This is a genomic window from Shewanella sp. GJ50-10 (assembly GCF_055808815.1).
This window is the reverse complement of sequence record NZ_JBVVSS010000001.1, coordinates 1326445-1384115: the sequence shown is the minus strand read 5'-3', so window position 1 is coordinate 1384115 and position 57671 is coordinate 1326445. Positions and strand designations below refer to the sequence as shown.

General features: G+C 41.8%; 43 protein-coding genes and 1 pseudogene (2 of these 44 only partly in view). 16 read left to right on the top strand and 28 right to left on the bottom strand.

All coding sequences use genetic code 11. The features are described 5' to 3' along the window. The 15 genes from rnhB to rpsB form a co-directional block, all read right to left on the bottom strand. Positions 1-356 carry the 5' portion of a ribonuclease HII gene (rnhB, locus tag AC0L4E_RS05805; RefSeq protein ID WP_473678388.1) on the bottom strand. 274 nt of this gene lie to the left of the window's left edge, so the window shows 356 of its 630 coding nt (coding positions 1-356); it begins with the start codon at positions 354-356; its stop codon lies beyond the left edge, outside the window. A gap of 45 nt (positions 357-401) precedes the next feature. Continuing rightward, on the bottom strand, positions 402-1550 hold the full coding sequence (lpxB, locus tag AC0L4E_RS05800) for a lipid-A-disaccharide synthase (protein WP_473678387.1): 1149 nt from the start codon (positions 1548-1550) through the stop codon (positions 402-404). A gap of 8 nt (positions 1551-1558) precedes the next feature. After that, positions 1559-2329, bottom strand: a complete 771-nt coding sequence (lpxA, locus tag AC0L4E_RS05795; protein WP_473678386.1) for an acyl-ACP--UDP-N-acetylglucosamine O-acyltransferase — start codon at positions 2327-2329, stop codon at positions 1559-1561. Then, positions 2326-2787, bottom strand: a complete 462-nt coding sequence (gene fabZ, locus AC0L4E_RS05790; RefSeq protein ID WP_153916409.1) for a 3-hydroxyacyl-ACP dehydratase FabZ — start codon at positions 2785-2787, stop codon at positions 2326-2328. Before fabZ ends, lpxA begins: the two co-directional genes overlap by 4 nt. Positions 2788-2826: 39 nt before the next feature. Beyond that, positions 2827-3846: a UDP-3-O-(3-hydroxymyristoyl)glucosamine N-acyltransferase gene (lpxD, locus tag AC0L4E_RS05785; RefSeq protein WP_473678385.1), complete on the bottom strand. Its 1020-nt coding sequence runs from the start codon at positions 3844-3846 to the stop codon at positions 2827-2829. Further along, complete coding sequence (locus AC0L4E_RS05780) at positions 3846-4343, bottom strand: OmpH/Skp family outer membrane protein (RefSeq protein WP_220753876.1); 498 nt, start codon at positions 4341-4343, stop codon at positions 3846-3848. Before AC0L4E_RS05780 ends, lpxD begins: the two co-directional genes overlap by 1 nt. Positions 4344-4399: 56 nt before the next feature. Further along, on the bottom strand, positions 4400-6883 hold the full coding sequence (gene bamA / locus AC0L4E_RS05775) for an outer membrane protein assembly factor BamA (protein ID WP_473678384.1): 2484 nt from the start codon (positions 6881-6883) through the stop codon (positions 4400-4402). Between the two features lie 30 nt (positions 6884-6913). Then, the gene (gene rseP / locus AC0L4E_RS05770; protein ID WP_473678383.1) at positions 6914-8284 is read right to left on the bottom strand and encodes a sigma E protease regulator RseP; all 1371 of its coding nucleotides are present in this window, start codon (positions 8282-8284) and stop codon (positions 6914-6916) included. Between the two features lie 14 nt (positions 8285-8298). Continuing rightward, positions 8299-9489 carry a 1-deoxy-D-xylulose-5-phosphate reductoisomerase gene (ispC, locus tag AC0L4E_RS05765; protein WP_473678382.1) on the bottom strand — a complete coding sequence of 397 codons (1191 nt, stop codon included), beginning with the start codon at positions 9487-9489 and terminating at the stop codon, positions 8299-8301. Positions 9490-9495: 6 nt separating this feature from the next. Then, positions 9496-10353, bottom strand: coding sequence for a phosphatidate cytidylyltransferase (locus tag AC0L4E_RS05760; RefSeq protein ID WP_473678381.1), 858 nt, complete (start codon positions 10351-10353; stop codon positions 9496-9498). Between the two features lie 22 nt (positions 10354-10375). Further along, positions 10376-11200 (bottom strand): polyprenyl diphosphate synthase, encoded by an 825-nt coding sequence (uppS, locus tag AC0L4E_RS05755; RefSeq protein WP_473678380.1) that lies wholly within the window; start codon positions 11198-11200, stop codon positions 10376-10378. A gap of 83 nt (positions 11201-11283) precedes the next feature. After that, entirely contained in the window at positions 11284-11841 is a 558-nt protein-coding gene (gene frr / locus AC0L4E_RS05750; RefSeq protein ID WP_220753856.1) for a ribosome recycling factor, read from the bottom strand. 134 nt (positions 11842-11975) lie between these two features. Further along, the gene (gene pyrH, locus AC0L4E_RS05745) at positions 11976-12701 is read right to left on the bottom strand and encodes a UMP kinase (protein ID WP_285164802.1); all 726 of its coding nucleotides are present in this window, start codon (positions 12699-12701) and stop codon (positions 11976-11978) included. A 67-nt stretch (positions 12702-12768) separates the two neighbouring features. Beyond that, on the bottom strand, positions 12769-13620 hold the full coding sequence (tsf, locus tag AC0L4E_RS05740; RefSeq protein WP_473678379.1) for a translation elongation factor Ts: 852 nt from the start codon (positions 13618-13620) through the stop codon (positions 12769-12771). Between the two features lie 115 nt (positions 13621-13735). Then, positions 13736-14464 (bottom strand): 30S ribosomal protein S2, encoded by a 729-nt coding sequence (rpsB, locus tag AC0L4E_RS05735; RefSeq protein ID WP_220753853.1) that lies wholly within the window; start codon positions 14462-14464, stop codon positions 13736-13738. Positions 14465-14800: 336 nt separating this feature from the next. On the opposite strand from rpsB, the gene map reads away from it, so the two are divergent. The 3 genes and pseudogenes from map (at position 14801) to dapD (ending at position 19041) form a co-directional block, all read left to right on the top strand. Beyond that, the gene (map, locus tag AC0L4E_RS05730) at positions 14801-15592 is read left to right on the top strand and encodes a type I methionyl aminopeptidase (RefSeq protein WP_473678378.1); all 792 of its coding nucleotides are present in this window, start codon (positions 14801-14803) and stop codon (positions 15590-15592) included. Positions 15593-15617: 25 nt separating this feature from the next. Next, a pseudogene (glnD, locus tag AC0L4E_RS05725) lies at positions 15618-18196 on the top strand (bifunctional uridylyltransferase/uridylyl-removing protein GlnD). Positions 18197-18216: 20 nt separating this feature from the next. Then, positions 18217-19041: a 2,3,4,5-tetrahydropyridine-2,6-dicarboxylate N-succinyltransferase gene (dapD, locus tag AC0L4E_RS05720; RefSeq protein WP_473678377.1), complete on the top strand. Its 825-nt coding sequence runs from the start codon at positions 18217-18219 to the stop codon at positions 19039-19041. 124 nt (positions 19042-19165) lie between these two features. Here the strand turns inward: dapD and purU are convergent, their stop codons facing one another. The 3 genes from purU to AC0L4E_RS05705 all read right to left on the bottom strand — a co-directional run bounded on the left by purU (position 19166) and on the right by AC0L4E_RS05705 (position 22190). Continuing rightward, on the bottom strand, positions 19166-20047 hold the full coding sequence (gene purU / locus AC0L4E_RS05715) for a formyltetrahydrofolate deformylase (RefSeq protein ID WP_473678376.1): 882 nt from the start codon (positions 20045-20047) through the stop codon (positions 19166-19168). A 257-nt stretch (positions 20048-20304) separates the two neighbouring features. Beyond that, the gene (locus tag AC0L4E_RS05710) at positions 20305-21774 is read right to left on the bottom strand and encodes a PTS transporter subunit EIIC (protein ID WP_473678375.1); all 1470 of its coding nucleotides are present in this window, start codon (positions 21772-21774) and stop codon (positions 20305-20307) included. Next, positions 21729-22190, bottom strand: a complete 462-nt coding sequence (locus AC0L4E_RS05705) for a flavodoxin (protein WP_473678374.1) — start codon at positions 22188-22190, stop codon at positions 21729-21731. The genes AC0L4E_RS05710 and AC0L4E_RS05705 overlap by 46 nt, the downstream gene beginning before the upstream one ends. 157 nt (positions 22191-22347) lie before the next feature. On the opposite strand from AC0L4E_RS05705, the gene AC0L4E_RS05700 reads away from it, so the two are divergent. Further along, on the top strand, positions 22348-22530 hold the full coding sequence (locus tag AC0L4E_RS05700; RefSeq protein WP_473678373.1) for a hypothetical protein: 183 nt from the start codon (positions 22348-22350) through the stop codon (positions 22528-22530). Positions 22531-22741: 211 nt separating this feature from the next. Here the strand turns inward: AC0L4E_RS05700 and truC are convergent, their stop codons facing one another. After that, positions 22742-23620: a tRNA pseudouridine(65) synthase TruC gene (gene truC / locus AC0L4E_RS05695; RefSeq protein ID WP_473678372.1), complete on the bottom strand. Its 879-nt coding sequence runs from the start codon at positions 23618-23620 to the stop codon at positions 22742-22744. 12 nt (positions 23621-23632) lie between these two features. Further along, entirely contained in the window at positions 23633-23950 is a 318-nt protein-coding gene (locus tag AC0L4E_RS05690; protein WP_473678371.1) for a YqcC family protein, read from the bottom strand. Positions 23951-24069: 119 nt separating this feature from the next. Here AC0L4E_RS05690 and AC0L4E_RS05685 point away from each other — a divergent pair, with 119 nt between their 5' ends. Both AC0L4E_RS05685 and AC0L4E_RS05680 read left to right on the top strand, forming a co-directional pair. Further along, complete coding sequence (locus AC0L4E_RS05685; protein ID WP_473678370.1) at positions 24070-25095, top strand: DUF3549 family protein; 1026 nt, start codon at positions 24070-24072, stop codon at positions 25093-25095. Then, the gene (locus AC0L4E_RS05680) at positions 25092-25478 is read left to right on the top strand and encodes a DUF3301 domain-containing protein (protein ID WP_473678369.1); all 387 of its coding nucleotides are present in this window, start codon (positions 25092-25094) and stop codon (positions 25476-25478) included. The genes AC0L4E_RS05685 and AC0L4E_RS05680 overlap by 4 nt, the downstream gene beginning before the upstream one ends. A gap of 1779 nt (positions 25479-27257) precedes the next feature. Here the strand turns inward: AC0L4E_RS05680 and AC0L4E_RS05675 are convergent. After that, positions 27258-27581, bottom strand: a complete 324-nt coding sequence (locus tag AC0L4E_RS05675) for an Mpo1-like protein (protein WP_473678368.1) — start codon at positions 27579-27581, stop codon at positions 27258-27260. 14 nt (positions 27582-27595) lie between these two features. Further along, positions 27596-28225 (bottom strand): GNAT family N-acetyltransferase, encoded by a 630-nt coding sequence (locus AC0L4E_RS05670; RefSeq protein WP_220753841.1) that lies wholly within the window; start codon positions 28223-28225, stop codon positions 27596-27598. Between the two features lie 131 nt (positions 28226-28356). Between AC0L4E_RS05670 and AC0L4E_RS05665 the strand changes: the two genes are divergently transcribed. Next, positions 28357-28587 carry a DUF2789 domain-containing protein gene (locus tag AC0L4E_RS05665; protein ID WP_473678367.1) on the top strand — a complete coding sequence of 77 codons (231 nt, stop codon included), beginning with the start codon at positions 28357-28359 and terminating at the stop codon, positions 28585-28587. A 3-nt stretch (positions 28588-28590) separates the two neighbouring features. Here the strand turns inward: AC0L4E_RS05665 and AC0L4E_RS05660 are convergent, their stop codons facing one another. Continuing rightward, complete coding sequence (locus AC0L4E_RS05660) at positions 28591-28977, bottom strand: DUF3192 domain-containing protein (protein ID WP_473678366.1); 387 nt, start codon at positions 28975-28977, stop codon at positions 28591-28593. 194 nt (positions 28978-29171) lie between these two features. On the opposite strand from AC0L4E_RS05660, the gene AC0L4E_RS05655 reads away from it, so the two are divergent. Together AC0L4E_RS05655 and AC0L4E_RS05650 are read left to right on the top strand one after the other, a co-directional pair. After that, positions 29172-29507, top strand: a complete 336-nt coding sequence (locus AC0L4E_RS05655; RefSeq protein ID WP_473678365.1) for a hypothetical protein — start codon at positions 29172-29174, stop codon at positions 29505-29507. 107 nt (positions 29508-29614) lie between these two features. After that, positions 29615-30388: a Zn-ribbon-containing protein gene (locus AC0L4E_RS05650; protein WP_473678364.1), complete on the top strand. Its 774-nt coding sequence runs from the start codon at positions 29615-29617 to the stop codon at positions 30386-30388. A 108-nt stretch (positions 30389-30496) separates the two neighbouring features. Here AC0L4E_RS05650 and syd read toward each other — a convergent pair whose 3' ends face one another. Beyond that, positions 30497-31147, bottom strand: coding sequence for a SecY-interacting protein (syd, locus tag AC0L4E_RS05645; RefSeq protein ID WP_473678363.1), 651 nt, complete (start codon positions 31145-31147; stop codon positions 30497-30499). 59 nt (positions 31148-31206) lie between these two features. Between syd and queF the strand changes: the two genes are divergently transcribed. Further along, the gene (queF, locus tag AC0L4E_RS05640) at positions 31207-32061 is read left to right on the top strand and encodes an NADPH-dependent 7-cyano-7-deazaguanine reductase QueF (RefSeq protein ID WP_473678362.1); all 855 of its coding nucleotides are present in this window, start codon (positions 31207-31209) and stop codon (positions 32059-32061) included. Positions 32062-32217: 156 nt separating this feature from the next. Here the strand turns inward: queF and AC0L4E_RS05635 are convergent, their stop codons facing one another. Beyond that, positions 32218-32928, bottom strand: a complete 711-nt coding sequence (locus AC0L4E_RS05635; RefSeq protein ID WP_473678361.1) for an HAD family hydrolase — start codon at positions 32926-32928, stop codon at positions 32218-32220. 446 nt (positions 32929-33374) lie between these two features. On the opposite strand from AC0L4E_RS05635, the gene AC0L4E_RS05630 reads away from it, so the two are divergent. Next, positions 33375-34088, top strand: a complete 714-nt coding sequence (locus tag AC0L4E_RS05630; RefSeq protein WP_473678360.1) for a pseudouridine synthase — start codon at positions 33375-33377, stop codon at positions 34086-34088. 85 nt (positions 34089-34173) lie between these two features. Here the strand turns inward: AC0L4E_RS05630 and AC0L4E_RS05625 are convergent, their stop codons facing one another. Next, the gene (locus AC0L4E_RS05625; RefSeq protein WP_473678359.1) at positions 34174-35163 is read right to left on the bottom strand and encodes a LysR family transcriptional regulator; all 990 of its coding nucleotides are present in this window, start codon (positions 35161-35163) and stop codon (positions 34174-34176) included. Between the two features lie 207 nt (positions 35164-35370). Between AC0L4E_RS05625 and AC0L4E_RS05620 the strand changes: the two genes are divergently transcribed. Next, positions 35371-37356, top strand: coding sequence for an alkyl/aryl-sulfatase (locus AC0L4E_RS05620; protein ID WP_473678358.1), 1986 nt, complete (start codon positions 35371-35373; stop codon positions 37354-37356). 37 nt (positions 37357-37393) lie between these two features. Here the strand turns inward: AC0L4E_RS05620 and AC0L4E_RS05615 are convergent, their stop codons facing one another. Continuing rightward, positions 37394-38251 (bottom strand): 4'-phosphopantetheinyl transferase family protein, encoded by an 858-nt coding sequence (locus AC0L4E_RS05615; protein ID WP_473678357.1) that lies wholly within the window; start codon positions 38249-38251, stop codon positions 37394-37396. A 190-nt stretch (positions 38252-38441) separates the two neighbouring features. Then, on the bottom strand, positions 38442-40481 hold the full coding sequence (gene fusA, locus AC0L4E_RS05610; RefSeq protein WP_473678356.1) for an elongation factor G: 2040 nt from the start codon (positions 40479-40481) through the stop codon (positions 38442-38444). Between the two features lie 372 nt (positions 40482-40853). On the opposite strand from fusA, the gene AC0L4E_RS05605 reads away from it, so the two are divergent. The 4 genes in view from AC0L4E_RS05605 to AC0L4E_RS05590 are tightly spaced (each overlapping or abutting the next) and all read left to right on the top strand, a layout consistent with a single transcriptional unit that may run on beyond the window. After that, entirely contained in the window at positions 40854-41726 is an 873-nt protein-coding gene (locus AC0L4E_RS05605) for a transcriptional regulator (RefSeq protein ID WP_473678355.1), read from the top strand. Then, the gene (locus AC0L4E_RS05600) at positions 41723-50092 is read left to right on the top strand and encodes a phosphopantetheine-binding protein (protein ID WP_473678354.1); all 8370 of its coding nucleotides are present in this window, start codon (positions 41723-41725) and stop codon (positions 50090-50092) included. Before AC0L4E_RS05605 ends, AC0L4E_RS05600 begins: the two co-directional genes overlap by 4 nt. Beyond that, positions 50089-52371, top strand: a complete 2283-nt coding sequence (locus AC0L4E_RS05595) for a PfaB family protein (RefSeq protein WP_473678353.1) — start codon at positions 50089-50091, stop codon at positions 52369-52371. Before AC0L4E_RS05600 ends, AC0L4E_RS05595 begins: the two co-directional genes overlap by 4 nt. Beyond that, a protein-coding gene (locus tag AC0L4E_RS05590) for a hotdog fold thioesterase (RefSeq protein ID WP_473678352.1) crosses the window boundary here: on the top strand, positions 52368-57671 show its 5' portion. Its footprint extends 756 nt past the window's final position; 5304 of the gene's 6060 nt are visible here — the first part of the coding sequence; its start codon is at positions 52368-52370; its stop codon lies off the right edge, out of view. Before AC0L4E_RS05595 ends, AC0L4E_RS05590 begins: the two co-directional genes overlap by 4 nt.

Sequence of the window (57671 nt, the reverse complement as noted above, 5' to 3'; positions counted from 1 at the left end):
ACTAATACCCGCTCAGGTTGCATAGATAATCCACTCACCGCCCGCTGCATTGCTAGCATTGTCGCATGAAGAATATTAATTTGATCAATTTCAACCGGAGACGCTCGGCCAACGCTGATAGCTAAGGCTTTATCGATAATTTCAATATACAAAGCTTCACGGCGCTTCTCGGTAAGCTTTTTAGAATCGTTTAAACCAGTGATAGGATTGTTGGGATCTAATATGACTGCTGCCGTCACAACGTCACCCACTAATGGGCCGCGACCGACTTCGTCGACACCTGCAACTACACCGCGGCTAATATATTCTACTTGTTCAGGCGTGATACCTTTAATTACCGCAGGAATTCGGCTCATTACACATTCTCTTGTGATGGGTGGTTCATTTGGGGGAGTGATTCGTTATTGCTCGTTGATCACTTTAATTACTGCATCTGCTGCGCGGTCACTGGCATTACAACGAAGAGTAAGATGCATCTTTTCAAACTCAGCTTTCAAAGGTGCAAAATCAATGTTCAATTGTTCGATTACGGCAGCTGCAATATTGTGCTCATTACACTCGTCTTGCACAATTTCAGGAATTAATGCGCGATCAGCTAATAAGTTAGGTAACGAATAGTGTTCAAGGCTCATTAATCTTTTAGCGATACTGTATGTCAGCCCGTTCACTCTATATGACATGACTGTCGGACGTTTAACTAACATTGCTTCTAAAGCAGCAGTACCTGAGGCTAAAAGTATGGCGTCTGATGCTGCCATCACTTCGCGAGATTGACCTTCAATCAATTCAATTTCTAAATCTGGGGCGAACTCTTTAAGGGCTGCAACAAACTGTGCTCTGCGCGCTTCGTTCACTAATGGAGTGACAAACTTAATATCAGGATATTTTTGTTTAACAATCACAATCGCTTTAATGAATGGCTCAGCAAGTTGCTTAAGCTCACTTCCGCGAGAACCCGGTAATACTGCTAAATATTCAGCATGAGGATCTAACCCCAGTAATTCTCGAGCTGCTAATTTATCGCTTTCCATTGGTATGTCATCAGCCAGTGTATGGCCAACAAAGGTGCAAGGAACTTGATATTTATCGTAAAAAGCTTTTTCAAAAGGCAGCAGCGATAAAACCATATTGGTGGCTTTTGCTATTTTGAAGATACGCTTTGGACGCCAAGCCCACACAGATGGACTGACATAATGGACGGTTTTAACACCTTTGTTTTTAAGCTTTAACTCAAGACCGATATTAAAATCTGGCGCATCGATACCTATAAAGCAATCAGGTTTTGCTTGGCAAATTTTTTCAATCAGCGTCGCTCTAACCTTGAGCAATCTAGGTAGTCGTCCTAGCACCTCAACAATCCCCATCACCGCTAGCTCTTCGTATGAAAAGAAACTCTCAAAGCCAAGCGCTTCCATTTGCGGACCGCCGATACCAATAAATCGGGCATCTGGGTATTGCTTTTGCAAGGATTTGATTAATCCCGCACCTAAAATATCGCCGGAGAGTTCTCCGGCGACCATTGCAAATATACGAGGGGTATTATTTGTCATTGTTTATTCTATCGAATGATCCCACGGGATGAGCCATTAATAAATTCAACCATACCTTTAACGTATTCATCTGATTCAGCATCTTCTGAAATTTCAGCTAAAGCTTCCTCGATGGTTAAGTTTTTACGGTAAAGCGACTTATAAGTGCGACGAATCGCATGTTGTGTTTCTTTGGTGAAGCCACGGCGTTTTAAGCCTTCAGCATTTAATCCACGAGGAATTGCAGGACTGCCCGCAGCCATAACAAATGGAGGCACGTCTTGGAAAATAGTTGACGAGCCAGCAGTAAAGGCGTGAGCACCAATATGCACAAACTGATGAACACCTGTCATGCCACCTAAAATAGCCCAGTCACCCACATGTACGTGACCAGCAATAGATGCATTATTTGCCATGATGATGTTATCACCTAGAACACAATCGTGAGCGATGTGAACATAAGCCATCAATAAGTTATTTGAACCAATGCGTGTTTCACTATTATCTTGAATAGTGCCACGGTGAATGGTCACGTTTTCACGGATAATATTGTTATCACCCATGATCAATGTGGTTGGTTCACCTGCATATTTTTTATCTTGGCACTCTTCACCGATAGAAGAGAACTGGAAGAATCGGTTACCTTTACCAATGACGCTTGGGCCTTTGATAACCACATGAGAACTAACCCATGTATCGTCACCAATTTCTACATCAGCGCCAATATAACTCCAAGGGCCGATAGTGACATTGTTGCCGATTTTTGCGTCAGGATGTACGAATGCTAACTTATCAATCACTTGTTGATCTCTCTACGTGCACACATAATTTCGGCAGAACACGCTAATTCGCCATCGACGAATGCTTGTCCTTCAAATACACCAATCCCTCGGCGTTCTTTAATCATTTTGACATGGAAATGAACTTGGTCACCTGGAGAAACAACACGTTTAAAACGCGCCTTATCAACACCAGCAAGTAAATATAATACATCTGGTGAAGGCTCTGGGCTCATGGTCTTAAATGCTAATAAACCTGTAGCTTGTGCCATGGCTTCGATAATTAACACACCAGGCATAACAGGTTTTACAGGGAAATGACCTTGGAAAAATGGTTCATTAAACGTCACGTTTTTAATCGCATGTAAAGATTCACCAACGGTATAATCTAATACACGGTCAACTAACAAAAATGGATATCTATGAGGAAGATACTGAAGGATTTCTTCAATATCCATTGTATTTAATTCGTTTGACACGCTTAAGTCCTCGCAATGGCTACAAATGAGCCATGACTTCTAATCTTTGATTTTCTTTTCAATCGTTTTAACACGATTAAATAATTCGTCTAAATGACGGAAACGAACAGTATTTCTTCGCCACGTCTTGTTATCCATTGCAATTGTAGCAGATGAATACAGACCTGGTTTACGTATTTCGCTGGTTATATTGGTACTACCAGATACATGAGTGCCATCAATGATTTTTAAATGGCCAGCAACACCACAGCCGCCACCTAAAATACAATACTTACCAATTGTCGTGCTGCCTGCAATAAATGAAGCACCTGCAATCGCAGTATTTTGACCAATAACACAGTTATGCGCTATTTGTACTTGATTGTCGATAATCACACCGTCGTGAATCTCTGTCGGTGAAAGTGCACCACAATCGACAGTCGTTCCAGCACCAATCTCTACATTGTCGCCAATTATAACGCCACCGGTTTGAGGTATTTTGATCCAATTGCCTTTTTCATTGGCATAACCAAAACCATCAGAACCAATAACACAGGCAGAGTGGAATATACAATCTTGCCCAACAATCACATTATGGTACACAGTCACATTAGCTTTTAAGCATGTTCCTGAACCTATAATAGATTTTTCACCAACAACTGAACCTGCTCCAATTTGCACATCATTACCAAGAATGACATTCGCACCGACGACTGCATTAGCAGCAATAGCGACGTTCTCACCTAACTGTGCAGTAGGGTCAATTTGTGCTGAAGGATGAATACCTGAAGTTACTTTAGGAGTGGTATCGAGAAGTTGTGCAATTCGGGCAAAGCCGACATAGGGATCTTTCAAAACTAAAGCATTACCTTGGTAATCTTCAGCATCTTTTTCACTCAATAACACCGCACCAGCTTGAGAGCTCTCAAGCTGTGCACGGTACTTACTATTGGCTAAAAAAGAAAGTTGATCTTGGGTCGCATCCTCTAAAGTAGCTACACTGGTAATTTCCAATGTTTCATCACCTTTAACTAATGCGCCCAACAGCTGACCAAGCTCTTTTAAAGTCACAGTTTTCATTAGTTGCCTTTACTTAACGCTTGAACAACTTTGTTGCTGATGTCTGCATCAGGCTTAACGAAGATAACGGCACCACGTTGAAGAACGATGTCGTAAGACTCTTTTTCAGCGATAGTGTTGATGGCTTCTTGTACTTTAACTAAAAGCTTGTTTTGCTCTTCACCTTGACGACGACGCATGTCTTCATCAAGTGCTTTGCCTTTTAGTTGGAAATCAGATTTTAGTGATTCCATTTTACGTACAAGATCTGTTTTTTGGCTTTCGCTCATCAACGCACCATCACGTTGCTGCTTCTCAACCATAGTACGCATTTCTTCTTGCATTTTTTGTACGTCAGCAACTCGATCACCAAACTCAGTTTTTAGAGATTGTGAAATTTGTTCACGTTGTGGCAGTTGCTCAAATACTTCGCCCATGTCAACCACAGCAATTTTTTCAGCATGTGCCATCATAGGTGCACTTAAAAATGCCATTGTTACTAACGCGCGATTTACCATCTTTTTCAAAATAGACTCCTTGTTATTATCAGCAAAACTTGCCGAGTTTATTTGTTTTAGAACGTTTTGCCAATATTGAACGAAAAGATCTCTGTTTCATCATCTTCGTATTCTTTAATCGGCCAAGCCAAGCTAAACACCATAGGTCCCATCGGTGATAACCATTGAACACTCATACCCCAAGAGGCACGGATTCGGCTTGGGTCACTATAATCTTCCAATTTATCAAACTCATCGGCTGGAAGATATCTATACGAGTCATAATCAAACTCGGTATCCCATACGTTACCAGCATCAACGAAGAAGCTAGTACGTACTGAATTAGAATAAGCCTCATCCAAGAATGGAGTAGGAACAATCATTTCCATACTCGCTGTTGCGATAGCGTTACCACCAATCGAACGGCCTGAACTTACTTGAATTTGATTAGGCTCACCTGGTAAAGAACAGCTGTCACCAGAAGGATCCGGCGCACATGGTTCACTACCACGGTATAGATAGAACGAACGTGGGCCAACAGAGTTAGACTTAAAGCCACGTAATGAACTGCTACCACCTGAATAGTAGTTCTCCCAGAAAGGAAGAATTTGGTCATTGTCGTTAAACTGACCATAACCATTCGCATAACCTAAACGAGCACGTGTTAATAACACGAAGCCATGGTTACGAGTTAAAGGTAAGTAGAAATTAGTATCTAAATCGGTTTTAAAGTACTGTAAATCTGAACCAGGAATCGTCGCTTTAGCACTGAAACGCTGCGATGAACCATCAGTTGGGAACGTACCACGGTTTAATGTGCTGCGAGACCAACCACCGTTAAGCTCAAAGTTATCGAAGCTTAAATCCGCATTAGGATCGTCAGATTCACGATATACATTATAAAAACGTAAAGCTTGCTCATAAGCCGAAATCTCAGAAATCGAGTTATGACGGTAACCAATACCACCGTTTAAACGGTTATATTCGTTGATCGGGAAGCCAGAATTTAACGCTATACCGTATGATTTGTTTTTATAACGCTCAAGGTTAGCCTCGTTCGCATCAAATTCATTCCAGTAAATACTGCCACCTAAGCTCACACCATCTTTGGTAAAGTAAGGGTCTGTGTACGAGAAGTTAACGTTCTTTGAGTATTTATTGGTATTTAAGCTAACACCCGCTTGGTTACCGGTACCTAAGAAGTTACTTTGCTGGACACCAAACTGAAGGCTTAAACCTGATTCGGTACCATAACCCACACCAGCATTAAATGAACCAGAAGGCTGCTCTTTAACGTTAAAGGCTACGTCTACAAGATCGTCACTACCCGGTACTTGCACCGTTTCAGTATCAACAGTCTCGAAGTAACCTAAACGGTTTAAACGTGCTTTTGATTGCTCAACTTGCGCTGAGTTCAACCATGCACCTTCCATTTGACGTAATTCACGACGCATAACTTCATCTTTAGTCACAGCATTGCCACTAAAGTTAATTGAGCGTACATAAACACGCTTACCAGGATTTACATTAATATTTAATGCAACTTCCTTGGTTTCGTCATTAATTTCAGGGAACGTTTTGACTTCAGGATATGCGTAACCAAAGCGACCTAGATACTTGCTGTACATTTCTTCGGTGAATGTCACATCACCGCCGTTATACATGTCGCCTTCTTTGATTGGCAAAATGGCTTTCATTAACTTTTCACGGCCCATTAGTTCGCCAGTCAGGTTAACTTCAGACACTTTATATTTCTCACCTTCATCAACGTTGATGGTGATATATAAGCCTTTTCTATCAGGCGTCATCGCAACTTGAGTCGAGGTGACTTCAAATCGGATATAACCCTGATTGTGGTAATAGGTTTTGACTGTCTCTAAATCAGCTTGCAACTTTTGCTTTTGGTATCGGCGTTCACCGAATAAATCCCACCATGCAACATAGTCTTTTAGTTCAAGTAAGCCGATAAGTTCTGCATCAGAAAAAACCGTATTACCTACTACGTTAATTTGGCGAATTTCAGCCGCTAAGCCTTCGGTAAAGTTGAATTTAAGCTCAACACGGTTACGAGGTAAGTTGATCACTTCCGCTTCAACTTTCGCTCCGTATTTACCTACACCGTAATAGAAATCTTGCAGGCCTTTTTCAATACCAGACAGCATGGTTCTATCAAGTGACTCACCGATTTTAATGCCTGAGCCATCCAAACTTTCTTGGAGCTGCTCATCTTTAATATCTTTGTTACCTTCAAAGGTAACGGCACTGATTGTTGCACGCTCTTTAACATTGACAATCAATACACCACCTTCATGGGCTACACTGATTGTTTCAAAGTTAGTTGAGGCATATAAGCTTTTTATCGCTTGTTGTAATTTCACTTGGTCAACAGTATCACCCACTTTGACGGGGAGACTTAACAAGGCAGCACCAAGTGCAACTCGTTGTAAACCATCAATCTGGATGTCGGTCACTTCAAATGGTTGGAAAGGTTCAGCCACACCATTGCCTGAAAATGACGCGCCGACTAAAATCATCGAGGCAAAAAGTTTATTCAATCTCATAGAGCACTTCTAATTATTTGTGTTCCCTGCTCAGAGTCTGGAAAAATCGTTAAAGAGTGCAATACTCATTAACAACAGCAGCATAGCTGCACCAAACCTGAATCCTATATCCTGTACCTTCTCTGGCACAGGCTTACCCGTAATCACTTCGATAAAGTAATACAGCAAGTGTCCCCCATCGAGTACTGGCAAAGGCAATAAATTAATTATGCCTAAGTTCACACTGATGAGTGCGATAAACCCGAGAAAATACACCAATCCATAGTCAGCACTGGTACCAGCGCCTTGGGCTATAGAAATCGGACCGCTCAAGTTTTTCACCGACACATCGCCGGTAAACAGTTTTCCAATCATCTTAAAGCTGACAACCACCAGTTGCCATGTTTTATCTGCCGCAGCAGCAAAGGAATCTACTATGCCATACTCAAGCTGGAAGCGCATACTTTCAGGCCAATCAATTTGAGTCGGACTAACACCTACTACACCAATTGTTTCTCCATTTGCATTGGTTTGCGCTTGCGGAGTAACAACTATGCTTTTTTGTTTGTTATCGCGAAGAACGATTAGCTCTACGTCTTTGTCTGCAGATGTTTGTATCACATCCACAAAATCATTCCAATCTTGATATGGTTGGCGATTTATCTTAATAATTTCATCACCTAACTCCAATCCAGCAATCTCGGCTGCACTGCCTTTGCTTACTAAAGCAATTACAGGTTCAATGCCAGGGCGGTAAATTCCTAAGCCCATAGCTGTAATAGGTGATTCTTTATCTGGGTCAAATTGCCACTGGCGAATATCCAGCGTATACGTTTTTAGCGGAGTTTGATCTGTGCTAGAGGAAGATAATGGTTTTAGGCTAATATCGAGCTCACTACCACCGATATGACTTACCAGCGCAAGATTAACTTCTTCCCAGTTTCTGACTTTTTGACCAGAAACAGACACAATTTGCATCGGCTCTTGCAGTTCTATTTGAGCAGCAGGAGTATTGTCTCGAGTAGTATCAATAACTGGTTTAAGTGAAGGCACACCAATTAGGTACATTAAGTACAATGCAACAATCGCAAACAAGAAGTTTGCAATTGGTCCTGCTGAAACCACTGCGATACGTTGCCAAACCGTTTTACGATTAAAAGCTTGATCTTTTAACTCATCAGGAACGTCTTCAACTCGCTCATCGAGCATTTTGACGTAGCCGCCTAAAGGTAGCATTGCGACAACATATTCAGTGCCATCTTTGCCAACTTTGCGCCAAATGGCTTTACCAAACCCGATAGAAAAACGTTCAACTTTGATACCACAACGACGTGCTACCCAAAAATGTCCGTATTCATGTGCAGTAATCAAAATACCTAGTGCGACAATAAATGACCCCAGGTTCCATAAAAAATCGAACATCGTTCTCCTACGAACTAGTTAATTGCTTTAATAGCTTCTCGTGCGATAACGCGAGCTTGAGCGTCTAAATTCATAATATCTTCGATAGTACTTAATGACGATTGCGGCGTTTTTTCCAAACAAACCTCATTGACTCTAGCAATATCGGTAAACTTAATTTGTTGCTTTAAAAATGCATCCACAGCAATTTCATTGGCAGCATTTAAAACCGTTGTTGCTTCCTGTCCTTTGTCACAAGCTTGCATCGCAAGCGCTAAACATGGGAAACGACTGTAATCAGGTTCACAGAAGCTTAATTCTCTGAGTTTGAAAAAGTCTAAAGGTTCAACCCCAGCGTAAATTCTTTCAGGAAAAGACATACAATGCGCAATTGGTGTACGCATATCTGGGTTGCCCATTTGCGCAATAACGGAGCCATCTAGATACTGTACCATTGAATGGATGACACTTTGAGGATGAATAACAACCTTTAGTTGCTCGGCATTAGTATTAAACAGCCAGCGAGCTTCGATAAATTCGAGCCCCTTATTCATCATCGTTGCTGAATCTACAGAAATTTTAGGCCCCATTGACCAATTGGGGTGATTACAGGCTTGTGTTGGCGTCATTGCATTTAAGCTGGCGATATCAGCTGTTAAAAAAGGACCACCTGAGCCTGTTAATAAAATATGAGAAATACCCGATGCAGCAAGGTCGCAATCACCTAAATTTGATTGCACTTCAGTTGGCATACATTGAAAAATTGCATTGTGTTCGCTATCAACAGGAAGCAAGGTTGCACCACTGTCCCGTGTCGCATTCATAAATAGCTCACCAGACATCACCAGCGCTTCTTTATTGGCTAACAAGACTCTTTTGCCTGCTTTCACCGCAGCAAAAGTTGAAACTAAGCCTGCAGCGCCAACAATTGCCGCCATAACGGTATCCACAGTGGATGATGTCACTAAATCAATTAGTTCGTCTTCACCCGTTAGTACTTCCGTCGTTAACGCTGCTGGCATGATAGCTTTAAGCGCTTTAGCGGCTTCAGCGTTGACCATATGGGCATAACGCGGTTTATGCTCGATACAAAGCGCTAGCATTTTTTCCACACTGGAATTAGCCACTAATCCATAAACATTATATTGCTCAGGGTTATGACTAATAACACTTAAAGTGCTACTACCAATAGAGCCAGTAGCTCCGAGAATGACCATATTTTGCATGGCGAATTAAATCCAGAACGCAAGGTAAATAAAGGTAAATACGGGTAATGCTGCCGTAAGACTGTCCATTCTATCTAAGACGCCACCGTGGCCAGGTAAAATTTTACCTGAATCTTTAATGTTAGCTGCACGTTTGAACATGCTTTCAGAAAGATCGCCAAATGCAGAAGCCACAGCAGTGATTAGGGTTACAGCAATCACTAGACCTAGCTCTTGTTCTGGTGAGTAGTACATAACACCAATCACAACAGCCATCGTTGCTAGCAAGCCACCACCTAAACCTTCTAAGGTTTTATTAGGACTCACATTAGGCATCAATTTATGTTTACCCATCGAGCGACCAGCAAAGTATGCACCTGTATCAGCAGCCCACACGATTAGCATCACCAAGAATACCAATGCGCCACCAAAGTATGGATCAATATTACTGCTAATTGATTTAAGGGTGATTAACGATACAAAACAGGGGATTAAAGTTAATTGACCAAACATCGACTTTAACATCGGGCTGTTTTTCCAGGTCACACTACTCTTTGGAAAAGTAAAAATCAGTAATGTGCTAATAATCCACCAGAATAAACCGATGGTTATAATAGCTAAAAAGATGGGGTGAACTTGGCCTTTAAGCCACAAAGCCTCAACGGGAACAAATATATTCAATGACACTAAAATAATTGTCACTGTGGCAGTGAAGGTCCATTGTGTCGCAGTACATTGTGGGTCAATGAAACTGCCCCACTCTTTAGCACCAATCATAAAGACAGGGATTAGTGCCCAAGCAAAGTATTCAGCAGGTAAAAAGAATATGGCACCTATCACTAAAGGAAGTAACCATAAAACTGTTATAATTCGTTGTTTTAACAAAGCAAAAGCCTCTTAAATATTTTTAAATAGCACGTATTTCTTCAATTTGACACCCTGTCAAACCAAATCTACGTTGCCTGCTGGCAAAAATGGCAAGGGCATCTTTAAATGCTTGCTCATTGAAATCTGGCCACAAAGTCTCAGTAAAGACTAATTCAGCGTATGCAGCCTGCCATAAAATAAAATTACTGATGCGGTAATCACCGCCAGTACGTATCATTAAATCAACTTCATTTTGCTCGTTCATACAAAGTTGTTGATTTAATGCTTCTTCAGTTAACTCACTTGACTCAATCTCACCTTGAGCCACTTTGTCAGCCAGTTTTTGGGCCGCCTGTAAAATATCCCAACGGCCACCATAGTTAGCTGCAACATTAAGTACCAGCCCAGTATTATCTGCAGTTTGTTGTTGTGCTTTATGGATCTGTTTTTGTAAACGCGCAGAAAAACGACTGATATCACCAATGATATTTAAGCGAACTTGATTGTTGTGCAGTAGCTTTATTTCTCTTTGCAGAACCGAGAAAAATAACTCCATTAATAAACTGACTTCTTTATCTGGTCTACGCCAGTTTTCGCTAGAAAAAGCGAACAAAGTTAATGACTCGATACCGAGCTGGCTCGCGAGGCTCACAGCACGACGTACAGTTTTAACTCCAGCCTTATGGCCAAACACCCTTGGTTTACCTTGTAACTGAGCCCAGCGACCATTACCGTCCATAATAATAGCGACATGCTTAGGAAGCGACTGCTTTACAACATCAGAAAGTTGACTAGGCAAAATTTCCGATGTTTCTAGTTCAGCACTCGATTCTGTTTCTGACTCATATCCAACAGTGGATGACATCTATTACAACCCTTTCAAATAGACAAACGCCGTGTAGTATAACCTTACACGGCGCTTTAACTCTAGCTTTGCTAGGTCGAGAATTAGACTTCCATCAATTCTTTTTCTTTAGCAGCTAAAATTCCATCAATATTCTTGATACTTGCATCAGTGAACTTCTGAACTTCATCTTCACTGCGACGAACATCATCTTCAGTACACTCTTTTGCTTTTTCAAGCTTTTTAACTTCGCTGATCGCATCACGACGAACATTACGAACGGCAACACGACCATTTTCAGCTTCACCACGTACCACTTTGATGAAGTCTTTGCGACGTTCTTCTGTTAGTGCTGGTAATGGGATACGCATAGCGTTACCCGCAGTCATTGGGTTTAGACCTAAATCTGAACTCATGATCGCCTTTTCAACAGCTTGAACCATAGTAGCATCAAATACAGTTACGTTTAAGGTACGTGAATCTTCGATACCAATATTTGCAACTTGCTTAAGTGGTGTCATTGAGCCGTAATAAGACACTTGAATTGAATCAAGTAAGCTTGGATGAGCACGACCAGTACGTACTTTCGCCATTTGGTTTTTAGTAGCTTCAACACACTTGCTCATGCGTTCTTGAGCATCTTCTTTAATTGTATCAATCACGATAAATATCCTTTTGGTCACAAATACTTATTACTTGAACGATTATCTGAGAATGGCACATAGATTTTTCTATGTCGATAGTCGTTCAAATGAAAATTTTCAGGCGTTAAACAAATTAACCGTTTAGGGTTAAATTAGTTTTTAATATGCGTGCCTTCTTCTTCACCCATGATAACACGACGTAAAGCACCAGGTTTATTCATGTTGAAAACTAAGATAGGCATGTTATGGTCACGGGCTAGCGTAAAGGCAGCTAAATCCATCACCTTAAATTCATTTTCTAATACTTCATCATAAGTTAATGAGTCATATTTAACAGCTTCAGGATCCTTCATTGGATCAGCCGAGTAAACACCATCAACTTTTGTCCCTTTCAGAACCACTTCAGCTTCAATTTCAATACCGCGTAAACATGCAGCTGAATCAGTGGTACAAAATGGGTTACCTGTACCAGCAGCAAAAATTACCACTCGGCCAGATTTTAATAAACTAATTGCCTCAGCCCAGTTGTAGTCGTCACACACACCTTTTAAAGGGATAGCAGACATTAAACGAGCATTAACATAGGCACGGTGCAGCGCATCGCGCATCGCTAAGCCATTCATCACTGTTGCAAGCATACCCATATGGTCACCAACAACACGATTCATACCAGCTTGTGCTAAGCCTTCACCACGGAATAGATTACCACCACCAATTACAACCCCAACTTGAATCCCAAGTTCAACTAACTCTTTAACTTCTTGAGCCATACGGTCAAGAACTTTAGGGTCAATACCGAAGCCTTCTTCGCCCATTAACGCTTCACCGCTTAACTTTAAAAGAACGCGTCTAAATGCAGGTTTTGGATTGGTGCTCATAATTTTTTCCTAATTATAACAAAACCGCAGCGGTTGCTGCGGCTTTAGGGTATGAAGAGATGTTTAATTACGCTTTTTTAGTAGCAGCAATTTGCGCAGCAACTTCTGCAGCGAAATCTTCTTCTTTCTTCTCGATACCTTCACCAACTTCTAAACGAATGAAGTTAGTTACTGAAGCGCCTTTCTCTTTAAGGATGTCGCCAACAGTTTTCTTTGGTTCCATGATGTAAGCTTGGCCAGTAAGAGAGATCTCACCAGTAAACTTCTTCATACGACCGATAACCATCTTCTCAGCGATTTCTTGAGGCTTACCTTCGTTCATCGCGATTTCTACTTGAAGCGCTTGCTCACGAGCAACAACATCAGCAGGTACGTCAGTTGGGTTAACGAATTCAGGCTTAGAAGCAGCAACATGCATAGCAATATGCTTAAGAGTTTCAGCGTCAGCTTCACCAGTTACAACAACACCGATACGGTCGCCGTGACGGTAAGAAGCTTGGTCAGCACCATCGATGTACTCAACGCGACGAACGTTGATGTTTTCACCAATTTTTGCAACAAGCGCAACACGAGTTTCTTCGAATTGTGCTTTAAGCTCTTCGATGCTTACTTTAGAAGCAGCTGCAACAGCAAGTACTTCGTTAGCAAATGCTAAGAAGTTGCCATCTTTAGCAACGAAGTCAGTTTGACAGTTAACTTCTAATAAAGCTGTGTAACCTTCGCCACTTTGAATAAGGATAGTACCTTCAGCAGCAATGTTACCTGCTTTTTTAGCAGCTTTAGCAGCACCACTTTTACGCATGTTATCGATAGCTAGCTCGATATCACCGTTAGTTTCAGTCAATGCTTTTTTACAGTCCATCATGCCAGCGCCAGTGCGGTCACGAAGTTCTTTAACTTGGGCAGCAGTAATTGCCATTGTTAAATCCTCTATTTTAATTCGTCTAATATTGCATTTAAAACAGGGGCCCATAAGGCCCCTGCTCACCAATTTCTTATTGGTCAATAAGGGAGATGGAAACCATCACACCTTATTAAACAGTTTCTACGAAACCGTCTTGCTCAGCTTGAACAGCTAAATCTTGACCACGGCCTGAGTTAGCAGCTGCAGCAACAGAAGAAGTGTACAAACGGATAGAACGCATAGCATCATCGTTACCAGGAACGATGTAGTTAACGCCGTCTGGAGCAGAGTTAGTATCAACAACAGCAACAACTGGGATACCTAAGTTGTTAGCTTCTTTAATAGCAATATGCTCATGGTCAGCACCGATAACGAATAATACGTCAGGTAAGCCGCCCATGTTTTTGATACCGCCTAAAGATTTTTCTAACTTCTCTAGCTCGCGAGTACGCATTAACGCTTCTTTCTTAGTAAGCTTGTCGAAAGTTCCGTCAACTGACTGGCTTTCTAGCTCTTTAAGACGTTTGATTGACTGACGAACAGTTTTCCAGTTAGTCAACATGCCGCCTAACCAGCGGTGATCAACGTAGTACTGGTCACAAGAAATTGCAGCTTCTTTGATAGCTTCGCCAGCAGCGCGCTTAGTACCAACAAAAAGGATTTTACCTTTTTTAGAAGCAACGTTGCTGATGAACGCTAATGCTTCGTTGAACATTGGCACAGTGTGCTCAAGGTTGATGATGTGAACACCATTACGAGCACCGAAGATGAAAGGCTTCATCTTAGGATTCCAGTAACGAGTTTGGTGACCGAAGTGAACACCAGCTTGAAGCATGTCGCGCATTGAAACAGTAGTCATTTTATATACCTTAATTTTGGGGGTTAGACCTCCACGAATCCCATACCTTCGACTCTTGCTTGCTAAAATAGCGCACTAAGAGCACCCCGAAGAATGTGTCGATACGTGTGTGATTTAGTATTTAGTTAAATTGCCATCTATAACATGTATAATGGCCGCCATATTTTACGCTTAGTGGAACAGTAAGTGAAGAAAGTATTTATACTTTATTCAAATTACAGCTTCATTAAGACTTAAACATAACGGCGCGCTTTATACCATAACTAGGTAAAAAGCACAAATTTTGCCAAATTTATTTGCGCCTTTTTTGACTGATATAACGGTAAGAGAATATTCATGAGCATAGTCATCAAGACAGCAGAACAAATCGAAAAAATGCGTGCAGCAGGCAAATTAGCTGCTGAAGTACTAGAAATGATTGCCCCCCATGTAAAAGTTGGTGTTACCACAGATGAGTTAAATGACATTTGTGCAAAATTCACCGAAGAGCATGACGCTATTTCTGCGCCACTTAACTACCATGGCTTTCCTAAATCTATTTGTACTTCAGTTAATGAAGTCGTTTGTCACGGCATTCCAAGTGGTTACCAATTAAAAGACGGCGATATTTTAAATATCGATATCACAGTCATTAAAGATGGTTTCCATGGTGACACATCAAAGATGTTTTTAATTGGTGATGTGAGTCCAAAAGACAGAAGACTTGCGCGAATTGCTCAAGAAAGTTTATACCTTGCGATTAAGAAAGTTCGTCCAGGTGTTAAATTGGGTGAAATCGGTACTGCTATTGAAAAGTTCATTAAAGCCAGTAAATCTGGGTTAGATAAGTATTCAATCGTGCAAGACTATTGTGGTCACGGTATTGGTGAAGGTTTCCACGAAGAACCTCAAGTTGTTCATTATAAAAACAATGACAACACAGTATTAAAAGCGGGCATGTGTTTCACTATTGAGCCAATGATTAATGCTGGACGTTACACCACCGTTTTAGATAAAGAAGATAACTGGACAGTTACCACTTCAGATGGTAAAAAATCAGCTCAGTGGGAACACACACTATTGGTTACTGAAACAGGTGTAGAAGTACTCACATTACGTGGCGAAGAAGACTTCCCTAGAACTGTATAAATTTTAACGTAAATAAAGGACGTCAATGAACACTGCGCTGGTAGCTAAAAACACGCTTATTGAATTTAACCAGCGTTTATTGGAGCAATTTACTGCTAAACAACCAATAACCGAACTTGTTCAGCAGCGCTGCCAGTTTGTTGATGACCTTTTACTTGAAAGTTGGCGTAAATTTGAATTAAACAATTTTCAAATAAGCTTGATTGCCGTGGGTGGATATGGCCGCGGCGAACTTCACCCACATTCAGATATTGACCTTCTATTACTATCTCAATCAGACATTGTCAGCCAACAAGCTAAAGATGCCATTAGTAAATTTATCACTTACTTATGGGATTCAGGCCTAGAACTTGGTCATAGTGTTCGCACTATCGAAGAAACCTTAGTTCAAGGTCAGCAAGATATCACCACTGCGACTAACCTGCTCGAAGCAAGACTGCTTATTGGTCAAGAGTCATTATTTGATGAGCTTTATGATGCCATTAGACAAGAAGGCTTTTGGCCATCGAATACTTTTTTCTCGGAAAAATAGAAGAGCAACACCAGCGTCACCTTAAAGCTAATGCTTTCGACTTAGAGCCAAACTTAAAGTCATGCCCTGGTGGCCTACGTGATATTCAAACTGTAGCGTGGGTTGCCATGCGACATTTTGATGCTGCAACCCTAGCAGAACTCGTCGACCATGACTTTTTAGAGCCAGTGGAGCTAAAAGAGCTATTAGAGTGCCAAGACTTTTTATGGCAACTACGCTTTAGCTTACACATGATAGCTGGGCGAAACGAAAACCGTTTATTGTTTGATTTACAAAGACAAGTCGCCAGCATGATGGGTTATGAAGACGAAACCCAACTCGCTGTTGAACAAATGATGAAACGTTACTATCGCACAGTAAGACGTGTGATGGAGCTTAATGAAATGCTGCTTCAGCTATTTAAGCGTGCAACTTTAAGCATGTCTTCATCACTGACTATTTATCCAATTAGTGAACATTACCAACGCCGTGGTCGATATATTGAAGTATTAGATGACCAATTATTTGAGCAACAACCTGAACAAATCATTAATTTATTCTTTCTAGTTGCCAAGAACTCTAATGTTAGGCGTATATACGCGCCAACTTTGCGTTTACTTAGACAAGCAAGGCGCAGGTTAAAAGCACCACTACAAGATAACCCTGAATGCCGTAAATATTTAATGGCAATTTTAAAGCACCCTCGTGGTATTGCGGCATTATCGCTAATGCACAAGCATGGCATTTTATCTTCATATTTGCCTGCATGGCGGAAAATTGAAGGTCAAATGCAGTTTGATTTATTCCATGCTTATACAGTCGATGAGCACACCCACAGGTTACTGCTCAATATTGACCGGTTTGCACAACCAGATCAGAAAGATGAGTTTCCACTAGGCGCTATACTAATTAACCAATTGCCTAAAAAAGGCTTATTAGTACTTGGGGCTATCTTCCATGATATTGCCAAAGGACGAGGTGGCGACCACAGTAAATTAGGCGCTACCGATGCATTAGATTTTTGTAAGCTGCATGGCTTAAGCGATCATGACGGGCGACTTGTGGCATGGTTAGTGGAAAATCATCTGGTCATGTCGGTTACCGCTCAGCGCCGTGATATTTCAGATCCTGAAGTAGTAGCCAAATTTGCAGATCAAGTGCAGGATGCGGTGCATTTAAGCTATTTATATTGTCTTACCGTGGCTGATATTTGTGCCACCAACCACAAAGCTTGGAATAATTGGAAAGGCTCGCTGTTAAGGGACTTATACTTTGCCACCCAACGGGTATTATCCCGCGGTAAAGAAAAACCCATTGACGTTGCAGATAGAGTTTTGGAAGTCCAACAAAAAGCGCAAAAAGAGCTATTAAGACGTGGTGTTAAACAGAAAGCCATTAATGAACTTTGGAGTCGCTTCAAAGATGACTATTTCTTACGTCATCAACCGAATCAAGTTTCTTGGCACACTGAAGCACTGCTTAAACATGATAAACAAAAACCATTAGTGCTTATCTCAAAACACACAACCCGTGGTGGCAGTGAGTTATTTGTTTACGCTAAAGACAAGCCCAAATTATTCGCCACTGTTATGACAGTGTTAGATAACAAAAACATAAATGTTCATGATGCTAACATCATGACATCAAACGATGATTACGCATTAGATACTTTCGTTATTTTAGAGCAAGATGGTGAACCAATCAGCCAACTTTCACGTATTCAGTCGATTAAAAAATCGCTTGAAAAGAGATTGGCAACACAAAAATCTAAACCGCCAAAGTTTAGAAAAATGTCACGGATCATGAAACCTTTTAACGTTCGCACACAAGTGAGTTTCTTACCGGGTGCGAAGCATGATACAAGTATGATGGAGCTAATTGCTTTAGACAGCCCAGGGCTGCTAGCAAAAGTAGGTGATGTACTTTATCGCTGCGATATCACATTATTATCAGCCAAAATTACCACCATTGGTGAGCGCGCCGAGGATTTCTTTATTTTACAAACCGCTCTCGGCCAAGCACTTAGCGAAGCACAGCAAACACAATTATCTGAAGCGCTTTCCGAAGCGCTGACTCAACCTTTACATCAATAAATACAAATTGGGAGAAAGTAATGGAGGCATTACGCCAACGCATAGAAGCTGCATTTGAGGCTCGTCAGGACATCACACCTAGCACGGTAGAGCCAAGTGTTCGTGCAGATATCGAAACTGTCATCAGCATGCTTGATAAAGGTCAAGCACGCGTAGCAGAGAAGATTGACGGCGAATGGCATGTACATCAGTGGTTAAAGAAAGCTGTTTTGCTTTCTTTTCGCATCTTCGATAACGAAGTGATTGAAGGCGGCGACACTAAGTACTTTGATAAAGTGCCACAAAAATTCTCAGACTACACAGCAGAGCGCTTTAAAGAAGAAGCAATTCGTGTTGTACCACCAGCAACCGTTCGTAAAGGTTCATTTATCGGTAAGAACACCGTATTAATGCCATCTTACGTAAACCTAGGTGCATTCGTTGACGAAGGAACCATGGTTGATACATGGGCAACAGTAGGTTCTTGTGCCCAAATTGGTAAGAACGTTCATTTATCTGGCGGTGTTGGCATCGGTGGCGTACTTGAGCCATTACAAGCTGGCCCAACAATCATTGAAGACAACTGTTTCATTGGCGCACGTAGTGAAATTGTTGAAGGCGTTGTTGTTGAAGAAGGCAGCGTAATCTCAATGGGCGTATACATTGGCCAAAGCACACGTATTTTTGACCGTGAAACGGGCGAAGTACATTACGGCCGCGTACCTGCAGGCTCGGTAGTGGTTTCAGGTAACCTACCTTCTAAATGTGGCACTTACAGCTTATATGCTGCAATTATCGTTAAGAAAGTAGATGCTAAAACTCGCGGTAAAGTAGGAATTAACGAACTTTTACGTATCGTTGATTAATACGTTTTTTGAGAATGGGTAGGTGTTCTTTCATCTAACTCACTCTAGAAAAGTAAAAGGCTCAGTATTCGTACTGAGCCTTTTTTATGGGCGATATTATCGTAAGTACACAGCAGCGTTAACTTCAGAATACGACCGTCTTATTACCGTAAACCACCACTTGCTCCTCAAGTACCAGTTGCAAAGCTTTACTTAATACGCTCTTTTCAACATCACGGCCATTGTGAGCCATTTCTTCCGCGCTAAAGCTATGATCCACATTAATCACATCTTGTTTGATAATAGGCCCTTCATCTAAACAGTTATTCACAAAATGGGCTGTCGCACCAATAATTTTAACTCCCCTTTCCCACGCTTGACGATAAGGTGAAGCGCCAATAAAAGCCGGTAAAAATGAATGGTGGATGTTGATAATAGTATTAGGGAATTCAGCAACAAACTCTGGCGTTAAAATACGCATAAATTTAGCGAGGACGATATAATCTGGTGAGTATAATTTGATTTTTTCAAGCATCGCTTGTTCATGTTGCTGCCTATCCAAACCTTGATGGCAAACATGATGAAATGGAATATCAAATTTTTCAGTTAACCTTTGTAAGATATCGTAGTTTCCGATGACTGCAGCAATTTCAACATCTAAACCACCGTAATAGGATTTCATCAGGATATCACCTAAACAATGCGCTTCTTTGGTGACCAGTACCACAATCCGCTTTTTACCTGCATCAACCAATTTCATATGGTTCTGCTCTGGTAAAACGTCACGTAAATCAGCTAATAATTCCTCATCATTAATCTTACCCTCCAGCACGGTACGCATAAAAAAGCGGCCTTGCTGATGATCAACAAATTCAGTGTTCTTAATAATATTAAGCTGATGCGCAAAACACACTCCAGTGATCTTAGCGATTAACCCTTGGGCATCTTCACAATCTGTAATTAAGATTTTGCGAGGTATTGATGTTAAATCGGCATCACTTTGTTGACTAACCTGGGTGTTTTTCATAAATAAACTACTCATATCAATAATTAAAAACGCATTTACGAATTCATTAATAACACAGCCGTATAGAAAGTAACTGTTGATAGCATTCTTTTTACGATTACAGTCGATTAAAACGAAATGCTTTAAAGTATTTATAAAATCAGTATGCAAATGATGATGATTCTATAATATTGATGGATAACATTATTCAAATAAGCAGTTTGCTTAAATTAGGAAGGTTAAGTAACTTTAGGAAAGTTAACTAAGGCTAAGTAAGGTTAAATACGAGTATCTAGGTACTTCTGTAACAGTTTTCTGAGACTTTCAGCTTTAGTGCCGAATACCACTTGGACACCCTTGCCTACTTTTATCACCCCTTTTGCTCCTAGTCTCATTAATCTAGGCTTATCTACCAGCTTAGGATCTACCACAGCAATCCTTAACCGAGTTAAACAAGCATTGAGCTCAACGATATTTTCAGGCCCACCTAAAGCACTGATCATCGACCTTAAGCTTTCTTTATTGCCTTCATCATCTGACTCCAAACGGCCAGGCGTTTTTAAATTAAACGCTAAGATGCTCACTCTAAAAATTAGGTAATAGATAAAGGCGGTTAAAGGTCCTAAAAACCAAAACCAACTAGTATTACTTGACTGAGCAAACAGCAGACTAAAATCAATTAATCCATGGGAAAAAACCACACTATGATTCACATCTAATAGAATACAAACCGTATAAGCGAGACCAGTTAAAATTGCATGAATAACAAACAATACCGGCGCTACGAACATAAAAGCAAATTCAATGGGCTCAGTGATACCTGTAAGCCAACTTGTTGCTGCGGCGGATAACATAATACCTGCGACCCGATTTTGTTCTGACTTATCAGCGCAGCGCCAAATCGCCAAAGCTGCTGCAGGTAGTCCCCACATTTTAATTAAATAACCACCCGCTAAATTTCCTGCTAAAGGATCGCCTGCAAGGTACCTTGCTATTTCCCCTCGCACCATTTTACCTTCATGAAAGTATTGACCGACTTCAAGATAAAAAGGCGCGTTCCAAATATGATGTAAACCCAGTGGAATTAAAAAACGCTCAATCGTGCCATAAACCCCAAAGGCTATTGCAGGATCTTGGTATACTGCCCAAAGGGATAATGAATCAATGTAATAGGCGAACGTCGGCCAAATATGAGCAAGTACAAAAGCCAAAGCAATGGCGAATGGAATGATGATCAGCGCCGCACTTCGTTGCCCCTCAAAAAATGACAACATGGCCGGCAATTTTACATCCTGACTTAATCTAACCACAAAACAGGTTAAACCACCGACTAATATGCCGCCCGCTATCCCTGTATCTATGGTTTCAAGTCCCCATATGGGTCGCGAGTTTAAGTCGTAAATAGCCGTGAATGCCCCCAAACTCGAAATGAAGACCCCAAAACCAAACACTGCGACGAATGCCGCTATACCTTGATCTTTACAAAAGCCTATTGCGATAGCTATCGCAAATAATAACGGCATCATGGTAAAAATGAGATTACCCACTGCCGAAAAAACGGTAGCAAGTTCAGGAGGGATAAACGGTAAGGGGTTAAATGATAAGCCGAGCATGACGCCCGCAGCTGGTAAAATCGCAATAGGAATAAGCAGCGCCTGACTAAGGCGCTGGGCAAACTTAAACCATTGCTGGCTAAGCCTTCTTAACTGGCGAGAGATTGAACCGCTGCGTGCCAAGCTGGTATCCATTGTGTCGCTTCAGTTTCAGGTTCCATGGTTTCACATGCATCAATCTCTAACATTTCGATGAGGCTTTGAGCGCCAAGTTCAATAAGTAATTCATCAAACTGTTTAGCTGCACCACAAAACGTTTCGTAACTTGAATCACCGAGACCAATGATACTGTAATGTAATTTAGGTAAGTATGGCGCCACAGATTTAAGTTCAGTAAACCACTGCGCGATATCATCAGGTAAGTCGCCTTGCCCAGTGGTAGATGTGACAATGATCAGTAACTCATCTTCGCTTGGTACATAGCCTGCTAAATCTGTAGGTTGCAGTAAGTTAACTGAATATTCTAATTCGGCAATTTTATCGTTCAGTGTTTCGGCAACAAATTGTGCACTACCATATACCGTACCGAACACTAAATTAACTTTTTCCATGATATACTTCTCTTTAAGTTAACTGACTTCTATAATTCATTGAGCAGTGCTACTGCTTATGAGGTTGATAACTTCACCATACTGTATTCTAATGCTAGGCTGCAAGTATGAAATACAAACAAAAGTAATAACTTACCCAATCGTTAAGGTTACTGTTATGCGTCAGGCCAACAGGCACAGATTGTTTAAACTGCAACATAAATCAGCCCACATTAGACGTAATTTCTATTTTCGTTGTGAACAACAAGATACCAGCGAACCCCTAGCTAAAATTGAAGAGTTTGAAAAACTTAAATCAGTTTTATTAGCACATACCAAAGCAACGCTAAAAGCCAGTTAATTTCTACCGCATTTTATTGCTCGTAAAAGCCGTCGCTAATAGTCGTTGGTAATAGCCATCGGTAAAAGTCATTGATAATAGTCATTGATAATAGCCACTGATAAAAGTATCGTCGGTTTAAGTACTTTTAAACAGCTATTAAAAAAGAGATACCTAAATAGATATCTCTATATTCTTCGTTCCAATTCACACCTTTTACAGCATGACTCAGCTAAGCAATATCTATCGAACCGGCATTATCAAGCTCTTCCTGCCAACCGAATTGTTCAAATATAGTCAGCCACTCTTGTTCTAGTTCAGTCTCAATATGCATTAATTGCTTGGTCACAGGATGAGTAAATCGAATCGACTTTGCTATTAACCACAAACGATTAATCTCAAAATGAGATCGGAAAAACTTATTCTGTTTACCATCACCATGGGTAGTATCGCCAATAATTGGGTGGCGTAAATGCGCCATATGGCGACGAAGTTGATGTTTACGCCCTGTTTGCGGAGATAACTTGATTAAACAGAAACGACTTGAAGGATATCGCCCTGAACTAAACGGAATTTCAGTATTTAACAGCGGAGCATAATCAGTTACTGCATCTTGAGCTGGCTTATCCTTACGTGATTTTTTATCCGCCACATCATCAAGTTCTACTTTAAGCGCATAATCAAGCCTCGCGGCCTCGTGCATATTGCCACGTACTAATGCGAGGTATGTTTTTTCAATTTGATGCTGCTCAAATTGCTGACATAAATCTCGCGCGACTTCACTGCTTTTAGCGAAAACAAGTACACCTGATGTAGGTCTATCTAAGCGGTGAACAGGAAACACATGACAGCCGACTAAATCACGCGTCAGTTGCATTGCAAAAAAACGTTCCTTTCTTGCTAAATAAGAGCGATGAACCAATAATCCGGCAGGTTTATGGATTGCTACGATATGCTCATCTTCAAACAAAATTTCAAGCTCGGGAGCGACTTCATCGCTTTCTTCCACGTCAGTTGAATTAATCTCACTATCAGTACTGTTGGCATCAACATCATTAATATCAAAATATTCATCTTCAGCAAATGGGCTGATATATTTCTCTTCAGTCATTGTATTTACCTTTTACTGACGTGTTAAAAAGTCATCTATCTGAGTTAGCAAAGTCGTTAGTTTTGCAAGGTCTTTATGATTAATCCATGCTTGCTCAACCATTGGCGTTAAAGAAATTTGCGTCGGCAGCGGCAAGCCTTGAGCTATCAACTGACTCATCTTAGGAATGAATATAAATTGCAGCCATTGTTCAAAACGCAGTGAATCACAAGCAAATGGCGCTGTACTAGCTAGAGCTGAATCGCTTGGTGCATTTGCGGACCATAAAGCACTTTGCTTGAGTTGTTGTTCTAACTGATTTAAAAATTGAGCGGTTTGAATATGAGGCATAACGGCAGGTTTTCGCTTAAACGGTTTGAATAATCACTGTTGTTTGTGCGACTAATCATATCATCAGACGGCAGTTAACCCTATAATAGCGGCAAGATTATCGCGATAAATAAGCTCCCATGACACAACTTGAAACCTTAAGCCAATTCCTAGACACCGCTAACACTCAATTTCAGGTTTATGATTTAGGCCGTAGAGTTGAAAACATTGATCCAGTGTTATTCAACCAAATTGAAGCATTGAATACTCCTTATCCTTTTCCAATTCAAGGCCATGCCCAATTTGCCATTGTGTTTTGGCGTGAAGATCAGCCACCATTTATTTGGTTTTTAAAGCTGCCGCTAGATGAGCAAGGTTTACTCTCTCCTGCTCAACGTAGTCAGTTTATTAAAATGATCCTTGAAGCGTTAGGCCGCGATCCGACCAAAGCTTTATCAGATGAAGAACAAGAACGTTATGCAAACCATCCGTTCAGCTTCAAGCCTAGCCAGGAAAAGCTCGCTTTATTTAATGCACTAGTGAAAAAGCAATTAAGTCAGCAAGCATCAGCGCAATATGAATATGCTGCGCAGTACTTTTCAAACCTAAACGAAAGTAATGCCAATAATGACAGTTGGCAACAACTGGGCTTACAAGGTATTGCAGATGTATGTGTTCGCTTAGATAAGTTTGATCATGATAAGCATATCAATACAACAATTTCACTTGCACCTTTAGAAGTCCAAGCAGCAATTTGCCAATGTCTAGAGCATGTTACGATTTCAAAGCCTTTAGCCGAAACCTTATTCGATAAGTTATCAGCCGCTGAAGTTGAACATAAGCATATCTACCTTAGAGCATTGGCTTCTCAGCCTGAATTGACACAAAAAGCGATTAAGCAGTTAGTAAATTATCAGCAACTTGATGAGAACTTATTAATCACTATTGCTGCAAGAAGTTGGACAGCATTAAAAGATGATGCAACCCGCAAACTTTATCTTGAAGTGTTAGCGAACCAACCACAAAACTTCTTTAATCAAGTTTTTGCTGATATCGTAGCTATTCCAAGCTTACGAGATTCACTGCTTCTAGATTTAAGAAGCGCTGATCGTAGTGAAAAACTTTCTTCCGCCATCGGCGGGTTATTTAGGGCAGTTAGCCAATGATGTCAGATTTTATTTTAATCGTCGCCGTTGTGGTTGTTGCAGCGTTTTTTTGGCAGTTACGTCAGATGGCTGAAATCAGTCGTCGCTATGCTGAAAGGTCATGTGCCAACCAAAAAGTACAGTTGCTTGCTATTGCGATGGAGTCAGCGAGACCCAGCATAGGCGGTTCAACAGGCTTGTGCTGGCGTGCAAAATTTATGTTTGAATTCAGCACTGACGGTATGAATCAATATCGCGGTCATATTAATATGCACAGCAAAAAGATAGAGAAGATTAACTGGCCAATTTTTCCAGAGCCTGAATGGATGGATGCACCCATGGCAAAAGGTAAGTTCGGTGGTTGTGGCGGAGCATCAAGTTGCAACTCAGGTAAATGTCGTTAATACCTGCTTATAGGGGTGAGTTTCGACTAGTGAATACTAATACTTAACCGTTAACTTTACTCAGTTGAATTGCCAAGTTAAGCAAACTATTCAACGCCATTAAGAGCATTAATCTTGATGGCGTTTTTTATTGGCTTTGTTTAAAGGGAATTTTATAAATGGGGAATTCAAGCTTATTAACTTTATTTAAGCCAAAAGAAAGACCGCGGCAATAATAAATCGTCGCGGTCTCTTGTACTTTTGTTAAGCCATCCAGCTATTTCTGTGCTCCCTGCACCATCCATGCGTCTAACTTGCTCCGTGCGCTATCCGTATTCGATCCTTGATGTTCCATGTACAATTAAGTACTGTCCCTCTTACTCGATTATCCTTTGACCGAGCCTGCTCAAATCCTTAAGCGTGTCCTTTAATTCATCCTTGGTTTTCTTCCATGACATCCATGATTCAATCTATTGCATCCATTGCAATCACTGTTATCCATAACAGCGCAAATCCATTTTATTGATGTCCAAATTTAAAATCCATTTCACCATAAAGTCATTCATCATTACTGATGCCAGTGTCATCCTTTAACACTGTCGTTATCCTTAACGACCCTTTATCGTCTGCCTAATTAAAGTGTTTATAGTCATCATCCTGATGAGCAACAACAATAACTAAGGTTTATCCTTGGCGAGCCATCACAACAAACTATTGCAATTATCTTTTGTTACAGCCACTCGCTAAAATCCTAATCAGCTGCAGACTAACTTCATCTGCTAAACACATCCTGTGTTTATTTGCTTCCTTGTGACTTATTTTAATCGATATGTGAGTAAATAAATATGCACCAAACACCAACTTAACACCTAAACAACAAACAACCTCAAGGGTAAATAAAATAAATATATATTATACAACAACTTAAAATAGAACAGCCTAAAACACCTCAGTTAAAAGCGCTTAATCTTACAATGCGTGTGAGATATATCTCACACGAACAATAGAAAAGAGAGAAGGTAAGCCTTTTGGGTGATTCACACATTTAACATTTGCATAGCTAAATTGCGCCGTTGAACGTATAAGTATTGATTTGAAATGTGCATAAAAAAGCGCAACCTTATAAATAAGATTGCGCTCATTTTACTCTTTGTTAGCTTTCCTGCTAAATTGTGCTCCCTGCTCCATCCATGCGACTATATGTGCTCCCTGCTCCATTTATCCTTTAGCACTCAATTTCCTTGTATTGCTCATATTGAGCATACTTGAGTTTTCATTCCTTTGAATCAGTCTATCCGTTTGACTGAAAATCTTGCTCCTAGATATACCATCCTGGTATGTGCTTCCTGCAATCCTTCATCATCCTGATGAGGGTCGTCCTTGTTTCAGTTAATCATTAACTGAGCTCATGCCCACTCCTTGAGCGTGTCCTAGCTTCATCCTGAATTGGGTGTTATTTATCCTTAATTTCAAGATAAATATCATTATCCACTTTAAGCAATAATATTCACTTTAACTGCATTTAGTTAATTAGCTCGTTAAATAACTAAATTGTGGTTACTTCCTGTAACTCACAAAATTATTTAACTGATTGCTTAATGAATTCATTGTAATAAAAAGGCGGGAGCGAAATGAGTCAAAAACTTGATGAAACAAATAGTTCACAAACAGACTATCAGAAATTTAATCGTAAACCCCTGTTTAAAATGAATTAAATTAACTTTAAAGAGAAATAAGACAATCCACAACACACGAAAACCTACACCATTGTGAGATAAGTCTTACAAGCAGAAGTAACAGTTAGCTTGACGAAGAGCCCAAGTTAAGTCGTTTTTTTAACATTTGTGCAAACATCACCCAATCCGCCAGTAAGCTATATAATGGGTACTCAAAAGTTGCAGGCCTATTTTTTTCAAAGACAAAGTGACCCACCCATGCAAAACCATACCCAATAATGGGCAATAACAATAATTGCCACCATTGCTGATTAATAAGCGTGAAGATGATTAACCCAATGATTAAGGCACTACCGACATAGTGCAACCTTCTACAAGTCGGATCTTGATGCTGAGATAAATAGAAAGGATAAAATGATTTGAAATCTTGATATTTGTTGTCACTCATTGCCTTATCTCGCTTTATTTACTTGGATAAATTAAAATTTCACCATCAACACTGCCAATTGCCAGTTCAGATAAATGATTGAAACCTTCTCGAGTAAATAATTCGGCATGTTTTGCATTATTAACAAAAACGCCAATACCGTCTAATTCCGGCTGCTCATCACACCAACTTAATACCGCTTGTATTAACTTAGAGCCATTACCTTTACTCTGTTCTATCGGGGATAAAGCAATAAACTGCAAAATACCGTATTGCTTACTCGGCAAGCTTTCTAAAATGCTATGCTCTTTTTTAATTAACGCCTGAGTCGAGTTCCAACCGGTACCCAACACCATTTTTAAACGCCAGTGCCAATATCGGCTTTCACCTAATGGCACTTGATGAGTGATCACACAGGCGACTCCAATCAACCTTTCGTCATCAAACCAACCAATCAATGGCTGTTCTTGTTGCCAAAGCTCAGTTAATTCTTCACGAATTGCCGCTCGCAGCTTTTGCTCATAACTCGCTTGATTGGTTGTTGCTAAAGCTTCAATAAAGAAAGGGTCATCATGGTAGGCGTTATAAATTATCGATGCTGCAACGCGTAAATCTTCTGCGGTTAAATAAACAGCTTTATGCTTTTCTAACGTGTTCTGTTCCATGTTTACACTCTTTACTAAGCCAAGTTAATAGTTACAACTTAACAAGTTTGAAACATATTGCAATTTTAACTCTGTCACCTACGCTTAAACTTGGCTTAGCAACCAAATTCAACTTTAAATTGGTGAACAATATGGACACGACCTCTGCGACGCTTTCTCATTTATTTGAACAGCTTGGACTGGATTCATCACAATCTGCAATAAGACAATTTCTATCGCAACATACTATTACTGGCAATACTAAAATAATCGATGCTGATTTTTGGAATCATGCTCAAAAAGCTTTTTTAGAAGAGAGTTTGGCTGAAGACGCCCAGTGGTCAGAGTTAATCGACCAACTGGACGTACTTTTACGTCAGTAAAGATTAAATCTTTTGGTATGCAGTATCGCCCCAACCGACTAATTTATTGTCACTGATGACCACTGGGGTACATTCATCTTTAGTGGTCTTGCCGTCGCCTTTACTCCACTGAGTACGATAAAAGAGTACGTTAACTTCTTTTTTCGGGCTTTCAGCGTCAGCTTGAGTAACGTACGCCTCACTAAAATCAGCAGTTCCCATCAATATAGTGACTTGGTCTCGCGCCATACCCATAGTGAGTTTTGATAAATTGGCTCTGTTAGTTTGTTGCTGTGTTTCCCAATAAGAATCACTGTGCTTACCTTCACTACCACCGACATGAAATACACAACCACTTAATGAAAGGCTAGTTGCAGCCATTAAAAATGCTAAACCCAATTTTGATTTCATGATACTTCCTTATTATTAAAATGATTCTCACGTAATTTCTACTCAAACTGTTTTTGAGATACGTTATAATGTTGTCATAGATTAATAAGCTAAAAGTGTGCCAATTTTTACACCTTTGATTTTATTAATATTTATTAATAAACAATAACTAATTGAGTATTTTCACTAATCAATAATGAGGATTTTCACCAATTATGAGCCCAATCGAACAAGTCCTCGCAGCGGCTAAAACCATTGCTATGAATGGTCACACGCCTACAATGGCATTAGTTAAAGGCAAGCTAGGCGGCAAAGTCCCAATGCCTTTGCTTATCCAAGGGTTACAACAATTTAAAGCCATTCCGAAAGACCAATGGCAAACTCTGCCTGACTTAGGTGATGCACTTGAATCAAATAAGTCTGCAGCCGACACAGATACACAGGTCATAGAACAAAAGCTACTGACTCAAATGCAGCAAATGAAAACCGAGTTTGAAAGCAAAATCTCGTTATTGGAAGAGCGCATTGCCCAACTTGAAAACAAAGCGTAAATAAATGAATAACTATCGTTAGCGCTATTAATCATTGCCATAATTAACCACTGCCTAATAACGCTGACGCATCGCGCTTATAACCCCAAAAGTTAAACGGAAACCCCATGTTTGTCACAGAGCTAAGATTTGAATGTTTTGCGGATACCACCATCACCGCAGCCGAAAAAGCCATTAACCACTATCTCGAATCTTTACGAGCAAACGGTCAAATATTGGGAAGAGAGTTTGCTGTCGCCTTTAACGAAGGTGAGTTTAAAGTGCGGTTATTAATGCCGGAAAAAACCAGCTTATCGAGCCGCCATAACAGCCCATGGACGAAACAAGCTTTACTGCAATTGACTGAAGCTAAGTTACTTGCACCACGTGAGAAGTACATTGGCCAAGACATTAATTCAGAACAAAGTAATGAAGAAGCACCAAGTTGGCAGGTGCTTTATACCAGCTTCGTACATATGTGCTCGCCATTAAGAAGTGGCGATAACTTACTCCCTATCCCACTGTATCAAATCCCAGCTACATTTAATGGCGACCATAAGCGAGTTATCCGTTGGCAAACCGAGTGGCAAGCCTGTGATGAACTGCAAATGGCCGCAGCAACACAAGCTGAGTTTGCAGCACTAAACGAGATAACCAGCCATAAAAGTGACTTATTCAGACGTGGTTGGGATATTCGCGGCAGAGTGGAGTTTATTACTAAAATTCCAACCTACTATTATCTTTACCGAGTCGGCGGTGAAAGTCTTGCGAGTGAAAAAGAACGCGCTTGCCCGCGTTGCGGCTCAAAGGAATGGCGTTTAGATGACCCACTATTAGATATGTTTCATTTTAGATGTGAGCCTTGCAGAATCGTATCCAACATCTCGTGGGATCATCAGTAACAGTTCTGTGGTTTCATAATAGGTTTACTTGTTATTGCCATTAGAATAAACATTAAAAAGCCAGACCTGATAAACAAGGGCTGGCTTTTATTAGATTCAAACGTAGGACTACTTTTTACCTTTCACTAAATCATTCCACATCATTTTCATCCGCTGCCAAATTCCTGGATGAGCAACATAATTATCTTCAACCACGGGCTCGACTGGCGGCATAACTCGCGGCGCTAATGCATCAATGAATTCAGCTAAACTGTCAGCAAGTTTTTCTTTTGGCCTATCACCAGGGATTTCAATCCACACGCTGCCATCTTCATTATCAACGGTAAGCATTTGATCGCCATCACCAAGAACGCCAACAAACCAGGTTGGCTCTTGCTTAAGCTTTTTCTTCATCATCAGATGGCCAATCACATTTTGTTGTAAAGATTCAAAGTCCTGCTGATTCCAAACTTGCAGTAACTCACCCTCTCCCCATGAAGAATCAAAATACAAAGGCGCTGAAAAAAACTCGCCATAAAAAGCATTAATGTCTTGATGAAGTTTAATCTCTAACGCATGTTCTACATTACTGAAGTCTGAGTTAGTTTTACGTTTAACTGTACGCCAAAAAACAGCATCATCCGATTCAAGATCATACTTACCTTCAATACAGGCGGATCCTTGCCCAAGTGGGAAATAACGGGGTAACTCGCCTAATACATCCTCATAAGCTTTGATATAACGGCTAGAAAAATGATCCAATGAAGTTGAACAAGACACTTAAGATGCTCCAATTTTGGGTTATAATATAAGTCTATTTTGACACGGAAACAGACTAGATGACACACAATCACGATCCCTATAGTGATGCAGATGCACTTAAAGGCCTGACTTTAGGTCAAACGACGCAATATCAAGCAGAATATGATGCTTCACTGCTACAAGGGGTTCCTCGTAAACTTAATCGCGATGCAATTGCATTAACTGTTACCTTGCCTTTTCAAGGTGCGGATATCTGGACAGGCTATGAACTGTCTTGGCTTAATGCCAAAGGCAAACCAATGGTCGCGATTATCGAAGTTTACCTTGCAATCGAAAGTGATAATTTAATCGAATCTAAATCGTTTAAACTTTACCTCAACAGCTTTAACCAAACGCGATTTGACAGTGTAGAGCAGGTACAACAAACCTTAACGACTGACTTAAGCCATTGCGCTAATGGTGATGTGACGGTCAAAGTGATTGAGCCAAAGCATTTTAACACCCAGCGCATTGTTGAATTGCCAGGTAACTGCATTGATGAACTTGATATTGAAATTGATGACTACCAATTCAACCCTGATTATCTTCAAGATAGTACTGAAGATAAAAATGTCGTCGAAACCCTAACGTCAAATTTACTCAAATCAAATTGTCTGATCACATCTCAGCCTGATTGGGGAAGCGTAATGATCCGTTATCAAGGGCCAAAGATTGATCATGAAAAACTACTGCGTTATTTGATTTCTTTCCGTCAGCATAACGAGTTCCATGAGCAATGTGTTGAACGTATTTTCACTGACTTAAAGCGTTACTGTAATTGTACTAAACTGACGGTTTATGCCCGTTATACTCGTCGTGGCGGCTTGGATATTAATCCATTTAGAAGCGACTTTGAGCAACCTCCAGAGACGCACCGCTTGGCTAGGCAATAACACTAAAACGATTAAAACTGCTCATATAACGCAGCAGATATTAGTCCAGTAAGAGCTAGAAACAATAAAGCCTGCAATCGCAGGCTTTATTCATTCTTGAACACTAATTTCGGCACTAACAAATAAGCACTAACGATTAAGAGTTAGCCTACATTGTTAAGCATATTTGCCGATAATCGACATTAAATCTTCAACATTTCTGGCAATATAATCAGGCTTAACGCTCCAACTTTCAGGCTCAGATTGACTGTAAGCTGCAGCTACAGAAATGACTTTTGCATTGCTTCCAAGCGCTACCTGTAAGTTACGCGCAAACTTAGCATCTGCTTCGTGATCGCCAATATACATCAGTAACTCACTGTCTGTATGTCCTAATATTGATTCAACACACTTAACGCCGCCAAAAGGGTGTGGCTTTTGATTACCGCTAGACACATCATCATAGCCAACAATCGCCTTAAACGGAGCGCCAATGTCATTATTGTTTAGTACGCGACGAATATTTTTCTGCGAGTTTTGTGAACATATGCCGTGATGATAATGAGAAAACTCCTGCACGACATCCTTGATACCATCAAATAACATCACCTCAGTTTCATTCTTCTCTTGATACTCTGCCCACATGCTACCCGCTTGGAGCATTTCCTTCTCTGTTAATCCATAATAATCAACATAGAGTTGCTGCCAATTTTTAGCGCCATGATTCGCTTCATGGTAAAGCGTTTCAGTTAATAAATACTGAGGTAAATTATCACCAGTTAAATGAGGTGCTACGATAGATAAAATAGCTTTGGTAATATCAATATTTTTCGGCACTGAATTAACTAAGGTTCCGTCATAATCCCAAAGTATTGCATCTAATTTCATTGTATCTCTCACTGATTAATAAACTTAATAAAATAACGATTCTTACTTATATCAGATGTTAACGACAAAACAATGCAGACTGGCAATTGTCATTTTAACGCGTCGATAGCTAAAATATGATAAATAAGTGCTCGATAAAATAAGCGGCGTAGGTGTAAAAAACAACTATTATCCTTGTAGCCGCATGAACTTGTAAAATACTCACCGCAAGAGTTACCACTATGAATCAATAAAGTTAATATTGAGGTTAAAATCTAGGCAATCCCAGTTTGACCTTTATATCAGGTGACTTTTTGTCAGATGACTTTTATATCAGATAACTTTTATATCAGATAACTTCTATACCAAGTGATTATTTAAATCGCCAAAGTTATTAGCTGTGCATCTATCACTTTGTATCCGTATAATACTGTATCAATCAGGTTTAAGATTAAGAGCCACCGTTAATGCCAAGCACCAACCAAGCCTGTCTAACAGATTTAGAACAAGATGCGACTCAAAATGCAGCCTCACATCCCCAAGAGACTGCCCAAGAAGCTATCCAAGAATCTGTCCATTCAAGTCAGCAAGACCTTCAACAAGCTCATCAACACTTTAAAATATTTAAACCCTTTGGTTTTTTGAGTCAGTTTGTGCCAGAAACACGTAAGAAAAAACGTCTGCTGGCAGAACTCTATAATTTTCCAGATAAAACCATGGCGATTGGTCGCCTAGATCATGACTCAGAGGGGCTACTGTTACTCACAACAGATGGCATGATGAGCCATAAGGTGAGAAGTAAAGGCATCGAAAAAGAGTATTATGTGCAAGTTGATGGCGATATCGATGACAAGGCGGTGTCACTACTACAAAACGGAGTTGAGATTGGCATTAATGGTACCAAATATCTCACTCTGCCCTGTAAAGCATTCAAGTTAAACGCAGAGCCAATGCTTCCCTCACGCGGTAAAAAAATTCGCGATCCAAGGCATGGTCCAACGAGTTGGGTGTCAATTACCTTATGTGAAGGAAAGAATCGCCAGATTAGAAAAATGACCGCCGCAGTGGAGTTTGCCACATTAAGGCTTGTAAGAGTTAGAATTGGCAATATTCATATTGATGATATGCAATCAGGCGATGTTATCAGCTTAAGCAATTTTGATGCTGCGCTTAAAGGTTAGAGATTAGGGATTAGGGATTAGGGATTAATCCAACGGGGCAAGTTTAATCACTGGTCATTATACAAGCCTCTCACTTCCTAACTACTTACAGTTCGCTGCTAGCATCTGCCATATACACCTTTTTCAATGCCGTCTCAATTAACTCCCTAAGCCAGATTGTCGCTGGGTCTTGCTGATTGCGAGTTGGCCAAATACTGTAAATAGAAATCAACTGACTTTCGAATGGTAAATCCATCAAGGTTAAACGAAAGGTTGCTTGGTAACTTTTGGCGTAGGTATAAGGCGCAATACAAATTGCATCGGACTTACTCACCCCAGATAACATGGTGAGGAGCGAAGATTTCTCGCCATACATGTGTCGCTCAGGTAAATGATCAGTTGAAATGATTTCTGCAACCCGCTGGTTGTGTCGATGTAAGCGATAGAATAAATGTTTCGCAGCAAAATAAGAGGCTTCGTCTATACCATGCTTAAATTGTGGGTGGTTAGCCCTTGCTACACAAACCAACTTTTCAGTGGCGATTTGTAGACTCGAAAAAGCAGCCTCAGATGGCCGAACAATGTCTAAAGCCAAATCAATCTGCTGTTTTTTCAACGCTTGATACAAGTTCTCTTGTTCAATAATTGCCTCAGTAAAAATGATTTCAACTCCTTTATCAGCCACAGCTTTTTCTATGTCCGCTTCTATTAAATCAATTATCGACTCATTCGCGCTCACATGAAAAACTCTCTTCGACTTTGAAGGATCAAACACTTTAACGCTATTAATACACTGCTCTATATCAATTAATGAAGGGCTCAATGTTTGATGTAAATGCTGACCTATAGACGTTAATGCAATTCCTCTTCCTTGCCTAACAAAAACCTCTGCACCTACCAGAGTTTTAAAACGATTAATGGCATTGCTCACAGAAGATTGGGTTAAACAAAGATGCTCCGCCGCAAGCGTAATGGATTGATAGTCGCATACACAGCAGAACACCCTGACAAGATTAAGATCTAATTTATGTCGAGCTTGTTGCCCTTCCTCTAACGCTAGAGGTTCCTTTTGCAATTGCTCTGATAATGGTTTCAAGTGCATTCCCTTAAACTGATACTCAAACAATGTAATACTTAATCGAAATAGTGCTTTATCGAAGTAGTGCTTTATCAAAGTGATATTCAACCAATACATTCATACAGTAAATGTAATAACACTTCTTAGCTATAGTTATCTTTATAAGTATTGTTGTTAACCTAGATTTAACAACAATACTTATAAAGATAACGACTCGAGGCTTACATGAGAAAAACATTACTTGGTTTAGCGATTACCTTAACGTTTACCACCCAAGCTTTTGCGGCTCAACATGAACATGACCACATCACAGTTGATTACCATGGTAAGCCCGCAACCCCTATTACAGCAGCGCATAATAAGTCAGTAGCAAAAACCTTAAATTTTGATGATAAAGCGGCTTTTGAGCGATTTAGTAAAAACAAAATCGCATCATTTGATGAAGCCACCGCTAAAATATTAAGAGCAGAATTTAGCTTTATCAGTGAAGAGTTACCCGACTCAGTTAATCCATCTTTATATCGCCAAGCACAGCTTAATATGGTGCCTAATGGACTATATAAAGTCACCGACGGTATTTACCAAATTCGCGGTACTGACTTATCTAACCTAACCCTTATTCGTGGTAAAACAGGTTGGATTGCATACGACGTGCTACTAACTAAAGAAGCGGTGCAGCAATCATTAAAGTTTGCCTTTGCCAATTTACCTGAAGGTAACGACTTACCCATTGTCGCTATGATTTACTCTCATAGTCATGCAGATCATTTTGGTGGAGCACGAGGCGTGCAAGCGCTTTTTCCTGATGTGAAAGTATACGGTTCTAACAATATCACTTCTGAAATTGTCGACGAGAACGTCTTGGCGGGCAATGTAATGAGTCGCCGTGCAGCCTATCAATATGGTGTTTCTCTTGGCAAACATGATCATGGCATTGTCGATGCTGCACTAGCTAAAGGTTTATCAAAAGGTGAAATCACCTACGTAAAACCTGATTACGAACTCAACCATAAAGGTAAATGGGAGACATTAACCATTGATGGCCTTGAAATGGTATTTATGGATGCCTCTGGTACAGAAGCGGCCAGTGAGATGATCACTTATATCCCCTCAATGAAGGCATTATGGTCGGGTGAATTGACCTATGACGGTATGCACAATGTCTATACTTTAAGGGGCGCTAAAGTGCGTGATTCTTTGAAATGGTCTAAAGACATTAACGAGATGATCAACGCCTTCGGTGAAGAGGTAAACGTGTTATTTGCTTCACATTCAGCGCCTGTTTGGGGCAATGAACAAATTAACCATTACCTGCGTATGCAACGTGATAATTATGGCCTAGTCCATAATCAGTCGCTACGTTTAGCCAATCAAGGCGTGGTTATTCAGGATATCGGTGACGCTATCATAGAGACTATTCCACAAAACGTTAAAGATGAGTGGTACACCAATGGTTATCACGGTACATATAGCCACAACGCAAAAGCGGTTTACAACATGTACTTGGGTTATTTTGATATGAACCCAGCTAATTTAAATCCATTAACGACCAAAGCAGAAGCCACAAAGTTTGTTGAGTATATGGGCGGCGCTGACAATGTGCTGCAAAAATCAAAACAAGACTTTAACCAAGGCGAATATCGCTTTGTCGCCACTGCGCTTAACAAAGTGGTCATGGCGGAGCCACAACACGCTGAAGCTAGGGAATTACTGGCTGACACCTATGAACAAATGGGGTATCAGGCCGAAGGTGCGGGTTGGCGTAATATTTATTTAACTGGTGCTCAAGAACTGCGAATGGGGATCAAGCCTGGCGCCCCAAAATCAGCATCAGCAGATGTTATCAGCGAAATGGATATGTCGACCTTATTTGATTTCCTTGCGGTTAAAGTTGACAGTATCAAAGCTGCTGAACTTGGTAATATCACTTTAAATGTAGTGACTCAAAACGGTAATCAAATAGACACTTTATTTGTTGAATTGAGTAACGGTAATTTAAGTAATATTACTGTTGATGCACCGAAAAAAGCCGATGCTACTCTTAGGATTAATAAAGCTGATGTTGTCGGTATTTTGTTGGGTAAAACCAACATGAAAACCTTGATAGAAAAAGGTACTGCCAATATGGAAGGCGATAAACAAGCCTTCGCGAAAATAGCATCAACACTGGTACAATTTAAACCTGACTTTGAAATCGTCCCTCTGAAATAATTCCACTGAAATAATTCCACTGAAAAAGTTATAGCGATCAGTTGGTTTGTACCAGTTCAGACCAACTGATTTTTTGTGCATGTAGGATAAATTCTGATTTTATTTTGTGTGAGCGACACTGTGCTTCACCAACACTAACTGCAAATCGGTATGATTCATTAAGTTGGCCTAAATAGCACTGCCATTGCGGCGCGGTTTCAAAACTCACTTCATCAGCATCAGACTTATCAGAGGCAAGCAGACTTAACGGGATATCCTGCTGAATTGTTATTGTCTCATCACCAACTAACAGCTCTTTATAACTTGGCAAAGATAAATCAAAAGCGAACGACTTAAGCGATAACGCAAGCCCTAAACCTTTGGCTTTTATATAAGACTCTTTAAGTGCCCATAAATCAAAAAATCGTTCTCTATGCTTATCTTCTGGCAATGCCAGTAATGCGCTTTCTTCAGGCTGCGAAAAGTAATGATTCAAAATAGAATGAATATTCGTGCTTTCACGGCGACGCTCAACATCCACTCCGAGCTCAAACTCTGTTTGTTGTTCAGCCGTACCATTGGTTTTTACGACTCCAATTAACAGCCAGTCCCCGCTATGACTGAGGTTAAAGTGCAACCCTGTCTGTGAAAACTGATCGGCTGATAGCCTAGGCTTACCTTTTTCACCGTATTCAAACTGCCACTGCTGCGGCTCAATATCTGCAAAACTAGATAACACTGCGCGCAAGTAACCTCGTACCATCAACCCTTGTTCTCGAGCAGGTTGCTGAATAAAACGATCCACTTTTTTGATTTCATTTTCTGGCAGCCATGAACGCACAGTCGATGCACTGAGTTCATCTAATAAATCAATGTTCAGAGGACAGAAAAATAATTGAATGGTTGAAGGCTTCAAACTCGGCTCACACTAAAATAGCAATGGAGTATTGTCGCTTGTTTTAGGTGACAAATTCAATAAACAAGTTAATTGAGTAAAACTATTTGGGTTGACGACTTAAAAAGGGTTGACGAGTTAAAAAGGGCTGAGTTAGTAAACTGAGCTAAACCAACCCTTTATTTTAAGGATGTACCACTTAATTCATAACTTAATCAGCCAACTCCTTAACAGCTTTTTTCGGTAATACATCGTATCGGCTAAAGTGCATTGAAAATTGACCTTCGCCACCAGTCATTGACTTAAGCCGAGTAGAGTAATTACTTACGTTTGCTAAAGGCGCTTCAACACTAACTTCAACGCCGCCCTTGCTATTGGCTTGCGTTCCGCAAACAATGCCTCGCGATGAGCTAATATCACCTGTGATTTCACCCACATGGCTTTGAGCAACATGTATTTGCATATCAACAATCGGCTCTAAAATCACCGGCTGGGCTAATTTCACCGCTTCCATAAAGGCTTTCTTTCCTGCCATAACAAAAGCAATTTCTTTCGAGTCGACACTGTGGTGTTTGCCATCAAGCACAGTCACTTTGACATCTTGAAGCGGGTATCCGCCTAATTCGCCCACTAGCATGGCTTCGCGCACGCCCTTTTCAACTGCGGGAATGTATTGGCTCGGAACTGAACCACCCACGACTTTAGATACAAACTCAAACCCTTGGCCGCGTGCTAATGGTTCAACTTTTAATTCAACCTCACCAAATTGACCAGAACCGCCAGACTGTTTTTTGTGGCGATAGCGATATTCTGCCTCAGCCATAATGGTTTCACGATAAGCCACTGCTGGCGTATCGGTTTCCATATCAACATTAAATAGGTTTTGTGCTTTTTCTAAAGCGATTTGCAGATGCAAATCTCCTTGGCCTTGCAGTACCGTTTGCCCTTCTGCTTCATTGCGGCTGATGTGTAAACTAGGATCTTCAGCCACTAGCTTATTCAATACTTCTGAAATTTTTTGCTCATCACCGCGGCGCTTAGCCGATACGGCTAAACCAAATATGGGCTGTGGGAATTTAAGCTCAGGCAAGTGAAACTCATCTTCGTCGTGACTATCGTGCAACACTGCGCCAACTGATAGTTCTTCAAGTTTGGCGATAGCACAAATATCCCCCGGCAAAGCTTGATTGACATTAATTTGTTTATCACCTTGAAGCTTCATTAAATGTGAGACTTTGAAGGGCTTACGGCCACTACCAATAAACAACTTCATCCCAACGGTAATCTTTCCTTGGTATAAACGAAAAACGCCCATTCGGCCGAAGAAAGGATCTATAGCAACTCTAAATACATGGGCTAATACATGGTCTGTGGCTTTTTGAGTCACGTCGATGGGCTTCGCATCCTCACCGAAACCTTTAATAAATTGTGGTGGATTTGCTTCAAGCGGGCTAGGCATTAGCTTTATCAGCATTTCTAACAAAGAGCTAATACCGATATCTTGTTCTGCACTGGTAAAACACACTGGCACCAAGTGTCCCATTCTTAGTGCTGTTTCTAATGGTGCATGTAATTGCTCTGGCGTCAGTGACTCACCTTGTTCTAAATAAAGCTCCATTAAGGCTTCATCTTCTTCAAGCACTGTATCAACCAGCTCGTCTCGTGCTGTAGCGGCGTCACTAAACAAAGTATTGAAGGTTTCGTCACAATGTAAGTAGCAGTCAACCACATCATCGACCAGACCATCAGCGGTGACATTGGGCAGATTTACCGGCAAGCAGCGGTGGCCAAACTGATGTTGAATATCCATCATCACATCAGACACTTTGGCTTCATTACCATCCATGTGATTAATCGCAATGATTATAGCTTTACCCTGACTACGGGCGGCCTCAAAGGCGCGTTTAGTGACAGATTCAATACCGACACTTGCATTAACCACCAGCAATACTGATTCAACACCTGGTAGCGGTAATAGTGCACGACCAAAAAAGTCAGGTAATCCGGGAGTATCGATGAAGTTGATGTGGTGGGATTGGTAATCTAGGTTTAAAAATGAAGGTTCTAAACTGTGTCGGTGAGATTTTTCTTGGGCAGTGAAATCAGCGTGATTTGTGCCCTTATCGACCCTGCCTTTAGCGCTAATAGCATTGGCACTAAACAGTAACGCCTCTAGTAACGAGGACTTACCTGCGCCTGTGTGTCCGAGCACTGCCAAATTGCGGATTTGCTCAGTGGTAAACTCAGCCATGATGGCCTCCTTTGTTCACATTATTAAACTTTCCATATCTTTGTCTTACTATGTTTACAGTTGTAGATAAAACACCCATAAATTCAGTATAGATCGGTAACAATGTTGAATAATTGACTCAGATCACTCTTTACACCCGCAACGTTTTTTATAACAAAATCACCCATTCAGCTTACAAGTGTTAGCTCGTTCTGGTCGAATCAGTGATTATTTAGTTTCGGGTGATTGTATCGACCCGAAACCTCAGGTACTCTGCATGCTCGATTATGCTAAAACGCTAATAATGAAGATGAACAAACGTTAATCTTCAGTATTTTTTAGAGAGTCCCAATAGATTGTACGGAGTGTTCATTCTGCTATGGCCGTCCTTAAATGACAGCAAACCGACAAGCTAAATCAGCCACTAAAACAGTGAGCAAAAAAATATCTTCCGATTGTGATGTTGCAAGCACGCCTGTGCGCCATCGTAATGCAACGACGACCCCAGAAATGCGTCAATTCATTCAAGCTTCCGACTTTAGCGTCAGCCAGTTAGCTAAAATCCTCAATATCTCTGAAGCGACGGTAAGAAAGTGGCGCAAACGTGACTCCATCAGCGATACACCTAATACTCCTCATCACTTAAAAACCACTCTTTCACCAATGGAAGAATACGTTGTGGTGGGGCTGCGCTATCAACTGAAAATGCCTTTAGACAGGCTGCTTAAAGTCACTCAACAGTTTATTAATAAAAACGTCTCTCGTTCAGGTCTTGCCCGCTGCTTAAAACGCTACGGAGTATCGAAACTGGATGAGTTTGAAAGCCCATATGTTCCTGAGCGTTACTTTAACCAATTACCTATTGTTCAGGGTACAGATGTAGCGACTTATACACTCAACCCAGAAACACTATCAAAAACCCTTGAATCACCTGAGTCCACCAACATCAATGTGGTTCAGGTTGTGTCGTTAACAATCCCACCTCATCTCACTGAGGCTAAAAATTACAACATTATGTTAGGTGTCGACTTAAAGTCCGACTGGATTTACCTCGATATCTACCAAGACAGTCACACCCAAGCTACTGAGCGTTATATGGAAAGTGTTCTTAAAAATGGACCATTCCACTTACGCAAACTGCTTGTTAAGAATTACCACAGCTTTTTAGCACGATTTCCTGGTACTCCAATTCAATTGGACACCATAAACCGCATGCAAAATTATCATTCAGCCGTTACAGAGCTGAACATTGGAGACTCAAAATGAGCCAAACCCCTACTAATCCTGAGACGCCCTCTCAAGATAACAGTCAATCGCAAGATACAAGACTGAACAAGCGTCTTAAAGATATGCCAATTGCCATCGTCGGCATGGCGAGTATCTTTGCAAACTCTCGTTACCTGAATAAGTTTTGGGACTTAATCAGCGAAAAGATTGATGCGATTACTGAAGTCCCTGAGTCGCACTGGCGTCCAGAAGATTATTTTGATGCAGATAAAAGCACCCCTGATAAAAGCTACTGTAAGCGTGGTGGATTTATCCCAGAAGTTGACTTCAACCCAATGGAGTTTGGCCTGCCACCAAATATCTTAGAGCTGACAGATACGTCTCAATTACTTTCATTGGTTATTGCCAAAGAAGTGTTAGCTGACGCTGGTGTAACATCAGAATACGACACCGACAAGATCGGTATTACGCTGGGTGTGGGTGGCGGTCAAAAGATCAATGCAAGCTTAACGGCGCGTTTACAATATCCTGTACTTAAAAAAGTATTTAAGAGCAGCGGTTTAAGCGATGCTGACAGCGATATGCTGATCAAAAAATTCCAAGACCAGTACATTCACTGGGAAGAAAACTCATTCCCAGGTTCGCTAGGCAACGTGATTGCAGGTCGTATTGCTAACCGCTTCGATTTGGGCGGTATGAACTGTGTGGTAGATGCAGCATGTGCTGGTTCTCTTGCTGCAATGCGTATGGCACTGACTGAGCTTGTTGAAGGTCGCAGTGAAATGATGATCACAGGTGGTGTGTGTACCGATAACTCACCTTCTATGTACATGAGTTTCTCGAAAACCCCAGCGTTCACCACCAATGAAACCATTCAGCCATTTGATATCGACTCAAAAGGCATGATGATTGGTGAAGGTATCGGCATGGTAGCGCTTAAGCGTCTTGAAGATGCTGAGCGTGATGGCGACCGTATTTATTCTGTGATTAAAGGTGTCGGCGCTTCATCAGACGGTAAATTTAAGAGTATTTACGCTCCACGTCCTGAAGGCCAAGCAAAAGCATTAAAGCGTGCTTATGATGACGCAGGTTTTGCCCCTGAAACAGTTGGCTTAATTGAAGCCCACGGCACAGGTACTGCTGCTGGTGATGTTGCCGAGTTTAACGGCCTTAAATCTGTATTTGGTGAAAACGATCCAACCAAACAACACATTGCTTTAGGTTCAGTGAAGTCTCAAGTGGGTCACACTAAATCAACTGCAGGTACTGCTGGTGTCATTAAAGCAGCACTTGCTCTGCACCATAAAGTGCTGCCACCGACCATTAACGTCTCTAAACCAAACCCTAAGCTTAATGTTGAGGATTCACCGTTTTTCGTTAATACCGAAACACGTCCATGGATGCCTCGTCCAGATGGTACGCCGCGTCGAGCAGGTATTAGTTCATTTGGTTTTGGTGGCACGAACTTCCATTTAGTATTGGAAGAGTACAGCCCTGAGCACAGTCGTGATGAGAAGTACCGTCAACGCCAAGTAGCACAAAGCTTACTAATTAGTGCTGATAACAAAGCTGCTTTAATTGCAGAAGTTAACAAGCTTAACGCTGAAATTAGTAGTCTAAAAGGGACTGACAACAGCAGTATCGAACAAGCGGAGCTCACTCGCATCGCCAAGCATTATGCCGTGCGTACTCTAGATGACTCAGCTGCGCGTTTAGGCCTTGTAGTATCAAGCCTTAATGAATTAACCACACAACTTGGTTTATCGTTAAAGCAGCTAAATAATGATGTTGATGCATGGCAACTGCCATCAGGTACTAGCTACCGCTCTTCAGCATTAATCACAGTGACAACTAAGGGCAAGAAAGCGACAAACGCACCTAAAGTAGCGGCGTTATTTGCAGGTCAGGGCTCTCAGTACATCAACATGGGCATTGAAGTGGCCTGTCATTTCCCTGAAATGCGTCAGCAGTTAATCAAAGCCGATAAAGTATTTGCAAGCTTTGATAAAACGCCATTATCGCAAGTCATGTTCCCTATTCCTGCATTTGAAAAAGCCGATAAAGACAAACAAGCAGCATTACTTACCAGCACTGATAATGCGCAAAGCGCCATTGGTGTGGTGAGCATGAGCCAATACCAATTGTTTACTCAATCTGGCTTCAGCGCTGATATGTTTGCAGGTCACAGCTTTGGTGAGCTGTCAGCATTATGTGCAGCAGGTGTTATTTCAAATGACGATTACTACCAATTATCATTTGCTCGTGGCGATTCAATGGCTTCATCAGCGGTTGATAAAGACGGTAATGAATTAGATAAAGGCACCATGTACGCCATTATCTTGCCAGCTAACGATGCCGATGTAGCAAATAGCGATAATATCGCCAAGCTAGAAACCTGCATCAGTGAGTTTGATGGTGTGAAAGTCGCTAACTATAACTCTGCGACTCAATTAGTGATTGCAGGTCCTACCGACTCTTGTGCAAATGCAGCCAAAGCCATTAGCGCTTTAGGCTTTAAAGCCATTGCATTGCCAGTATCAGGTGCTTTCCACACCCCACTTGTAGGTCATGCGCAAAAACCTTTTGCCAAGGCAATTGATAAAGCTAAATTTATTGCAAGCAAAGTCGATTTGTTCTCAAATGCAACGGGTGAAAAACACCCTAAAGATGCAAAATCAATTAAAGCCGCCTTCAAGCAGCACATGTTGCAGTCAGTTCGTTTTACTGACCAACTGAATAATATGTATGATGCTGGTGCACGTGTGTTTGTTGAATTTGGACCTAAGAACATTCTGCATAAATTGGTAGAAGCGACATTAGGTAATAAAGCTGAGGCAGTATCTGTTATCAGTATTAACCCTAATCCAAAGGGCAATAGTGATGTGCAATTACGCGTTGCAGCCATGCAACTTAACGTTTTAGGTGCTCCGCTCACTGAAGTTGACCCTTATCAAGCCGAAATTGCAGCCCCTGCTGTGCCAAAAGGCATGAACGTTAAACTCAATGCAACCAACCATATTAGTGCGCCAACTCGTGCCAAAATGGAAAAGTCATTAGCAACTGGCCAAGTAACTTCTCAAGTTGTAGAAACGATTGTAGAGAAAGTTATCGAGAAACCAGTTGAAAAAGTAGTAGAGAAAATTGTGGAAAAAGAAGTCATTAAAACTGAATACGTTGAAGTTGCCGCATCTGGCGCAACAACAGTATCCAATGCTGCAGCACCTGCTAGCCAGTCTGCTCAGTCGATAGCGACTCAAGCAATAGCACCTCAAGCGCAAGCTCAAACTGCGCCAGCGGCTGGCAGCTTAGAAGCCTTCTTTAACGCGCAACAACAAGCTGCTGATCTACATCAGCAGTTCTTAGCGATTCCGCAGCAATATGGCGATACTTTTACTCACCTAATGGCTGAGCAAAGTAAGATGGCCGCTGCTGGGCACACTATTCCAGAGAGCTTACAGCGTTCAATGGAGCTGTTCCACCAGCATCAAGCGCAAACATTGCAAAGCCATACTTTATTCCTTGAGCAGCAAGCACAATCTAGCCAAAATGCATTGAGCATGTTGGCAGGCCAAACACCTGTTGTTAACGCTTCAGTTGTTAATACGCCTTTAACTGCCAACCCTGTCGTCACGACTCCAGTGATGGCAGCACCAGTAGTTGAAGCGGTGAAAGTAGCAGCTCCTGTACCTGCTCCTGCAGTTAAAACTCCAGTAGCAAAAGCCACACCTCTAGCTCAACCTGCCGCGATGGCTGCTCCAGCTCCACGTATTGAACCGGTTAAAGCTCCTGCTCCTGCTCCTGTTGCTGCTCCTGCAGGCTTAAGCGCGGAAACAGCCCTGAGCGCAGAAACAGTTCTTAACACTATGCTAGAAGTGGTTGCAGAAAAAACAGGTTACCCAACTGAAATGCTTGAATTAAGCATGGATATGGAAGCTGATCTTGGCATCGATTCAATCAAGCGAGTTGAGATCTTAGGTACTGTACAAGACGAACTGCCAACACTGCCTGAACTAAGTCCTGAAGATTTAGCTGAGTGTCGTACCCTTGGTGAAATTGTTGACTATATGAACTCTAAGCTTCCTACAAGTGCCGCTTCAGGTTCAGCTCCAGTTGCATCACCAGTTCAGTCTTCGGCTCCAGGCCTTAGCGCTGAAACAGTTCTGAATACCATGCTAGAAGTGGTTGCAGAAAAAACCGGTTACCCAACTGAAATGCTTGAATTAAGCATGGATATGGAAGCCGATCTTGGCATCGATTCAATCAAGCGAGTTGAGATCTTAGGTACTGTTCAAGACGAACTGCCGACACTGCCTGAACTAAGTCCTGAAGATTTAGCTGAGTGTCGTACCCTTGGTGAAATTGTTGACTATATGAACTCTAAGCTTCCAGCAGTCAGTGCGACAACAGCCGCAGGGACTCAGACACAAACAGCCGCAGGCGCTACTCAAGCAACTCCAGTTGCTCAAGCATCAAGTTTAAGTGCTGAGACAGCCCTGAGCGCACAAGAAGTGCAAAGCACTATGATGGCTGTGGTTGCTGAAAAGACCGGTTACCCAACTGAAATGCTTGAATTAAGCATGGATATGGAAGCTGATTTAGGCATCGATTCAATTAAACGAGTTGAAATTCTAGGTACCGTTCAAGATGAACTGCCAACACTGCCTGAGCTGAGCCCTGAAGATTTAGCAGAGTGTCGTACCCTTGGCGAAATCGTTAGCTATATGAACTCTAAGCTTCCTACAAGTTCAGCCGCAGGCGCTAATACACAGGCCGTAGCAGGCGCTTCTCAAGTAGCAGCTCAAGCATCAGGTTTAAGCGCACAAGAAGTGCAAAGCACTATGATGACAGTGGTTGCTGAAAAGACCGGTTACCCAACTGAAATGCTTGAATTAAGCATGGATATGGAAGCGGATTTAGGCATCGATTCAATCAAGCGAGTTGAAATTCTAGGTACAGTTCAAGATGAACTGCCAACACTGCCAGAGCTAAGTCCTGAAGATTTAGCAGAGTGTCGTACCCTTGGTGAAATCGTATCTTATATGGGTAGTAAACTACCCGCCGCAGGCGCTATGAACAGCAATTCTGCAAATGTGACTCACACAGCCGTAGCAGCTCCAGTTGCTCAAGCATCAGGTTTAACTGCTGAGCAAGTTCAAAGCACTATGATGACTGTGGTTGCTGAAAAAACCGGTTACCCAACTGAAATGCTTGAATTAAGCATGGATATGGAAGCAGATTTAGGCATCGATTCAATTAAACGAGTTGAGATTTTAGGTACAGTTCAAGATGAACTACCAACACTGCCAGAGCTAAGTCCTGAAGATTTAGCAGAGTGTCGTACCCTTGGTGAAATCGTTAGCTACATGAACAGTAAGCTTCCTGCTACTGCAAATACACAAGCCACAGGCGCTTCTCAAGTAGCAGCTCCAGTTGCTCAAGCATCAGGTTTAAGTGCTGAGCAAGTGCAAAGCACTATGATGACAGTCGTTGCTGAAAAAACCGGTTACCCAACTGAGATGCTTGAATTAAGCATGGATATGGAAGCGGATTTAGGCATCGATTCAATCAAACGTGTTGAAATTTTAGGGACGGTTCAAGACGAGCTTCCAGGCTTACCTGAATTAAACCCTGAAGATTTAGCAGAGTGTCGCACACTAGGCGAAATCGTTAGCTACATGAACAGCAAACTTTCAACAAGTGCAGCTGAAGGCTCTCAGCCAACGCTAAGCTCAACTGACACTTCACCTGCAACAACCACAGCTGAGTTAGCAACAGACTTACCTCCTCATCAGGAAGTTGCTCTAAAAAAGCTACCAGCGGCGGATAAGTTAGTTGACGGTTTTTCAAAAGACGCCTGTATCGTTATCAATGATGACGGCCATAACGCAGGTGTTTTAGCTGAAAAATTAGTAGCAACAGGCCTAACCGTCGCCGTTATTCGTAGCCCTGAGTCAGTGACATCTGCGCAATCACCGCTTAGCAGTGATATCGCTAGTTTCACTTTACCTGCGGTAAATGACGACGCAATTAGCGATGTCATTGCTCAAATTAGTAAGCAACATAAGATTGCAGGTTTTGTGCATTTACAGCCTCAACTAGCAACTGATACAACGAAAGGCACCCTTCCGTTAAGTGATGCTGGTTTTGCCTCAGTTGAACAAGCTTTCTTGATGGCTAAACACCTTCAACAATCATTTGCTGAACTGGCTAAAACTGCACGCGTAAGCTTTATGACTGTTAGCCGCATTGATGGTGGATTCGGTTACTTAAACAGTAACGAGCTTGCAAAGGCTGAGCTAAACCAAGCTGCATTATCTGGCTTAACTAAAACATTAAGTCATGAGTGGCCTACTGTGTTCTGTAGAGCATTGGATATTACCCCAAGCTTTGAAGCAGTCGAGTTAGCACAAGCCGTTATTGCAGAATTATTTGATGTTGATACAGCAACTGCTGAAGTGGGTATTAGCGACCAAGGTCGTCATACTTTATCAGCTACGACAACTGCTCAAACCCGTTACCAAACCACATCATTAAACAATGAAGATACCGTGCTGGTGACTGGCGGAGCGAAAGGCGTCACATTTGAATGTGCCTTAACTCTTGCTAAGCAAACCCAGTCGCACTTTATCCTAGCGGGTCGCAGTGAGCATTTAGCGGGTAATTTACCGACTTGGGCTCAAGGCAAACAGGCCAAAGAATTAAAAGCCGCTGCAATCGGATTTATTCAATCTCAAGGTAACAAGCCAACACCTAAGCAAATTGATGCCTTAGTTTGGCCGATTACCAGCAGTTTAGAAATTGATCGCTCATTAGCCGCGTTCAAAGACGTTGGCGCAAGTGCTGAGTACATCAGCATGGATGTCAGCTCAGATGCAGCCATTAAGCAATCACTTGCAGGTGTTAAGCCGATTACAGGCATCATTCATGGTGCTGGTGTACTCGCCGATAAACACATTCAAGACAAAACATTAGCTGAGTTAGGCCGTGTATATGGCACTAAAGTGTCAGGCTTTGCTGGCATCATCAACGCGATTGATGCAAGCAAATTGAAGCTAGTTGCTGTGTTCTCATCAGCAGCGGGTTTCTATGGCAATACTGGTCAAAGTGATTACTCAATGTCTAATGAGATCCTAAACAAGACAGCACTTCAACTTGCAGCAAACTACCCGCAAGCTAAAGTTATGAGCTTTAACTGGGGTCCTTGGGATGGCGGAATGGTGAGTTCAGCATTGAAGAAAATGTTTGTTGAGCGCGGCGTATACGTTATTCCACTTGATAAAGGCGCAAACTTGTTTGCTCACAGCCTATTGTCAGAATCTGGCGTACAGCTATTAATTGGTTCAAGTATGCAGGGCTCAAGCTCAGCAGCTAAAACAGGCGCAGCTGTAAAAAAGCTTAATGCGGACTCTTCGCTTAATGCCGAGGGTTCGCTGATTCTTTCTTTTACTACTCCTGCTAACCGTGTTGTTAACAACGCGGTTACTGTTGAACGTGTACTAAACCCAGTTGCAATGCCCTTCCTTGAAGATCATTGCATCGCGGGTAATCCAGTACTGCCTACAGTGTGCGCTATACAATGGATGCGTGAAACTGCGCAAAAACTGTGTGGCCTACCTGTGACGGTTCAAGATTATAAATTGCTGAAAGGCATTATTTTCGAGACTAAAGAGCCACAAGTATTAACGCTGACATTAACGCAAACTGAATCAGGCTTAAAAGCACTGATTGCGAGTCGTATGCAAAGTGATGCCGTTGATAGCTTGCTTAGACCTCAGTATCAAGCAAATCTAATTGTTAACGAGAAGGTTGTTAACGAGAAGGCTATTAATGAGAACGTTGCTGAGGAAGCTGCTTCAACCACGCTACCAACAGCAGCAAAAAATGCGCAGCAATTAGCAAGCTCAGGCAAAGTCATTAGCACTGATAGTGAATTGTATAGCAATGGTAGCTTATTCCACGGCCCTCGCCTGCAAGGAATAAAGCAGTTGTTAATTGCCAACGATAAGCAATTGGTTTGTTCAGTTGAGTTACCTCAAATTAACGCTGTAGATTGCGCAAGCTTTACACCGCAAATAGCGTTAGGTGGTAGTCAGGCTTTTGCTGAAGATTTACTTTTACAAGCCATGTTAGTTTGGGCGCGTATCAAACACGATGCAGCAAGCTTACCGTCAACCATTGGTGAATTAACCACTTACGCCCCATTCGCCTCAGGCGATAAAGGTTATTTAGTGTTGAATGTGCTTAAAAGTACTAGCCGCTCGTTAACGGCTGATATTGCACTTTATCACCAAGATGGCCGCTTAAGCTGCACTATGCTAAGCGCAAAAACGACCATCAGCAAAAGCTTGAATGAGGCCTTTTTAGCCCCAGCCAAAGCACTAGCTGATTTGCAGGAGTCTGTGTGAGTAATCAACTGCCTCCTTCAACGTCTGCCATTAAAAGCATGCGAATAGCCTTAAAGCTGGTTGCGAATGAGCAAGTCTCATTCGCAACATCCTCAGGCAATGATTTTAGTGCCAATAGCTTTGCAGCGATTAAGCCTTGCTCATTAGCTGAAGCCATTGGCGCTTCAGCAATTGATCTTGAAATTGATGTATCAAGCCTAGATGCGAGTTTGAGTGAACATGTTGTTAGCGAAAGTGCTGTTAGTAATAGTGCGGTTAGCAAAAGTGCTGTTAAAACAGCACTTAGCTTTAATGACTATTTTGCTCAAGCCATCATCCATATCGAGCAGCAACATACGGTTTTACTCAGTCATCCTGAATTACCATATCGATTATTAATGATGCCAGCGATTGTGGCGGCTAAACATCGTTGCCATCCTCATGCCTATTTAACCGGTTTGGGTGAAGCTGATGATATGCCAAGTGCAATAAATGCCGCTTTAGTTCAAGCCAAGCGTGCACACATTAAACCTACTCATGTCGATGCGACTCAAATAACTTGTTATAAAGATAAGTTTGCTCAGTTGGTTATGCTGATAGGCAGCATTGCAACTCGCAGTGTGCCAAATACAGTTTCAGAAAGTCAGTCAACTGATGTTAAATACTGGTTTACTGAAATGCACCAAAATCGCGTTGCCAGCTTTAATTTTAGTGAAGGTATTAAGCAACACAGTGCAGTCTTTGTTCAAGGCACTGAGCTTGCTCAAGCAAGCTCATTGGTAGATGACAATCGACTATTTTTGCCTGTATCAGCCAATGACCTTGGGTCGATGAAACAGCAGCTGCAAAAATTAAGTACTCAACTGACAGCCCTGCCTGAACAACATGACAAGAGTAACTGCGCAGTTATCTCCTTCATGCTTAGCCAACTAAAGCAATTTGATCAGACTCAGCCTTTATCGGCTGTCGTTATGGCAAATTCAGTTGCTAATGCAATAAGTGAAGCCAATGCCATGCTTAGCGCAATTGATAAAGCTGAGACAACTGCGGCAATTAAAGCCAAAGAACAAGCTAAAAGCGACTTAAGCATTGAACACAAAACCCCGTCAGGAAGCTGCTTTCATCTCACTTCAGATAAAGTACTTAGCAATAATGGCTTATGTTTTGTTTACCCTGGTGTGGGCACCGTTTACCCGCAAATGTTTGCTCAACTGCCGCGCTACTTTCCGGCATTATTTGCCCAACTAGAGCGCGATGGTGATGTCAAAGCCATGCTGCAAGCTGATAGTATTTATGCTGAAAATGCTAAAACCGCTGACATGAGCTTAGGTGAACTGGCTATTGCAGGTGTAGGCGCAAGTTACATCTTAACCAAAGTGCTCACGCAACATTTTGGTATTAAGCCTAACTTTGCCATGGGTTACTCAATGGGCGAAGCGTCGATGTGGGCCAGTCTTGATGTGTGGAAAACCCCGCACAATATGATTGAAGCAACGCAAACCAACAGCATTTTTACCACTGACATTTCTGGTCGATTAGACTGCGTTCGTCAAGCATGGCAGCTAGAACATGGCGAAGACATTGTTTGGAATAGCTTTGTGGTTCGTGCAGCGCCTGCTGATATCGAAAAGGTATTAGCTGATTTCCCCCGAGCTTACCTTGCCATCATCCAAGGTGATACTTGTGTGCTTGCAGGCTGTGAGGAAAGCTGTAAAGCGCTGCTTAAACAAATTGGTAAGCGCGGCATAGCAGCTAATCGAGTAACAGCAATGCACACCAAACCTGCGATGCTCATTCGCGATAACGTACAAGCCTTTTATCAGCAGCCTTTGCATGAGCAAGATGTTATTGCACCTTTCGCAAGCCAAATTAAATTTATCAGCGCTGCTAGCCAATCGCCGATTAATTTAACCAGTGAAGCGATAGCAGCATCCATTGCCGATACCTTTTGTCAGCCGTTAGATTTTACACAATTAGTCAATAATGCACGTCAACTGGGCGCCTCGCTTTTTGTCGAAATCGGCGCTGACAGACAAACGACAACACTGATTGATAAAATCTCTCGCACCTCTGAAATGGCGCAAACATGCCAAGCCATTTCAGTGAATGCAAAAGGTGATGACCAAACTGCGCTACTAAAATGTATTGCTCAACTGATTACTCATAAAACCCCAATTTCGCTCGATTATCTTGCTGAGACCTTGTCGAGTTTACTAACGACAACATTGGCGGCAGAAAAACGAAGTAGTCATCACACAGACAATATGTTGGCCCCTCAATTAGAAGGAGAACAATCTTGAGTTCTCAATCAACTAATCTAAATACAACAGTCCCAAAGATTGCCATTGTAGGTTTAGCAACTCAGTATCCCGATGCGGATACGCCCGCTAAATTCTGGCAAAACTTATTAGACAAAAAAGACTCTCGAAGCACGATTAGCAGCCAAAAACTCAATGCAAACCCAGCTGACTATCAAGGTGTGCAAGGTGAGTCTGACCGTTTTTATTGTGATAAAGGCGGCTACATTCAAAACTTCAGTTTTGATGCAAATGGCTATCGCATTCCTGCCGAGCAATTTAGCGGCCTTGATGACAGTTTTTTATGGGCGACCGATACAGCACGTAAAGCATTGAATGATGCTGGTGTTGATATTACAAACCCACAAAACAATGGCGCATTAAACCGCACCGGTATAGTCATGGGAACCCTCTCGTTTCCAACGGCTAAATCCAATGAACTGTTTGTGCCGCTCTATCACAGCGCAGTAGAAAAAGCGTTGCAAGATAAGCTGCAACAACCAAGCTTCACATTGCAGCCATTTGATAGTGAAGGATATAGTCAGCAAACAACATCAGCTTCTTTGTCTAATGGCGCCATTGCTCACAATGCATCTAAACTAGTAGCCGATGCGCTAGGCCTAGGTGCAGCGCAATTAAGCCTTGATGCTGCTTGTGCAAGCTCTGTTTATTCATTAAAACTTGCCTGTGATTACCTGCATACTGGCAAAGCTGACATGATGCTTGCTGGCGCAGTCTCTGGCGCTGACCCATTCTTTATTAACATGGGTTTTTCCATTTTCCATGCCTACCCTGACCACGGTATTTCTGCGCCATTTGATAGTAATTCAAAAGGTTTGTTTGCTGGTGAAGGTGCTGGAGTTTTAGTGCTAAAACGCCTTGAAGATGCTGAGCGCGATGGCGACCATATTTATGCACTCGTTAGCGGTATCGGTTTATCAAATGACGGTAAAGGCCAATTTGTACTGAGCCCAAACAGTGATGGCCAAGTTAAAGCATTCGAACGTGCTTATGCTGATGCAGCTATGCATGATGAAAACTTTGGCCCAGACAACATAGAAGTGCTTGAGTGTCACGCAACAGGTACGCCATTAGGTGACAAAGTTGAATTAACTTCAATGGAGCGCTTTTTTAGCGACAAACTCAATGGCAGTAACACGCCGTTAATTGGTTCAGCTAAGTCTAACTTAGGCCATTTGCTCACTGCTGCAGGTATGCCAGGGATCATGAAAATGATTTTTGCGATGCGCCAAGGTGTTCTACCGCCAAGTATTAATATCAGCGCACCGATTGCATCACCATCAGAAATGTTTGGCCCTGCAACCTTACCTAATGATGTTCTCCCTTGGCCTGATAAAGCTGGTAATACGGCTCGTCATGCTGGTGTGTCAGTATTTGGTTTTGGCGGTTGTAATGCCCATTTATTGGTGGAGTCATACTTTGCTAAGAGTCCTGATGCTGCGCTCAGCACTCCCAACAATGCAAGTGTAACGCCTGCAACAACCATCAATGCGCAAATGCCGATGCATATTACGGGTATGGCATCACACTTTGGTTCGTTGTCGACCGTTAATGCCTTTGCTGATGCGGTAAATAACAATCAAACCGCATTTACCTCATTACCAGTTAAGCGCTGGAAAGGCTTAGATAAGCACCCAGAGTTATTACAAAAATTTGGACTGAGTCAAGCCGCGCCAACAGGTGCTTATATTGACCAATTTGATTTTGATTTCTTACGCTTCAAAGTGCCACCCAATGAAGATGACCGTTTAATCTCGCAGCAATTGTTATTAATGAAAGTAGCAGATGAAGCCATTCATGATGCCAAGCTTGAGTCAGGTAGCAAAGTGGCAGTTCTGGTTGCAATGGAAACAGAACTTGAACTACATCAGTTCCGCGGCCGGGTAAACTTACATACCCAGATTGCAAACAGCTTAACAGCCCATGGTGTGAGCTTATCTGATAGCGAATATCAAGCTTTAGAAACCATTGCGATGGACAGCGTGTTAGATGCCGCCAAGCTCAATCAATATACCAGCTTCATCGGTAATATTATGGCGTCGCGCATTTCATCATTATGGGATTTTAATGGCCCTGCCTTTACGATTTCAGCTGGTGAGCAATCGGTTAACCGTTGTATTGATGTGGCGCAAAACCTGCTGGCGATGGAGTCTCGTCAAGAGCCTTTAGATGCAGTTATCATTGCTGCTGTAGATTTGTCAGGCAGTATTGAAAATATCGTGCTTAAAACAGCGAGCATTGATAAAACAGGCTCAACTGAAGCACTCAATATTGGTGAAGGCGCTGGCGCAATTGTATTGCAAGCAGCCGCTATTGATAGCGAGCACTGCGACCTAATCCATCAAGGTTTGGGCGCGTTAGATACGCTAGATTCAGCAAGCACCCACAGTTATGGCACCATCGACAGTTTGGCATTTGGTCATACAGACCTGCTTTCAATCATTAGCGATGACGTGTTAACTCCTGTTGGATTGGCTGCAACTGATATTGATTTATTAGAGCTAAACCAAGCACCTGATTTGCTCAATATTGATAATGCGCAAATGCTATCGCAGCTATTTAGCCAATCGACCACCAGCAAAGCGCAATCTTGTATCGGACATACTTTTGCCGCTTCCGGTATTGCCAGCTTATTACATGGCTTATTGAAAACTCGATTGAATGCTTCTGTGCAGAACCCTAACTCGGATAGCAAACTGAGTAATAAGCCCAACCAAAAGGCCATTATCGCTACCTTGAGCGAAAACCAGTGTTCGCAGCTTCTTATCAGCCAAAACGCTGAACAAGCAAGCGCGATGAGCACTCGTATGAACACTGATATACAAGCGCAAACGGCCAAGAAATTGAGCCTAGTTAAGCAAGTCAGTTTAGGTGGTCGTGACATCTACCAGCATATTGTTGATGCGCCACTGGCTAACATTGACAGCATTCGAGCGAAAGTTGCCAAGCTTAACCCTGTTGCACCTACAACTGTGATGAACTTACATGACCGCGGGCAATTTATCGCGCCAGCTCATGCCAATTCAGCGCCTATGTCCGCTAACAATAATTCAATGACTACAGAGACTTCTATGCCGTTTTCTGATCGTTCAACCCAGTTTAACCCTACGCCAAAAGTTGCTACGCCTACTGCCCAAGCAACTCAGGCAACTCTGTCAGCGCAAACGTCTTCAGTGACTCACTCTGCTGCAACAGTTAGCCAAGTGCCACCTGCGCATTTAAGCGCTTTTGAGCAAAACCAATGGTTAGCACATCAAGCGCAATTAGCATTTTTAAAGAGCCGCGAACAAGGCTTAAAAGTCGCTGATGCGCTGTTAAAGCAAGAGATTGCCCAAGCAAATGGACAGCCTTATGTAGCCCAATCATTTTCACCATCAACTACAAAACCTGTTGCACCAGTTCAAGCCACAAACGTTTTAGCACAGCCAGTTGCGTCTGCGCCAATTTTGCGTCCAGATCATGCAAATGTGCCACCTTACACGGCGCCTATCCCTGCGGATAAGCCATGCATTTGGAACTACGCTGATTTAGTAGAATATGCAGAAGGTGATATTGCTAAAGTATTTGGTCCAGATTACGCCGTGATTGATAACTACTCTCGCCGCGTACGCCTTCCAACAACAGATTACTTATTGGTATCTCGTGTCACGAAGTTAGATGCAACGATGAACCAATATAAGCCTTGTAGCATGACCACTGAGTATGACATCCCAGAAGATGCACCTTACTTAGTCGATGGCCAAATCCCATGGGCGGTTGCCGTTGAATCAGGCCAATGTGATTTAATGCTTATTAGTTATTTAGGCATTGATTTTGAAAACAAAGGTGAGCGTGTTTACCGTTTACTTGATTGTACTCTGACCTTCTTAGGTGACTTACCTCGTGGCGGCGACACATTGCGTTACGACATTAAAATCAACAACTTCGCTAAGAATGGTGAGACGTTATTATTCTTCTTCTCTTACGAATGTTTCGTCGGCGATAAGATGGTATTAAAAATGGATGGCGGCTGCGCTGGCTTCTTTACCGACCAAGAGTTAGATGATGGTAAAGGGGTTATTTACACCGAAGATGAAATCAAAACTCGTGAAGCGGCGTTAAATACGCCAAACAAACCACGTTTTGAGCCGCTATTACATTGTGCTCAGACTCAGTTTGACTATGGCCAAATCCATCATTTATTAAATGCAGATATTGGCAGCTGTTTTGCCGGCGAGCACCATAATCATCAACAAGCATCAGGTAAGCAAGACTCATTATGTTTTGCCTCTGAAAAGTTCTTGATGATTGAGCAAGTAGGCAATTTAGATGTCCATGGCGGCGCTTGGGGCTTAGGCTTTATCGAAGGCCATAAACAATTAGCACCTGATCATTGGTACTTCCCTTGCCATTTCCAAGGTGACCAAGTGATGGCAGGGTCATTAATGGCTGAAGGTTGTGGCCAATTATTGCAGTTCTTCATGCTGCACATTGGTATGCACACCTTAGTTGAAAACGGTCGTTTCCAGCCTTTAGAAAATGCTTCACAAAAAGTACGTTGTCGTGGCCAAGTACTGCCACAACACGGTGAACTGACGTACCGCATGGAAGTCACTGAAATTGGTACTCACCCTCGCCCATACGCCAAAGCCAATATTGAAATATTGCTCAATGGTAAAGCGGTCGTAGACTTCCAAAACCTTGGTGTGATGATTAAAGAAGAAGGTGAATGTACTCGTTACATCGCCGGTTCTACTGAAGCAAGCGCGGGCGCAAAAAACAACAGCCACAATACACCTGCATCATTAAATGCACCGTTAATGGCGCAAGTGCCAGACTTAAGCGCACCAACAAACAAAGGCGTTATCCCGCTGCAACATGTTGAAGCGCCGGTGTTACCTGATTATCCAAATCGTACTCCTGATACGCTTCCGTTCACTGCATACCATATGTTTGAGTTTGCAACCGGTGACATCGAAAACTGTTTTGGACCTGACTTTAGTATTTACCGGGGCTTTATTCCGCCGCGCACGCCATGTGGTGACTTACAGCTAACAACCCGTGTTGTTGATATTCAAGGTAAACGTGGCGAGCTTAAAAAACCGTCATCGTGTATCGCTGAATATGAAGTGCCAACCGATGCGTGGTATTTTGCTAAAAACAGTCACGCTTCAGTGATGCCTTACTCGGTATTAATGGAAATATCACTGCAACCAAACGGATTTATTTCGGGTTACATGGGCACAACCCTTGGTTTCCCAGGGCAAGAGCTATTCTTCCGTAACCTTGATGGTAGCGGTGAG

Bases quoted from the DNA above. Each gene is read 5' to 3' on its own strand.
- fusA (WP_473678356.1), bottom strand. From the start codon at position 40,481: ATGGCTGAGTTTACCACTGAGCAAATCCGCAATTTGGCAGTGCTCGGA.
- AC0L4E_RS05655 (WP_473678365.1), top strand. From the start codon at position 29,172: ATGAGCCCAATCGAACAAGTCCTCGCAGCGGCTAAAACCATTGCTATG.
- AC0L4E_RS05660 (WP_473678366.1), bottom strand. From the start codon at position 28,977: ATGAAATCAAAATTGGGTTTAGCATTTTTAATGGCTGCAACTAGCCTT.
- AC0L4E_RS05685 (WP_473678370.1), top strand. From the start codon at position 24,070: ATGACACAACTTGAAACCTTAAGCCAATTCCTAGACACCGCTAACACT.
- AC0L4E_RS05780 (WP_220753876.1), bottom strand. From the start codon at position 4,343: ATGGTAAATCGCGCGTTAGTAACAATGGCATTTTTAAGTGCACCTATG.
- AC0L4E_RS05680 (WP_473678369.1), top strand. From the start codon at position 25,092: ATGATGTCAGATTTTATTTTAATCGTCGCCGTTGTGGTTGTTGCAGCG.
- dapD (WP_473678377.1), top strand. From the start codon at position 18,217: ATGGAGGCATTACGCCAACGCATAGAAGCTGCATTTGAGGCTCGTCAG.
- pyrH (WP_285164802.1), bottom strand. From the start codon at position 12,701: ATGAGCACCAATCCAAAACCTGCATTTAGACGCGTTCTTTTAAAGTTA.
- queF (WP_473678362.1), top strand. From the start codon at position 31,207: ATGACACACAATCACGATCCCTATAGTGATGCAGATGCACTTAAAGGC.
- lpxD (WP_473678385.1), bottom strand. From the start codon at position 3,846: ATGAAAACTGTGACTTTAAAAGAGCTTGGTCAGCTGTTGGGCGCATTA.
- AC0L4E_RS05600 (WP_473678354.1), top strand. From the start codon at position 41,723: ATGAGCCAAACCCCTACTAATCCTGAGACGCCCTCTCAAGATAACAGT.
- purU (WP_473678376.1), bottom strand. From the start codon at position 20,047: ATGAAAAACACCCAGGTTAGTCAACAAAGTGATGCCGATTTAACATCA.
- ispC (WP_473678382.1), bottom strand. From the start codon at position 9,489: ATGCAAAATATGGTCATTCTCGGAGCTACTGGCTCTATTGGTAGTAGC.
- AC0L4E_RS05705 (WP_473678374.1), bottom strand. From the start codon at position 22,190: ATGGAAAAAGTTAATTTAGTGTTCGGTACGGTATATGGTAGTGCACAA.
- AC0L4E_RS05690 (WP_473678371.1), bottom strand. From the start codon at position 23,950: ATGCCTCATATTCAAACCGCTCAATTTTTAAATCAGTTAGAACAACAA.
- AC0L4E_RS05650 (WP_473678364.1), top strand. From the start codon at position 29,615: ATGTTTGTCACAGAGCTAAGATTTGAATGTTTTGCGGATACCACCATC.
- AC0L4E_RS05665 (WP_473678367.1), top strand. From the start codon at position 28,357: ATGGACACGACCTCTGCGACGCTTTCTCATTTATTTGAACAGCTTGGA.
- rseP (WP_473678383.1), bottom strand. From the start codon at position 8,284: ATGTTCGATTTTTTATGGAACCTGGGGTCATTTATTGTCGCACTAGGT.
- uppS (WP_473678380.1), bottom strand. From the start codon at position 11,200: ATGTCATCCACTGTTGGATATGAGTCAGAAACAGAATCGAGTGCTGAA.
- AC0L4E_RS05670 (WP_220753841.1), bottom strand. From the start codon at position 28,225: ATGGAACAGAACACGTTAGAAAAGCATAAAGCTGTTTATTTAACCGCA.
- rpsB (WP_220753853.1), bottom strand. From the start codon at position 14,464: ATGACTACTGTTTCAATGCGCGACATGCTTCAAGCTGGTGTTCACTTC.
- AC0L4E_RS05630 (WP_473678360.1), top strand. From the start codon at position 33,375: ATGCCAAGCACCAACCAAGCCTGTCTAACAGATTTAGAACAAGATGCG.
- AC0L4E_RS05635 (WP_473678361.1), bottom strand. From the start codon at position 32,928: ATGAAATTAGATGCAATACTTTGGGATTATGACGGAACCTTAGTTAAT.
- bamA (WP_473678384.1), bottom strand. From the start codon at position 6,883: ATGAGATTGAATAAACTTTTTGCCTCGATGATTTTAGTCGGCGCGTCA.
- AC0L4E_RS05700 (WP_473678373.1), top strand. From the start codon at position 22,348: ATGCGTCAGGCCAACAGGCACAGATTGTTTAAACTGCAACATAAATCA.
- lpxB (WP_473678387.1), bottom strand. From the start codon at position 1,550: ATGACAAATAATACCCCTCGTATATTTGCAATGGTCGCCGGAGAACTC.
- truC (WP_473678372.1), bottom strand. From the start codon at position 23,620: ATGACTGAAGAGAAATATATCAGCCCATTTGCTGAAGATGAATATTTT.
- AC0L4E_RS05675 (WP_473678368.1), bottom strand. From the start codon at position 27,581: ATGAGTGACAACAAATATCAAGATTTCAAATCATTTTATCCTTTCTAT.
- tsf (WP_473678379.1), bottom strand. From the start codon at position 13,620: ATGGCAATTACTGCTGCCCAAGTTAAAGAACTTCGTGACCGCACTGGC.
- AC0L4E_RS05605 (WP_473678355.1), top strand. From the start codon at position 40,854: ATGACAGCAAACCGACAAGCTAAATCAGCCACTAAAACAGTGAGCAAA.
- AC0L4E_RS05620 (WP_473678358.1), top strand. From the start codon at position 35,371: ATGAGAAAAACATTACTTGGTTTAGCGATTACCTTAACGTTTACCACC.
- AC0L4E_RS05710 (WP_473678375.1), bottom strand. From the start codon at position 21,774: ATGGATACCAGCTTGGCACGCAGCGGTTCAATCTCTCGCCAGTTAAGA.
- map (WP_473678378.1), top strand. From the start codon at position 14,801: ATGAGCATAGTCATCAAGACAGCAGAACAAATCGAAAAAATGCGTGCA.